The 57,671-nt window shown below is 31.5% G+C and carries 56 protein-coding genes and 1 other annotated feature (1 of these 57 running past the window's edge); of the genes, 10 read left to right on the top strand and 46 right to left on the bottom strand.

Going from position 1 to position 57,671, the window contains the following annotated elements:
• The 11 genes from BUB63_RS03510 to BUB63_RS03460 form a co-directional block, all read right to left on the bottom strand.
• Positions 1-571, bottom strand: partial view of a Ger(x)C family spore germination protein gene (locus BUB63_RS03510; protein ID WP_073247959.1) — the start only. Its footprint begins 584 nt before the window's first position; the window shows 571 of its 1,155 coding nt (coding positions 1-571); the start codon lies at positions 569-571; the stop codon falls past the left edge of the window.
• Positions 568-1,671, bottom strand: a complete 1,104-nt coding sequence (locus BUB63_RS03505; protein ID WP_073247958.1) for a GerAB/ArcD/ProY family transporter — start codon at positions 1,669-1,671, stop codon at positions 568-570. The genes BUB63_RS03510 and BUB63_RS03505 overlap by 4 nt, the downstream gene beginning before the upstream one ends.
• Positions 1,649-3,196, bottom strand: coding sequence for a spore germination protein (locus tag BUB63_RS03500; protein WP_073247957.1), 1,548 nt, complete (start codon positions 3,194-3,196; stop codon positions 1,649-1,651). The genes BUB63_RS03505 and BUB63_RS03500 overlap by 23 nt, the downstream gene beginning before the upstream one ends.
• A gap of 10 nt (positions 3,197-3,206) precedes the next feature.
• The gene (locus BUB63_RS03495; protein WP_027309438.1) at positions 3,207-3,413 is read right to left on the bottom strand and encodes a CLC_0170 family protein; all 207 of its coding nucleotides are present in this window, start codon (positions 3,411-3,413) and stop codon (positions 3,207-3,209) included.
• 88 nt (positions 3,414-3,501) lie between these two features.
• Positions 3,502-4,236, bottom strand: a complete 735-nt coding sequence (locus tag BUB63_RS03490; RefSeq protein ID WP_027309439.1) for a nucleotidyltransferase family protein — start codon at positions 4,234-4,236, stop codon at positions 3,502-3,504.
• 3 nt (positions 4,237-4,239) lie between these two features.
• Positions 4,240-5,088, bottom strand: coding sequence for a 4-(cytidine 5'-diphospho)-2-C-methyl-D-erythritol kinase (gene ispE, locus BUB63_RS03485; protein ID WP_073247956.1), 849 nt, complete (start codon positions 5,086-5,088; stop codon positions 4,240-4,242).
• 107 nt (positions 5,089-5,195) lie between these two features.
• Positions 5,196-6,758 (bottom strand): DUF3794 and LysM peptidoglycan-binding domain-containing protein, encoded by a 1,563-nt coding sequence (locus BUB63_RS03480; RefSeq protein ID WP_073247955.1) that lies wholly within the window; start codon positions 6,756-6,758, stop codon positions 5,196-5,198.
• A gap of 344 nt (positions 6,759-7,102) precedes the next feature.
• Positions 7,103-7,360, bottom strand: coding sequence for a Veg family protein (locus BUB63_RS03475; protein ID WP_027309442.1), 258 nt, complete (start codon positions 7,358-7,360; stop codon positions 7,103-7,105).
• A gap of 254 nt (positions 7,361-7,614) precedes the next feature.
• The gene (locus BUB63_RS03470; protein ID WP_073247954.1) at positions 7,615-8,928 is read right to left on the bottom strand and encodes an N-acetylmuramoyl-L-alanine amidase; all 1,314 of its coding nucleotides are present in this window, start codon (positions 8,926-8,928) and stop codon (positions 7,615-7,617) included.
• An 11-nt stretch (positions 8,929-8,939) separates the two neighbouring features.
• The gene (gene yabG / locus BUB63_RS03465; protein ID WP_027309444.1) at positions 8,940-9,812 is read right to left on the bottom strand and encodes a sporulation peptidase YabG; all 873 of its coding nucleotides are present in this window, start codon (positions 9,810-9,812) and stop codon (positions 8,940-8,942) included.
• A 126-nt stretch (positions 9,813-9,938) separates the two neighbouring features.
• Positions 9,939-10,931: a CotS family spore coat protein gene (locus BUB63_RS03460; protein ID WP_073247953.1), complete on the bottom strand. Its 993-nt coding sequence runs from the start codon at positions 10,929-10,931 to the stop codon at positions 9,939-9,941.
• 397 nt (positions 10,932-11,328) lie between these two features.
• Here BUB63_RS03460 and BUB63_RS03455 point away from each other — a divergent pair, with 397 nt between their 5' ends.
• Positions 11,329-12,648, top strand: a complete 1,320-nt coding sequence (locus BUB63_RS03455; protein WP_027309445.1) for an MFS transporter — start codon at positions 11,329-11,331, stop codon at positions 12,646-12,648.
• Between the two features lie 111 nt (positions 12,649-12,759).
• Complete coding sequence (locus tag BUB63_RS03450) at positions 12,760-13,872, top strand: glycosyltransferase family 4 protein (protein ID WP_073247952.1); 1,113 nt, start codon at positions 12,760-12,762, stop codon at positions 13,870-13,872.
• Between the two features lie 19 nt (positions 13,873-13,891).
• Here BUB63_RS03450 and BUB63_RS03445 read toward each other — a convergent pair whose 3' ends face one another.
• The 4 genes from BUB63_RS03445 to BUB63_RS03430 are packed head-to-tail and all read right to left on the bottom strand — an operon-like array spanning position 13,892 to position 17,083.
• Complete coding sequence (locus tag BUB63_RS03445) at positions 13,892-14,908, bottom strand: CotS family spore coat protein (protein ID WP_073247951.1); 1,017 nt, start codon at positions 14,906-14,908, stop codon at positions 13,892-13,894.
• A gap of 4 nt (positions 14,909-14,912) precedes the next feature.
• Positions 14,913-15,815, bottom strand: coding sequence for a protein kinase family protein (locus tag BUB63_RS03440; RefSeq protein WP_027309448.1), 903 nt, complete (start codon positions 15,813-15,815; stop codon positions 14,913-14,915).
• A gap of 10 nt (positions 15,816-15,825) precedes the next feature.
• Entirely contained in the window at positions 15,826-16,107 is a 282-nt protein-coding gene (locus BUB63_RS03435) for a hypothetical protein (protein ID WP_027309449.1), read from the bottom strand.
• Positions 16,091-17,083 (bottom strand): CotS family spore coat protein, encoded by a 993-nt coding sequence (locus BUB63_RS03430; RefSeq protein ID WP_073247950.1) that lies wholly within the window; start codon positions 17,081-17,083, stop codon positions 16,091-16,093. The genes BUB63_RS03435 and BUB63_RS03430 overlap by 17 nt, the downstream gene beginning before the upstream one ends.
• A gap of 142 nt (positions 17,084-17,225) precedes the next feature.
• Here BUB63_RS03430 and BUB63_RS03425 point away from each other — a divergent pair, with 142 nt between their 5' ends.
• Together BUB63_RS03425 and BUB63_RS03420 are read left to right on the top strand one after the other, a co-directional pair.
• Positions 17,226-18,353, top strand: coding sequence for a glycosyltransferase family 4 protein (locus tag BUB63_RS03425; RefSeq protein ID WP_073247949.1), 1,128 nt, complete (start codon positions 17,226-17,228; stop codon positions 18,351-18,353).
• A 33-nt stretch (positions 18,354-18,386) separates the two neighbouring features.
• On the top strand, positions 18,387-18,722 hold the full coding sequence (locus tag BUB63_RS03420; RefSeq protein ID WP_027309451.1) for a hypothetical protein: 336 nt from the start codon (positions 18,387-18,389) through the stop codon (positions 18,720-18,722).
• A 221-nt stretch (positions 18,723-18,943) separates the two neighbouring features.
• Here the strand turns inward: BUB63_RS03420 and BUB63_RS03415 are convergent, their stop codons facing one another.
• The 6 genes from BUB63_RS03415 to BUB63_RS03390 form a co-directional block, all read right to left on the bottom strand.
• Positions 18,944-20,410 carry a methyl-accepting chemotaxis protein gene (locus BUB63_RS03415; RefSeq protein WP_073247948.1) on the bottom strand — a complete coding sequence of 489 codons (1,467 nt, stop codon included), beginning with the start codon at positions 20,408-20,410 and terminating at the stop codon, positions 18,944-18,946.
• Positions 20,411-20,596: 186 nt separating this feature from the next.
• The gene (locus BUB63_RS03410; protein ID WP_073247947.1) at positions 20,597-22,624 is read right to left on the bottom strand and encodes a methyl-accepting chemotaxis protein; all 2,028 of its coding nucleotides are present in this window, start codon (positions 22,622-22,624) and stop codon (positions 20,597-20,599) included.
• Between the two features lie 366 nt (positions 22,625-22,990).
• Positions 22,991-23,473 (bottom strand): hypothetical protein, encoded by a 483-nt coding sequence (locus BUB63_RS03405; RefSeq protein WP_073247946.1) that lies wholly within the window; start codon positions 23,471-23,473, stop codon positions 22,991-22,993.
• Positions 23,474-23,625: 152 nt separating this feature from the next.
• Entirely contained in the window at positions 23,626-26,610 is a 2,985-nt protein-coding gene (locus BUB63_RS03400) for a type I restriction endonuclease subunit R (protein ID WP_073247945.1), read from the bottom strand.
• A gap of 19 nt (positions 26,611-26,629) precedes the next feature.
• Entirely contained in the window at positions 26,630-27,976 is a 1,347-nt protein-coding gene (locus BUB63_RS03395; protein ID WP_073247944.1) for a restriction endonuclease subunit S, read from the bottom strand.
• A complete protein-coding gene (locus BUB63_RS03390) occupies positions 27,973-29,985 on the bottom strand; it encodes a type I restriction-modification system subunit M (RefSeq protein WP_073247943.1) in 2,013 nt (670 codons plus the stop codon). The genes BUB63_RS03395 and BUB63_RS03390 overlap by 4 nt, the downstream gene beginning before the upstream one ends.
• A 181-nt stretch (positions 29,986-30,166) precedes the next feature.
• On the opposite strand from BUB63_RS03390, the gene BUB63_RS03385 reads away from it, so the two are divergent.
• From BUB63_RS03385 to BUB63_RS03380, 3 genes are read left to right on the top strand one after another with little or no spacing between them, the layout of a single operon-like run.
• The gene (locus BUB63_RS03385) at positions 30,167-30,388 is read left to right on the top strand and encodes a hypothetical protein (protein ID WP_027309456.1); all 222 of its coding nucleotides are present in this window, start codon (positions 30,167-30,169) and stop codon (positions 30,386-30,388) included.
• Between the two features lie 21 nt (positions 30,389-30,409).
• Entirely contained in the window at positions 30,410-30,583 is a 174-nt protein-coding gene (locus tag BUB63_RS13565) for a hypothetical protein (protein ID WP_159431449.1), read from the top strand.
• A complete protein-coding gene (locus BUB63_RS03380; RefSeq protein ID WP_073247942.1) occupies positions 30,580-32,172 on the top strand; it encodes a recombinase family protein in 1,593 nt (530 codons plus the stop codon). Before BUB63_RS13565 ends, BUB63_RS03380 begins: the two co-directional genes overlap by 4 nt.
• Before the next feature lie 16 nt (positions 32,173-32,188).
• Here BUB63_RS03380 and BUB63_RS03375 read toward each other — a convergent pair whose 3' ends face one another.
• From BUB63_RS03375 to BUB63_RS03350, 6 genes are all read right to left on the bottom strand, one after another.
• Positions 32,189-32,872: an RloB family protein gene (locus BUB63_RS03375; protein WP_073247941.1), complete on the bottom strand. Its 684-nt coding sequence runs from the start codon at positions 32,870-32,872 to the stop codon at positions 32,189-32,191.
• Position 32,873: 1 nt separating this feature from the next.
• Positions 32,874-34,109: an AAA family ATPase gene (locus BUB63_RS03370; protein WP_242947338.1), complete on the bottom strand. Its 1,236-nt coding sequence runs from the start codon at positions 34,107-34,109 to the stop codon at positions 32,874-32,876.
• Between the two features lie 99 nt (positions 34,110-34,208).
• On the bottom strand, positions 34,209-34,874 hold the full coding sequence (locus tag BUB63_RS03365; protein WP_073247939.1) for a mannose-1-phosphate guanylyltransferase: 666 nt from the start codon (positions 34,872-34,874) through the stop codon (positions 34,209-34,211).
• 51 nt (positions 34,875-34,925) lie between these two features.
• Complete coding sequence (locus BUB63_RS03360) at positions 34,926-35,879, bottom strand: ROK family protein (RefSeq protein WP_073247938.1); 954 nt, start codon at positions 35,877-35,879, stop codon at positions 34,926-34,928.
• Between the two features lie 159 nt (positions 35,880-36,038).
• Positions 36,039-36,611 (bottom strand): SafA/ExsA family spore coat assembly protein, encoded by a 573-nt coding sequence (safA, locus tag BUB63_RS03355; protein ID WP_423230478.1) that lies wholly within the window; start codon positions 36,609-36,611, stop codon positions 36,039-36,041.
• Between the two features lie 107 nt (positions 36,612-36,718).
• On the bottom strand, positions 36,719-37,462 hold the full coding sequence (locus BUB63_RS03350) for an ATP-binding protein (RefSeq protein ID WP_027309462.1): 744 nt from the start codon (positions 37,460-37,462) through the stop codon (positions 36,719-36,721).
• Between the two features lie 104 nt (positions 37,463-37,566).
• Between BUB63_RS03350 and BUB63_RS03345 the strand changes: the two genes are divergently transcribed.
• A complete protein-coding gene (locus BUB63_RS03345; protein WP_027309463.1) occupies positions 37,567-38,016 on the top strand; it encodes a DUF3231 family protein in 450 nt (149 codons plus the stop codon).
• Between the two features lie 26 nt (positions 38,017-38,042).
• On the opposite strand, the gene BUB63_RS03340 is transcribed toward BUB63_RS03345, so the two are convergent.
• Positions 38,043-38,825 (bottom strand): undecaprenyl-diphosphate phosphatase, encoded by a 783-nt coding sequence (locus BUB63_RS03340; protein WP_084106470.1) that lies wholly within the window; start codon positions 38,823-38,825, stop codon positions 38,043-38,045.
• 173 nt (positions 38,826-38,998) lie between these two features.
• On the opposite strand from BUB63_RS03340, the gene BUB63_RS03335 reads away from it, so the two are divergent.
• Positions 38,999-40,516, top strand: a complete 1,518-nt coding sequence (locus tag BUB63_RS03335; RefSeq protein ID WP_073247936.1) for a sensor histidine kinase — start codon at positions 38,999-39,001, stop codon at positions 40,514-40,516.
• 16 nt (positions 40,517-40,532) lie between these two features.
• Here BUB63_RS03335 and BUB63_RS03330 read toward each other — a convergent pair whose 3' ends face one another.
• Positions 40,533-40,721 (bottom strand): ferredoxin, encoded by a 189-nt coding sequence (locus tag BUB63_RS03330; protein WP_027309466.1) that lies wholly within the window; start codon positions 40,719-40,721, stop codon positions 40,533-40,535.
• Positions 40,722-40,820: 99 nt separating this feature from the next.
• Here BUB63_RS03330 and BUB63_RS03325 point away from each other — a divergent pair, with 99 nt between their 5' ends.
• Complete coding sequence (locus BUB63_RS03325; protein ID WP_073247935.1) at positions 40,821-41,186, top strand: hypothetical protein; 366 nt, start codon at positions 40,821-40,823, stop codon at positions 41,184-41,186.
• 40 nt (positions 41,187-41,226) lie between these two features.
• Here the strand turns inward: BUB63_RS03325 and BUB63_RS03320 are convergent, their stop codons facing one another.
• The 17 genes from BUB63_RS03320 to BUB63_RS03240 form a co-directional block, all read right to left on the bottom strand.
• Positions 41,227-42,435 (bottom strand): ABC transporter permease, encoded by a 1,209-nt coding sequence (locus BUB63_RS03320; RefSeq protein ID WP_073247934.1) that lies wholly within the window; start codon positions 42,433-42,435, stop codon positions 41,227-41,229.
• An 8-nt stretch (positions 42,436-42,443) separates the two neighbouring features.
• Positions 42,444-43,139: an ABC transporter ATP-binding protein gene (locus BUB63_RS03315; RefSeq protein ID WP_027309469.1), complete on the bottom strand. Its 696-nt coding sequence runs from the start codon at positions 43,137-43,139 to the stop codon at positions 42,444-42,446.
• Positions 43,136-44,212 carry an efflux RND transporter periplasmic adaptor subunit gene (locus BUB63_RS03310; RefSeq protein ID WP_027309470.1) on the bottom strand — a complete coding sequence of 359 codons (1,077 nt, stop codon included), beginning with the start codon at positions 44,210-44,212 and terminating at the stop codon, positions 43,136-43,138. The genes BUB63_RS03315 and BUB63_RS03310 overlap by 4 nt, the downstream gene beginning before the upstream one ends.
• Positions 44,209-44,649, bottom strand: a complete 441-nt coding sequence (locus tag BUB63_RS03305; RefSeq protein ID WP_073247933.1) for a MarR family winged helix-turn-helix transcriptional regulator — start codon at positions 44,647-44,649, stop codon at positions 44,209-44,211. The genes BUB63_RS03310 and BUB63_RS03305 overlap by 4 nt, the downstream gene beginning before the upstream one ends.
• A 480-nt stretch (positions 44,650-45,129) precedes the next feature.
• Positions 45,130-45,729 (bottom strand): hypothetical protein, encoded by a 600-nt coding sequence (locus tag BUB63_RS03300; RefSeq protein WP_073247932.1) that lies wholly within the window; start codon positions 45,727-45,729, stop codon positions 45,130-45,132.
• A 53-nt stretch (positions 45,730-45,782) separates the two neighbouring features.
• Entirely contained in the window at positions 45,783-46,559 is a 777-nt protein-coding gene (locus tag BUB63_RS03295; RefSeq protein WP_027309473.1) for a hypothetical protein, read from the bottom strand.
• Between the two features lie 4 nt (positions 46,560-46,563).
• The gene (locus BUB63_RS03290; protein WP_027309474.1) at positions 46,564-47,103 is read right to left on the bottom strand and encodes a GNAT family N-acetyltransferase; all 540 of its coding nucleotides are present in this window, start codon (positions 47,101-47,103) and stop codon (positions 46,564-46,566) included.
• A gap of 12 nt (positions 47,104-47,115) precedes the next feature.
• Complete coding sequence (locus BUB63_RS03285) at positions 47,116-47,868, bottom strand: prolipoprotein diacylglyceryl transferase (RefSeq protein ID WP_027309475.1); 753 nt, start codon at positions 47,866-47,868, stop codon at positions 47,116-47,118.
• Between the two features lie 6 nt (positions 47,869-47,874).
• Entirely contained in the window at positions 47,875-48,297 is a 423-nt protein-coding gene (locus tag BUB63_RS03280) for a hypothetical protein (protein WP_027309476.1), read from the bottom strand.
• Between the two features lie 8 nt (positions 48,298-48,305).
• Positions 48,306-48,869: a hypothetical protein gene (locus tag BUB63_RS03275; protein WP_051350745.1), complete on the bottom strand. Its 564-nt coding sequence runs from the start codon at positions 48,867-48,869 to the stop codon at positions 48,306-48,308.
• A gap of 63 nt (positions 48,870-48,932) precedes the next feature.
• A complete protein-coding gene (locus BUB63_RS03270) occupies positions 48,933-50,012 on the bottom strand; it encodes a DUF7922 domain-containing protein (protein ID WP_073247931.1) in 1,080 nt (359 codons plus the stop codon).
• 62 nt (positions 50,013-50,074) lie between these two features.
• Positions 50,075-50,923, bottom strand: coding sequence for a 16S rRNA (adenine(1518)-N(6)/adenine(1519)-N(6))-dimethyltransferase RsmA (rsmA, locus tag BUB63_RS03265; protein ID WP_073247930.1), 849 nt, complete (start codon positions 50,921-50,923; stop codon positions 50,075-50,077).
• Positions 50,920-51,465: a ribonuclease M5 gene (rnmV, locus tag BUB63_RS03260; protein WP_073247929.1), complete on the bottom strand. Its 546-nt coding sequence runs from the start codon at positions 51,463-51,465 to the stop codon at positions 50,920-50,922. The genes rsmA and rnmV overlap by 4 nt, the downstream gene beginning before the upstream one ends.
• A gap of 71 nt (positions 51,466-51,536) precedes the next feature.
• Entirely contained in the window at positions 51,537-52,574 is a 1,038-nt protein-coding gene (locus BUB63_RS13970; RefSeq protein ID WP_051350746.1) for a ubiquitin-like domain-containing protein, read from the bottom strand.
• Between the two features lie 271 nt (positions 52,575-52,845).
• Positions 52,846-53,595, bottom strand: a complete 750-nt coding sequence (locus tag BUB63_RS03250; RefSeq protein WP_027309481.1) for a TatD family hydrolase — start codon at positions 53,593-53,595, stop codon at positions 52,846-52,848.
• An 11-nt stretch (positions 53,596-53,606) separates the two neighbouring features.
• Complete coding sequence (gene metG, locus BUB63_RS03245; RefSeq protein ID WP_073247928.1) at positions 53,607-55,538, bottom strand: methionine--tRNA ligase; 1,932 nt, start codon at positions 55,536-55,538, stop codon at positions 53,607-53,609.
• A 101-nt stretch (positions 55,539-55,639) separates the two neighbouring features.
• Positions 55,640-55,835: a binding site (T-box leader), on the bottom strand.
• A 38-nt stretch (positions 55,836-55,873) separates the two neighbouring features.
• Positions 55,874-57,328, bottom strand: a complete 1,455-nt coding sequence (locus tag BUB63_RS03240) for an RDD family protein (RefSeq protein WP_073247927.1) — start codon at positions 57,326-57,328, stop codon at positions 55,874-55,876.
• Between the last annotated feature and the right edge of the window lie 343 nt (positions 57,329-57,671).

Below are 57,671 nucleotides of genomic sequence, written 5' to 3'. Positions count from 1 at the left end.
ATAATTTTACAGGTACAATATATGATAAGTTACTTGCATTCCTAAATACACCCTGTATATATGTAACAAGATATATATCAAGCTTTGGTTTTATTTTAGTAAGTTTTTCAATATCACCCTCAAGCATCATAATATTAACTGAAGCATTGATGTCGGGGTCTCTTTCTAAAAAATCTATTATTTCTTTGAATATCCTTTCATTTTTAAGCACTTTATCACTTAAAACAACAACCTTTGTATGTGCAAAAAAAGGAGTTCTATTTAACCTTATTCCTATTTTTCTTATTGCATCTGGTATTGTCTCTGCCTCAGCCTCAACAGTAACATACCCCTTTTCTCCGCCCTTTAAGACCTCGCCAGGATTTGCAAGTGTAAATATTACCTTTAAGGTGCCATCCATATCCTCCTCATAAAAGGGTTTTACCTCTTTTGATTCTTTGCTTCCTTCTTCTCCCACAGCATCAATAAATATCCCACCTACAAAGGCCCTTTCATCTATCTCCACCTTATCCCAACAACCTTGAAATAGTAAGCTTAAGATTAAAACAAACACCAAAGGCAATCTCTTCATTTGCCTCCACCTACCTTTTTAAACCTTGATACAATAAAAATTAATACAGGAAGTATAAAAATTGTATATATTCCTAATGTATTTGTGAGCAAATCCCCGTATTTCATCATATCTATAATGCTGTCACCTACAAGAGAACCAAGATATATAAAGGGTAAAAATATAATCAATATATGTTTTGCTTCAATGTGACCTAATATATCCTTGCCTACAACACTCAATGAATAAAGGAGAGATACTATGGTTGTATATACAAATAAAACCCAAAGAGCCTCTAATATACCTTCAACCCTCTCTATAAAAGCTCCTGGAACATCCGATGCCTTTATCATACTCATTGTTGGATACATAAATCTCTGTGTTAATTTTGAACCAAAGGTTGCATAGCATTCAATTATTGTAATAACGTAGGCTACTATTAGTAAAAGCATCGCAACAAAAGATGCCTTAAAGGCTTTATTAGGCTCCTTTATAAAGGGAAATATTATAAGTAGTGCCTCAAAACCTGCGTAGGCAAACATAGCAGATTTAATCCCCTTTACAAAGCTTAACAAATCGTGGGAAAGTATAGGTTTTAAATTGGAAAAATCTGAACCCACCAATCCTATTAAAAACAAAATAACAAGGACAAATGCAATTACAGGGGTTACGGCTTCAAAAAACCTTACAATTGGTTCTATTCCAAGCCTTGCAAGTATTACTGATAAAATAATCAATGGAATCATTATCATTTCAAGGGGGGTTCTATTTAGCAAAAATATCTTTGCTGTTTCTCCAAAAATTCTTGTTTCGAGTGCTGCAAATAAAAGAAAATACAAAAAGACAGGAATTGCAAGTATTATTCCTAATATATTCCCAAAAAGTAGCTTCAAGGTACCAACTAAACCATTTTGGGGAAATTTCTCTCCAACTTTACACATAATATAGACTATACCTATGCAGATAATACCTGCAATTATAGAGAGTATCCATCCATCATTTTCAACTTCCTTTGCCATTGAAGCTGGAAGTGTTAATATACCAACACCTAATATAGTAAGATAAACAAGAACTCCGACTTGATAAGTCGATATCTTGTCATTGCCCCTCTGCATTTTCATCACCTGCCTGCCTTATTTCATCCTTTGGATTTATATGCCTTGGTCTTTTTATCATATATCTCCAAGGTGCTCTAAATATTACTGAATCCTTTATGTCTGTATACTCAAAGGGTGCAATAGGTGCCAAAAATGGTACACCAAAGCTCTTTAAGTTGCTCAAATGTATTAACACAATAATTGAACCTAAAACTATGCCATAGAGCCCAAAGACTGCTGCAAATACCATTAATAAAAATCTTACTAATCTAAAGGCTGCTGATAATTCATAGTTTGGTATAGAGAAGGAGGATATAGCTGTTATTGCAACAACTATTACCATAATAGGGCTTACAATACCAGCAGAAACAGCTGCCTGACCTATTACAAGACCTCCTACAATACCAATAGTTGAACCTATTGGTCTTGGAAGCCTAACTCCAGCTTCCCTTAAAAGCTCAAGTGTAAGTTCCATTATTATAGCCTCAATAAAGGCAGGAAATGGAACACCCTCCCTTGTTGCTGCAATTGAAAGTGCAAGTTTTGTTGGAATAATACCAGGGCTAAAGGAGGTTATCGCAATGTATAGAGCTGGTGCAAGTATTGCTATACCTCCACAAATAATCCTTAGTATTCTTACAAAACTTACAACTACAGTCCTTGAATAATAATCCTCTGGAGATTGGAAAAAAGCTGTTAAAGTTACAGGCACAATTAGAGCAAAGGGTGAATTATCAACAAGTATTGCAACCCTTCCTTCATATACTGCTGCTGCCACAACATCTGGCCTTTCTGTTGTCTGAACCTGTGGGAAAAGACTAAAGGGCCTATCCTCTAAATACTGCTGTATATAGCCACTATCTAATATTGCATCTATATTTATGCCATTTAATTTATTTATAACCTCATCAACTATCTGCTTATCAACTATGTCATCTATATACATTACTGCAATATCCGTTTTTGAGCGAACTCCAATCTGCTTTTGTTTTATTTTAAATCTTGGATCTCTTATCCTTCTTCTTACAAGAGCTGTGTTCATCCTTATTGTCTCTGTGAATCCATCTCTTGAACCTCTTATAACCGTCTCTGCTGTAGGTTCCTGTACTCCCCTTACAGGGAAAAACTTAGTTGCAATAATTAAAGCCTTGCTTTCTCCATCCATAAAAATTGCTGTATCACCAGACAAAACAGCCAAAACTGCCTCTTCAATGCTGTCATTTTCCTTAAAATCTGTTACAGACATAGCTGCAACCTTTGAGGCTTCATAGAGTTCATCTTTAATGTCATCAAAGGTTGGCTCAACCATTCTTGCCATAAGCATAAGAGGTTTTAATACAAAGTTATTTAATAGCTCTTTATCTGCCATTCCATCTATATAGAATAAAAATACGTCTCTACCCTTATCTCCACCTATTTTAAACTGCCTATATACAACATCATCACAGTCCTTAAGTAGATTTTTCACAGAAAGTATATTGTCATCAATCATTGTACTAATAGGTGTTTTCTTATTAGGAGTATATTGGTATAATATTTCCCTTTTCATATAATCACCCCTAAATTTCAAGCTTTAAATAAAGCACATATCCTATGATTGCAACTATGGTGTATAGATAGATAAAAAACCTACAGAACTTGTACTCCTTCTGCATTCCCTTCTGTTTATATTCCTTTGAATCATTGTATAGAAAAAATACCGATATTAAAAATAAAAGCATCACGTTAAAATCAAAATAATCCTTAAAAAATTTCAAAATAGCCATAGCACCACCTCTTTAATTTAGTTTTACATTCATAGAGGTTATTTATTCAAAAAAAAGTTTCGCCTTGGTTTACCCAAAGCGAAACTTTTTACACTATATTTAGATACTTTTTAACAAAATCTATATCCTCCTGCTTATCAACATCATTTCCAATCTCAGGATACTTGGTGAAGATTGCACGTCCATCTACATTAAACATCTTACCAATTTTTTTCTCAACAGCCTCAATTGTAAGCTTTCCTAATGCTAACCTTATTAAAAATGTAAATCCCAATGTTCTTCCCATCTTAAAAGGCTTTTTTCTATACTCTACAAGCTTTTTTGCCTTTTCTGTACAGTTTTTTATTGCCTCCATCTTTATATATACTATATTTCCTCCAGTATAAACTCCTTCCCTCATCTTTACATAGGTCCTTCTTACATCTGGATATTTTTCATCATTTAATTTTTTGTCTATTACAGGATAACCAACATCTATATTTTTCTTTTCACATTCCTCAACAAATTCCTCTATTGCACTGCTTTTTATAAGTGGTATGTCTGCTGTACATATTATAAGAGGTGTATGTTTGTCCTCTATACATTCGGATGCAAATACAATATTATCTATTATATCACCAGCAGGATTTATACACCCCTTTACTCTATCCTTTAAAACTTTTTTTACACCTTCATCACAAACTATGTAGATGTCCTTAACTTTTTTACACTCCTTTAGAGCATCTATTATGTAGTCTACCATATACCTATCTCCAATTTTTAAAAGGGCCTTTGATACCCCATCCCTTCCCTTATCACCAGCAAGAATTAAAGCATTTACCATTTTTTACACCCCTCTATCAACTGTATTAACAACAAAAACTTCCTTTATATAATCCCTTAATCTATTGTAGCACTTAATAGCATCCGCCTTTTCCTCAAATATACCAAATACCGTTGGCCCACTTCCACTCATAAGGCTTCCTAATGCACCAAACTCCATCATTATATTTTTAATCTCGTATATTATTGGATATTCCTTTATTGTAACATTTTCAAGAACATTTACCATTGATGCTGCAAGCATCTTTATATCGTTATATTTTATATAATCAATTATTCTTTTAGTATCTGGATGTATTGAAATTTCATCTAATTTTAGATTCTGATAAACATATTTAGTAGAAACATTTATTGGTGGTTTAGCAAGTACAATGTAGCAGGATATGTCGTTTAATTTTGTAAGTTTCTCCCCTATCCCCTCTGCAAGGCAGGTTCCTCCCTCAAAGAAGAAGGGTACATCTGCACCAAGTTTTAGAGCAATTTCCTTCATCTCGTCCTTTGAAAGTTTTAGAGAATACATTTCGTTTATAGCCTTTATTACTGCCGCTCCATTGGTACTTCCACCAGCAAGCCCAGCAGCCACAGGTATATTCTTCTCTATCTCAATCTTAAAGTTATCCTGTATTTCATATCTCTGCTTCATTAGTTCAACTGCCCTTACAGCAATATTACTTCTATCTGATGGTACATTAATATTATTGCATATAACCCTTGTTTCACTATCCTTTGTTATTTTCACTTTATCATAAAGTGAAACCGTCTGCATTATCATCTCTAAAAGATGATAGCCATCCTCCCTTTTACCAACTACATCAAGTGAAAGATTAATCTTTGCAGGACATTCGATAATCATAGAAAATCCTCCCTTCGTATATACAATTATACATAAGTTAAAAAATTCCTGCAATTATATTCAATAAAAGGTGTCAGGAAATATATTTTTACCTGACACCTTTTAGACTACTTCATAAATCCCTTCTTAGGAATTAAAAGCTTCATTCCCGGCATTATTAAATCTGGATTATCTAAATCATTTATTTTAATTATATCCTCCATAGAAGTACAGTATTTTTTAGCAATCTTCCAAATAGTATCATTTGGTTGAACTACATATAATACTAAGCTTGGCATATTCTTTATACTGTCTTCTATATCAACTTCCTCTACATTCTTAATTATATCAAACATCATCTTGTTATATAACTTTGCGGAAACCTCAACAATAACCTTTACATCCATTTCTCTTTGGGATGCCTTGTCAAAGGATAGATATTCTAAATTAACAATTGCATCCTCTATCATATCTATCTTTGCACCATCTATTGAAACTGTAGACTTAAATGGTATCTCTTCACTGTAACTTACAAGCTCATCCTCTTCCTTTTCTGCCCTATATACAGCACAAATAGAAACAACACCATCACATATAACCTTATCTTCCACAATCTTTGTCTCTGTTAATATTGGCTTTGCATCAACATATATAATATCTCTTATTCCATCTAAATCATCATCAATTGTAATTCTTTCTTTTATAGTCTGGCTATCTACTCCCTCATTATAATATCCAATTGAGCCTATATTCTCCCTAACAAATTCAAATCTTGATGATGATGTAAAGGCATCTATTGTTCTTTCTATTAGTCTATCATTGTATGTTTTAACATTTACATCAAGGGATATTTGTATTTCAAGGTTTTGTCTCTCACCTGCTTCATTTTCTAATACTTTATAATCTATATCAGTTATCCTAAAGGATACGTCGCACTTCATATTTGGTTTTAAGTTTTCTATCATTATTTCATTAGTAAAGGCTATATCTACATCTTGACATATTAGCTGATCCTTTGTTGTTTCAAAGAGCACCCTTGAGAGTACACAAGCATTTACAACAAGCTTACCATCTTGAATTAATAGGTCCTTTTTATGAACGTGAGCAGAAAGTTTAAGTATGTTTGCAAACTCTCCCTTATCCTGAGGAAGTTCTAAATTACCCTTTACTATAACCTTAGATGTGTCCTCAGAAACAAACTCACATACCTTCATTGTATCCTTCTGTGTTTGAAGGTCTTGTCCTTTAATGTCAACTATTGTTTCAACCTCACACTTTTGATATACAACAGTCTTCAATGTTACAACTGCATTAACCTTTAACTTCTTATCAGAGAGCATTTCATATTCAAGCGTTTCAATTGATGACATTACTTTACAGGTCATATTAGGAACTGCCATTGGAGCCTGAACATATTGTTTAAAATTAGTATCTGCCTTTTGAATTTTAACTACAGAATTTTCACCTTTTGATGCATAGAGTATCTTAAACGACATTCTGCCATCAACTAAAACCTTATCCTCAAGTACAGTAGCCTCCATTAATGTAACTTCTCCATCAACGTTTAGTATCTTATCTATCTCTGGGTTCATCTCGTCAATCACAATATCTCCACTAACCATTGTTTGACTTGAACCTTCAGCAATTATTCTTTCGTAATTTAGCATATCTCTAACTAATTCTACTGACATTATATCCCTCCCACCCAAAATTACCTAATATAGTATATAATGACTACAGCTTTTTTATGACTAAAACATTATTTGATAGAATTTTTTTAATATTACTTCTTTTTTCGATATATATTGACATTTTTTTTATTTTAGATAAAATTAATAATTGTTGATGACCATATAACCTCTCATAAATTCTCAATACCCTAAAGAAACCTTAATCTTTTATCCCCCTATTTTAAAAAATAAGCTGCCAAACCCATAACCCCACACAAAAACCACTTCCCCGGTGGTTTTTGTGTTTTTTGCAAAATCAAAAAGGAGCCAAGCTTTGGCTCCTTTTTGATTTTGTAGTTTATCTTCTACATTGCTACTTCATTGTTTTCAAAGACTATTTGTACATTTTTTGTAAGTATGTCAGAATAGCTATATGAAATAACTCTTGATGTATTGTCACTTGCTTCGACTCTAACTACAAATATATTGGGATATGTTTGTTCTAAAATACCCTCTTTTACAAGAACTTTCTTTCTGCCGTTGTTTGCCTTTAAAAGGACCTTTTCTCCTACGTGCTCATCAATATTTTTTTTGATGGCATCTAAAAGTTCTTTCCCCTTCATAACAAACACCCTCTTTCCACAAATACAATTTTACTCCAACAACTTAATTTTGTCAAATAAAATAATTAATTTTATCAGCATTTTTATCTAAAGTCAATATTAATTTTATGTTTACTAATTTTAAAATTTTTATTAATTTCATAATACTTCACTATATCTCAACAATACTCTATAATTCATATAGTATTTCAATTTGACAAAAAATCATTGTAATAATGCCAAGACATTTCAAAAATACCTTGGCATTATTACAATCAAACAATAACTTCAAAATATTCACATACAGCCCTATATATCGCCTCTGCGATTTTATAAATATTCTCTTCACATATTAACCTACTATCTATATTTCCTGTAATATACATACACTCTACAATAACTCCTGTGCTTTTGCTCTCCCTTAAAATGTAGTAGTCCCCTTCTCTTATACCCCTATTTTTTATCTTCAATTCCTCTGTAACCCTATCTAATATCTTTTTTGATAGGGTTACAGCATCTATATCATCCTTAAAACAGTAAACCTCTATTCCATTAACGCTCTCCTGAGGAAAACTATTCTGATGTATGCTTATAAATATATCAGGTCTTTTCCTGTTTATTATTTTAACTCTATCTGAAAGTGTTATATCCTCATCTATACACCTTGTCAAAATACATTCAGCCCCTTTGTTAGATAGAAGTTCATATAACCTTAGGGCAATTTTTAGGTTTATATCCTTCTCAATAAAATCGCCATTTACATTCCCAAAATCCCTTCCACCGTGTCCTGCATCTATTACAATTTTTCTTCCCTCCAGTGTATTTACAATTTTGTCCTCATCAAGCTTAACAAATTCAATACCTGTATAGTAGTATTCTATTATATCCTTAAAATCTTTATTTTCATTTGCCATAGAACAAGCACCCTCAATACACACACCAAGCCCTATTCCTTCACCCACAACCTTTAAAACTATGCTATCTTCTTTAAAATAAACTCTATTGCTCTTTAAACCTAATATCTCCATTAGCTTATCTCCTGTTATTTCCTTGCCAAGAAGATTAAGTTTTCTTATTCTTCCTGTATCATCCCTCGACACATCACGTATAATTTCCCTTATCTGGTCTTTATATTTAATTCTACATCCTATTGCATTTGCCATCTTTTCGCAGTCAATCTTTATTTCTTCACATCTTTCGCTACATCTTCTGCAAAGTACCTTTCTTAAATAATTAACCTTATATCCTAATATAGACTCTGAATTTGCTGTCCCTCCTCCACAGCACTTTGTAAAATATAGTGAAACAGGTTCAGCATTATTTACAACAATTATACCTTGTGTCTCATCATAGGCTCTATCCAATAGTTCCTTCTTTGTATCTTCAAGTTTTTTTAAATTATCCAAATTAATTTCGCCACTAAATTCTCTTTTGTAATACCCAGAATTTTTTACGTGTACAACTAGTTCACTTCTTTTTAAAACAATTAATGCCTTTAAAACCTCAAATGGCATATCAAAAATATCAATATCTATTTTCAACACATTACTTAAAACAAAATCTTTAAAGGATACACCCATTATCTTCATAAACACCCCACCTATGCATAAGGTGATTTAGGTAGTCCCTCTCTATATTTGCCCCGCGTCTCAAGTCCACCTATACCCTTAATCCCTGTAATTGTACTATCAACTATCTCTTTAGGATTTAAAAACTTTGAAATACTTGAAAATGCTATCTTTTCACAAACAAAAACAGGGTCCATGGCGTGTATAAAAACCCTATTAGGAGAGCTTGCAAAATTTGCCCCTGCCTCAATTAATGCTTCATAGAAGGATTGACAAGCACCGGCAAATATAACCAAATCATCATAGGATGGCTCGTATTCCCTTGCTCTTCTTACCGCCTCGACAAAGTATCTTGAGTTTCTATAGCTATCTAAATTTTTGTAGTCCTGACTACCCTTAAGCATCGCATCGTGACCTGTTAAGACCAATATATCAGGTCTTACTTCATTTAAAAGCTCAAGAACAACATCCGGCTGCCTAACCTCTGGAACAAATCTTCCATAAGCCTCTATACCAAGCTGTTTATATCCTTTTAAGCATATATTTAAATATTCCATATCACCATCTATATGAAGGACCTTGCCAGGACGGCCAAAGGTAACATTTGAGTTTACATTTGGAGTATTTATTCTTTGAAAGGTCCCTTGACTTCTTCTTTGAAGTACTGCCTTTTTAATGAGTGTATTTACTCTCTTTAGGGTTTCATCTTCCTCCTTTGATATTTTAGAAATAGGTGGCTTCTCTAAATCCTCCTCCTGTGCATCTGCAATTAATCTGTAGTTAGTTCCCTTTAAAATATATAGGTTTGTACCATCCTGTTTTTTTACTATCTCCATTATTTTAAAATAGACATCACCGCCATAGGATTTCCTTATAACTATATCCCCCACTTTAAATTCCTCCATAACATCACCTCCTTTGTATATAATATGTTTTATTGAAGTATAAGGTTAAAAAATAATGACATAGGGCAGTTTAGAATATATACCTTCCAAACTGCCCTATGTCACAGTTATCACATTTTTCATACATCACAATATTTCATCTAACTTGCTTAAAAACTCTAAATATCTATCCTTTTCATCAACTATCTCCTTCATTTTCTTTAGGAAAGTAGCCTCTGTCCAAGCTGCCTCTTTATAGTAGTATCTATTAGCAAGCCGCCAAAATCTCTGTGGAAATTTAAGTAGTGTCTTTAATACTTCCTTTTCATCAGAAGTAAGCTCTCTTATTGATGAGTATTCCTTTAAAATAACTACTGCATAATCTATATTCCAGTCAACCCTCTTTAATGTTTTAACAATAAGGGTTGATAAGTCATAGACCTGAACCTCAGATTTCAAATAATCAAAATCAACTAAGTACACCTCATCAGGATTTTTTATTAATATGTTGTGGTATGTGTAATCGTGGTGGCACAAAACCTTTTCAATTAGGGACATATCGCATACCTTTTTATAGCTTTCCATATTGATAGTTTCATAAGAATTCTTTGCAAGCTCATAAAAACTATCTACATTTGATAAATACAGCATATCAAACTCAGTTTTCTTTTTGTTCTTTTGTGCCATCTCCTTCATTTTCTTAAGGGTTCTAAGTCTTTTTTCAAGGACGTATGGCAATTTACCTACATCACATCTAACCTTAAGGTTTTCCTCTAAATCAAACCCCCTTGCTGCTATATGAAATTTTGCTAAAGTTCTTGCAGCTATCTTAACATCTTCTAATATCTTAAAATCTGCCTCTCTTCCATCAATCCAGTCGGTAACTATATATATATCCTCATTTACAAGGGCATATGGATTATTATTAAGGGATAGATTGTATCTATCTACCCTTTCAAAACCATTTGAAACAATATGATTTTTAGCCTTATAAATATAATTTAGTTTTTGAATTCCATAGGATATTTTCTTTAAACATTTATCCCCTTTGTCGGTTTTTAGTAAATATACTCCTTTTTTTGGTATACAGTCGTATATTCTAAAACCAAATTGATTTGATATTTCTGTTTCTCTAACCATAATTCCACCCCCTTTATTCATTTTTATGTCAGTTTCTATTCAACTATTCCAAATGAATAATAAATAATTGACAATATGTTTAGCAAAATAAAGCGTTTTTAGTTCACAAAACTAAAATTTCAGAATGTTTATTTTTTGTAACATAAACAAGCAAAATCATTGCTTAAATTTGTTTTTCTAAATTTTTCGAAATTTTATACTGGTTGTTTTTATTGAATTTTTTAATTCAAGTTTTTATATCATAGACTATTTTGCATTTTATCCGTCATTTTCAATTCAATTTAAAATATTATTTGAATTTACTAAATATTACTACTTTTTTAAAATATATTGTTAAAATTATTTTAACATTTTATAATACTAATTGTCGAAAAAAAATAATATAGGGGGTAGCACAATGGAACAAAAGGAATTAAAACGTTTTAACCTTAACAGCTATGCCTTCATAGTAAGCTACATATTTATGGGATTACTTTCAGGTATAGCCTTTGACGTACTTGTTACATTCCTACAACAAGTATCACTTGGTACTGCACAATCATTTTCAGCCTATATGGGCTACAGTACCTTCCTTGCAGCAGCAATTCTTCTTTTAGCACCAAAGGTAGGATATAAGGCACTTGCACTTGCAGCTCCTTTAATGGTTATATTAGGACTTGTTGCAGTTGCTTATGTAAATGTTGGACTTATATTCCCAGTTGCAACACTTGCAATATTAACTGGTACAACACTTTATGACGTAATACTTCCACCATACCTTACAGCATATACTACACCAGAAAACAGAAATAAAATATTCTCAACTGCTATTTGGACAAACCTTGCTGGTATGGTTGTTGCAACTTACTTTGGAGGTTCATTAATTGTAAATAGATTTGCTGCAAGAATGAATATTTCAAAGGCAGAAGCTCAAGCTATTTCAGAAGCAGTTGACAAGATGAGCCCTGAAATGCTAAATCAATATATCCTTGCACATAAAGACGTACTTCTAATGTTTGCAATAGTTGCACTTATATCATTAATACCATTCCTATTTGTAAAACAAGTTGAATCAGACTATAAAGAAACAAGCAAAGAAAAGAAGGGCTTTGATTGGTCAATACTTACTAATAAATACGTTCTTATATTCTTAGTATATTATGCTCTAATTAGATTTGGTGCATCATTAATATGCCCATACTTCTCAGTATATCTAAATAAGTTTGTTGGAATAGACAGAGCAACTACTTCAAAGCTAATTTCTTATTCATACTTTGCTGGCGTTATATTTACAGCTATATGTCCATATATAGTAAAGAGGATTGGACAAGTTGTTGCACTTGGTGGTCTTGCACTTGCATCAATTCCATTTATGATGTTCATTGCAAATGGACGTGCATTTGGTGACAAGGCTGCTATGGTAGTAGGTTTAGCACTATTCTTTAGATTTGGTCTTATGAATGCTGCAAACCCAATAATGAACTCACTACCAATGGAATTCGTTTCAAAGGAACTAAGACCTGCATACAACTCAGCAATATTCGTTGCAGGTGCACTAACATCAATACTTGCAGGTTTCTTTACAAAGGGATTCCTATTTAAGACTACATCTGGTTATGCAGTAGCTTACTATATAACTGCTGCTGTATATACTACAGCTTCAATACTATTACTTGTGACATACACTAAAAAATACAATAGATCAAGCGAACAAAAAGAAGAAGAAAAAGCTGCTTAATTCCTTAACATCTGGGCTGCAAAATGCAGCCCTTTTTCTTTACGTTCCTTCTTCACACTTTTATTTATATAACATATTATGATATAGTAGAAATATTTATAAGGTGCTAAAATGAAGATTGGAATTGATGCACGTGCCGCAAGATGGTATCGTGGAACTGGAATTGGCACATACACATATCAAATTATCTATAATATATGCAGGCTCGATAAAATAAACAGGTACACCTTCTTTTTGCCTAATGAAAACAACTCCGACCTTGATATTCCAAATAACATTGAGGTTAATATAATTGACGACAGAAGTAAAGATACCTTTTGGGAGGATGTCTATATTCCTAATTTAATCAGCAATACAAATATGGATGTATATTTTGTACCTCAAAATGGAATTGGTCTACCAAAGGATAAACCCTGCAGATTTTTTATTACACTTCACGATGTAATCCCCTATAAAATGCCTGAAACAGTAGGCCCTCAATATCTTGACATATATCTTAGAGAAGTTCCAGAGCTTATTAAAAGAGTAGATGGAATAATAACCGTATCTAATTTCTCAAAAAAAGATATTGCAGAAACCCTAAACTTTCCTGAAGAAAAAATATATGTAACACATCTTGCAGCCGAGGATTTTTATGTTCCTATGGATAAAGAAATTTGTAAAAACTTTGTACTAAGAAACTATGGTATAGAAGATGATTTTATCCTTTATGTCGGTGGATTTAGTCCAAGAAAAAATATAAAGGGACTTATACAGGCCTTTTCACTATTAAAGGAAAAGTACAAAAATCCTATTAAACTTGTTATACTTGGGAAAAAAGGTAGGTCCTATTATGATTACAGGGATCTTGCTCTTAAACTTAATCTAAAGGATGATGTAGTATTTACTGGATATGTTCCTGTTGAAGAACTTCCAATCTTTTATAATGCTGCAAAGATTTTTGTTTATCCCTCCTTTTACGAAGGTTTTGGTCTTCCTCCTCTTGAGGCTATGGCCTGTGGAACACCAACAATTGCATCAAATAAAACATCTATACCTGAAGTTCTTGGGGAGGATACACTATATATTGACCCATATGAAATAGAGGATATAAAAGAAAAAATGCTGATTCTTCTAAAGGATGAAACTCTATATAACAAAATGGTGCTTAAAGCACTAAAGAGAAGCAGTATATATTCTTGGAAGAAAACAACAATTGAAACAATAGAAATATTAAATAGATAGAGGGGAATTTTGCTCCCCTCTATCCTTCTATAAACTCCTTAAAGTCCTTTAAAAACCTCTCCCTATCATCCTTATACTCTGCCTTTCGCTTTAGCTTTTCAAAAAATTCATCCTCATCCCATCCTCTTGTCTTCATATAGTAGCTTATCGTGATATCATAAAAATCCTGTGGGAATAAAAGGTATGCATAAAGCACCTCAAGTTCATCCTTTTTTAGCTCGTTAATGCTTCTGTATCCCTGAAGAACAGTGTCTGCCATATCTATATTCCACATATTGTGTTTTATTGCCTTTGTTATAAGATTACAGAGGTCGTGATAGGGTAAATCCACAACAGCATAGTCAAAATCAACAAAATAATAATTATCCTCATTGTCCACAATTATATTGTGATGTGCTAAATCGTGGTGGCAAAGAACATACCTTTCTCTGCACAACCTCCTATACTCCGACTTTTGGAGTTTGTTTAGGGCTTGTGTTGCTTCATCTATATAATAATCTGCATACTCTAAAAAAAGTTTATCAAAGTCACTCTTATTTAAATGAAGCTTTGCAAAGTCTCTACACATATTAAGTTCCTTTATCTTTTTTATGATATTTGCTTCCATCTTATAGAGATTGTTTCGTATATCCTTAACCTTAATTCCCTCTGATGCACTATGAAGTTTTGCAAGTGACTTTGATGCTCCTATTAAATCAACAGGATTTTCATATATGCACTCGCGTCCCTCAATTAAATCAAGTACAACATATATACCACCTTGATATTCAACATAGGGTTTTCCTTCTATACTCTGCTTAAAATTTATTACATAGGGGTATGTCCTTCTTATGTGATTTAGTGCCTCATAGATGTACTCAAGTTCCTCTAACTTATAATCTATCTTTTTAAGTATCTTAAGCCCCTCATTTGTTTTTAATATAAAAACTGAACGGATGGGCACAGCATCTTCAACTAAAAAATTATATCTATCAAAAAGTTCTGTGTCTAACATATATGTTGAAAGATATACTTTGTCTCTAAACTTATATTCCATAAATTCACCTCACATCATCCTTAATAGAGGCCCTTTGAAGCTTTGCTACTAAATTAGCATCCTTCTGCCTCATATATTCACATATTACCTTAAGTGTATTTTCAGGAAAGTTTAAATATGCCTCAAGTATATTTAAGTTTATCTGCCTTGGTGAATTTTTACTGTAAATATCTATTATTTTGTCTTTATTTTCTCTATTTGTCTTTTTTATGAGCATAGCCAAATCTTCCTCTATAAGTCCATAGGATAAATCAAATACATCGTATATATAATACTTTCCATTTAACTCCGCCAATGTCTGTTTTCCAATGTCATATAGGACTATTTCCTTCTTCTTCATACTTAGTTCAAGAAGATTAAAATATTCTATGCTTCTAAAGGCCTTCATTGCACCTTTACATCTTGTCTTTAGCTCACCCAAAATAGATACAACCTTCTCCTCAAACTCATTACGCCTACTCTTTTCACTTATCTCATCTATAAATTTATCTAACATTGTATAAAGATTTCTATATTTACCTGTTCTCTTTCCCCAGGTTACACTTGGTTTTATTTCATCCCTTGCTGTAAATCCCCCTGTTGTTTTGTGAAAATCTGCCAAAAGCGAAGCTAAACAATAGGCATTTATATCCTTCTTTAAATCGACAAAGCTATATATGTTTGTTAAAATATAAAGTTCATTTTCATACTTTATATATGGTTTCCCATCACTTAGGCTTTCAAATACAACAATATTATTAAATCCATTTTTCACAGAATGTTCTATAACTTCATTTATAAAAAGTATTTCTGACTCCTTTATACCAACCTTCTTTAAATGAAGTCTTCTACTTCCAATATCAACAATAAACCCATCGTCAACCTTTTCAATTTTTTTTATTTTATCTTTTCCCCCTTTAAAATCCATACAATCACTCCTAATGTTTTCTTTTACGCTTTTTCTTTAAATGCTTTTCCTTTGATTTTTCTATCTCCCTTATAATCTCATCCTTCTTCTCAAGAAGTTCCTCCATCTTCTCCTGCTGTTTTCTCAATTTTTTCAACCTCTTTATTTCATCCTTTAAACCTTTTATTTTATCCTCCAAATCTCCAATGTTTATATTTTCTTCATCTGTCCTTTTAAGAAGTTCTAAGGTTATATCGTTAAGTTCGCTCTTCATTTTTTCTATTTTTTCTATATATTTATCTATATTTTCCATATAACCCCTCCAGCTCATCTAAAAATTTAAATCTATTTTCCGAATCAGAAACAACCCTATTTAGCCTCTTTAAAAAGTTGTCCTCTGTCCAGGGCTGCTTCTCAACATAATATTGCAGACCCACCTGCCAAAAATCCTGTGGAAACTCCATAAAGCAGAATATAAGATTAACCTCCTCCAATGAAACAGGAATGTATCTTCCATATTCATTTAAAATGAAGTTAAATAGCTTAATATCCCAATTACCATATCTTAAGTTTCTGATTAATATACTTGATAGGTCGTGAAGATGTGTATCCATTATTGCATAGTCATAATCAATTATAATTAGATTATCGTTTGTTATTAAAAAGTTGTGATTTGCTGTATCGTGATGGCATACCTCGTGAAGTTTTTTATGGGATTCCATTATTTTTAGATATCCGGACTTTTCAAAATCCCTTAGGCACTTCAGTGACTGTTTATAGTGCATATCAAAATATTTTAAGAATATCTCATCAAACTCAGTTTTATCCTCCTTTGCTTCACATATTGCTCTAAAGTATAAAAGTTCACTACTTCTTTTTCTAAACTTTTCAATCCACTTACCATAATAATCTCTTATTCTTATGTCATATTTAAATCCTCTTGATAATATATGAAGCCTTGCAATTGCCTCTATGCACATCTTAAGTTCTGTTAAATCCTTAAAGTCTGCCTCCTTTGCTTCTATAAAGTCTGTAAGATATGCATAAGCATCATTTAATGATATAAAAAGCTCTCCATCCTTTGTTTTATAAATAGGAAGTATGTGTTCATAGCCTTTATTTATAAGATATAGCATTACACTTATAATAAAATTATATTGTTTTAAATCGTACTTTGATGTTTTTAAGCAATATAAACCTTTATCTGTATTAAGTTTATATATATTCTTTATTTTTTCGTAGGAGAGAATTTTAAATCCATAGGCCTTTTCTACTTCATCAAAAAACATACTTCATCTCCCATTTAAGAGTTCTATTTTATAATATGTTTATAAATTCTTTTTGTGCTACTATGATATTTAAAAAAATATGCACATTTGGCTAATAAATGTAATATTTATAATATATACAGCTAATTTTCGGAGTGATAGGATGAATATTGCCATAGATGCAAGAGGTGCTAATCTTTATGCTGGAACCGGAATTGGAACCTATACAATAGAGCTTTTGAAATATATAAATCTACACGACTTTGAAAATAATTATTTATTATACTGGTATGGGAGTAACTATAAACAATTTAACTTTAATAAGAACATATCCATAAGTATTGCTTCTAAAAAACACCACCATTTTTTTGAGGAATACTTTATACCCGAAAACCTAAAGGCTAAAAAAATTGATTTATATCACGTTCCACAGAACGGAATAGGACTTCCTTCTAAAAAAAACTGTATCTATATATCTACAATTCACGATTTGATTCCATATGTAATGCCCGAAACTGTTGGTCGTGGATATTTAAAAAAATTTATATCGCAAATGCCACAGATAATACAAAATTCTGATTTTATAATAACCGTTTCAAACTTCTCCAAAAAGGATATTATGAGGATATTTGACGTGGAGGAGGATAAGATAAAGGTAACACACCTTGCAGCCGATGACTATTTCAGACCAATCGAAAAGGATGTATGCAGAGACTTTTTAAATAAAAGATATAACATAGATTTTGATTACTTTTTATACATTGGTGGATTTAGTCCAAGGAAAAACGTTAAATCCATACTTCTTGCCTATTCAAGGCTCATTAAAGATATAAGGGATAAGTTTAAGGTTGTTATTGTAGGTTCATCTAAAGATGAGCACAGCTTTTTGATAAGCCTTGCAAATAGTCTAAACATAAAGGAAAATGTTATATTTACTGGATATGTACCCTATGAGGATTTGCCCTATTTTTATAGTGGTGCAACTATATTTTTATATCCATCACTGTATGAAGGTTTTGGACTTCCTCCCCTTGAGGCAATGAGTTGTAAGACACCAGTTATAACATCTAATGTTTCATCTATACCTGAAATTGTTGAAGATGCTGCACTTCTTATTAATCCCTTTGATGCAGAAGAGCTAAAAAACTCAATTGAGAGTCTTATTGTGGATGAAAACAAAAGAGAAGGTCTCGCCAAAAAGGGATATGAACATTCATTAAAATTTAGTTGGAATAAAACTGCAAAGGAGACACTAAACATATATAAGGAGGCAGTAGGAAAAATATTGTAATGTCCCCTTAAAAAACTAAGAAGGGGTGGTTTTGTGGGCGAGACAGTAGAAAAATTTGGTTTTGCGGCAAAGTATAAATCGGTTGGTGAGCTTTTTAATACGGAGATATTACCAATTATCGATTCAATATCAAGGCTTGGAGTCGCTGCTGATGGATTTGCTTCTGCTGCAAATTCCATTTCACATATAAATTTTACAGAACAACACGAAATAAAAGAACTTTTGGAGCTGGTATTTGAGATTAGACGTTCAGCAGAGGATTTGCATTGTCTTTTAGATAAAAGACTTGATGCTGCAATTAAAACTGTTGAAAGTGGAGTTTATGACATAAAAAATATAAAGGAAGCAAAAGAGGAACAGGAAAAATAAAAAATGAAACAAAATTATAGTACAACAATAAGTTTTTATGGAGTTTGTTTGCCTTTTCAATTCTTATGCCTATCTATATTTTATAAATAATCAGTTAGGAATTGATAAGGTTTATAATATTACCTAAAAATAGAGCGACATTCATCTTGAAAACTCTAAGATGAATGTCGCTTATTAGATTAAAAATTATAGCAATAATTTAATACATATTATGGGAAATGTCACATTTCACCTGGGTGGCACTTATTTAGGAGTTTGTCTATAGATATACCAACTGATATTACCCCTTCTTTATCCACCCTCTTTACAGCCATAAACTTAAATAGTTCTCCTGTGTCTAATCTTCTTGTTAGTGGGTATATTTGAACTTCTCTTCCACTCTTTACAAAATCCCTATACCTTCTATCAAGTTCAAAAATATTTAAACCCAATGCATCCTTTGTTGTACCATATTCAAATATTCCCTGTGAATTTGCATAATAAACATCATTTATGTCTAATTCCTTGCATAATCTTTTCAATGCTGCCTCTGACTTATCTCCTCTGTATTCCATTATTTTTTTACCTATCTCAACTAATTTATCCTCTACACTTTTATCTATACTTTGGCTTAAAAATTCATCTGATGCTGAAGAAATATCATTTGAGATAACTTTAAACTTTTCTACAACAGTCCATTGATTTTGTATAAGTTCTGCTGCCTTTTCTATCAACGAAGATGTATTTTCGTGGGATGAGTAAACAGCCTGTGCAGTTTCAAGGGCTGAATTTGTTGAAGACTCTATTCCCTTTGCCTGTATAATTACATTATCAATATTTTTATTAAGCTCAACAGAAGAATTTATAAATCTGTATATTGAATTATAAAGCTCCTCCATCTCCATCTTTGTCTGTTCCATCTTAATTGAACTTTGGTTTGAAACCTCATCAAGTCTATTTATATTTTGAGTAATTCCATCTAATACCTTTTTAATATTGTCGCTAAACTCCTTTGATTGAGCTGCAAGCTTTTTAATTTCTGAAGCTACCACTAAAAATCCACGTCCAGATTCACCAGCACGTGCTGCCTCTATGCTCGCATTTAAGGATAAAAGGTGTGTCTTATTTGCAATTTCATTTATATAATCTGCAATCTCATAAATCTTTTGTGAGGATGTAACGAGCTCATCCTTGCTCTTTGAAAAATTCCTATATACATTTATTAGCTCATCAAAATTTTGTCTTGAAGTCTTTATTGAATTTTCATTTTCTTTAATGTCTTTTATACAATAATTTGAAAAGTTCTTAGCATCTTGGGCTGATCTCATTATATCTGAAACCTTTGACATAATGTTCTCTATTTCTTTTATTATTGATTTTATATTTGAATTATCCTTATCGCTTAGTACAGTTATTTCATCTGATAAGCTGTATATCTCCTTTGACAAATCATATAGTTTATTGCTTGATATATATATATCCCTGCTACTATTTGCAAGCTTTTTTGATATATCCGTAAAATTTAACTCATTTTTTTCAACCTTTTCCTTTACATACACCACCCTTTTAGAAGTAAAATAGGTCACTAACGGCAACAATAAAGTTAATATTGTAAATGATATTATAGGATTTAAATTTAAAAAAATAAAGGCTGCAGATACAAGTCCCCCAAAAACAAAAATCAAAAATAACTTTAGTAAATCTTTCATCATATACCCCCTTTGTAGAATGTGTACTTTAATTATAACAAAAAAAATTTCATCCTTCCATAGATTAAAGGAAGGATGAAGTGCATTTAACACAATTTTAAATATGTTATGATTTTTCAATTAATATACTCAAACCTATACACTTATTACCCCTAAATGGTTGATTTTACTTTTAACCTTGTTGTCTTATATTTTGAATCTCTCTACCGCTTTTACAAGCTCATCTGCAATTTGTGCAAGTCCTTGTACTGATTCTGCAATGTCCTGCACTGAAGCAGACATCTCTTCACTTGATGCTGAAATTTCTTCAGTTGAAGCAGATGCTTCTTCAATTATACTTGATACATTTTCAGTCTTTGCAAGTACAAGATCCTTAACCTCAACTGTTGAATCAACTGATTTATATACATCTTCTATTGTAGGAACAATAGCCTCAACTGAAATTAATATATCCTCGAAGGATTTTACAGTTTTATCCACTGTTTCAATTTGGGATTTAACGTGATTATCAACCTCACTAACAGTTGTTATAACTTCCTTAGTATCTTCATTTATTGAAGTAATTAGATTTTTTATTTCATCTGCAGAACGCTTAGATTCCTCTGCAAGTTTCCTAACTTCATCAGCAACAACTGCAAAGCCACGTCCTGCTTCTCCTGCACGTGCTGCCTCTATTGCCGCATTTAATGCAAGAAGGTTTATTTGATCTGCAATATTTGTTATTGCATCCGTAAAACTACTAACTCTTACTACAGAATTTGAAAGGTTCTGAACCTTATTATTAACCATCGTAAAGGATTGTTTTATATCCTCAATTGATTTTAAAAGAAGATTTAATTCATTCTTACCTATATTTACTTTATTTTTTGTATCATCTGTTGATTCTTTAACATTTTTTAATTTTTGATATATGTTATCCATATTTTTAGCTAAATCCTGCATTAAACTAACAACGGCAGAGATCTCTTCAGATTGTGTATGTGTTCCTCTTGCCACTTCATTTATGGTAGCTGCAACCTCTTCTGAACCTGCTGCCATCTCCTGTGATGTTGAAGCTAATTCTTCTGATGATTTACTAATATATTCCGATTTTTGTTTAATATCGCCAATTATCATCTTAAAGGATTCTTTTACCCCTAAGATAGCCTTTGCCATCTCTCCAAATTCATCTTTATTTTTTATAAGATTTCCGTCTACATCCTTTGTTAAATCTCCATCAGACATATATGAAAGTAGAGCTTTAAATTTATTAATTGCATTTACTGCATTGTTAGAGAATATAAATAGTATTGATCCTACCAGTAAAAATGAAAGAATTCCTATAATACTCATTGTAATAATAGTTTTATTTATTGCATCATATACAGGTTTCATTGAAATACCTATATTAATCGCACCGATGTGCTTTCCATTAATATATACTGGTGCTAAAACATCGTATACCTTCACCTTTTTAACATCATAATAATATTCTGAAGCGGATTCTAAACCATCTATAGCTGCCTTTTTACTTCCCTCCTCCTTAAGTTCAATTCCTATTCTTTCTTTTATGCTGTTGGCTGCTGCCTTTAGATTTCTATCTATAAATAGAGCATAAACTATATTAGGGTTTTTACCAATTTCATCTACTATTGCCTGATAGCTTGTTTGGTCATACATAGCCTGTATCTTATTGGCAAGTATCCCGACCTGAATCATTCCACCCTTTGGATTTTTAATATAGCCATATTTATAGTAATTATTGTTTTCTCTGCTTTTTCTTATATTTTCCATAAGCTCACTCTGTTTGCCTGATAACACAGGATAAGAAATATGTTTTTCATCAAAACTTGCTCCAATGCTTGATTGAAGGTTAGAATAAATTATTACACCCTTTGAATCAGTATAGTTTATTTCATCTACACCTAATGTCTCTGCAAGTTTAACTAACACTTCATTATTTATTGATGGTTGTTCTAAAATAATCCTACCTGATACTCTTATTTTATCTTCTACCTGTTCATTTAGCGTGTTATACGCCAATCCACTTTGTTCTATTCTTTTTGCCATTTGTCTTGTAAGTTCTAAACCATCATTTTTCATCGTTGATAACACAGACTTTTTTGTATAATTTACTGCTAAAACAGTAAATAAGGTATAAGAAATAAATAATACCAATAATGGAATTATTGTTAGTTTAAATCTTATAGAATTAAATTTGTGTTTTTTTACCATAGATTCACCTCCGAAGTTGAAATATAATTATAATAATTTTAAAGTTTTTGTTAACTATATTTTAATTTAGACAAAATATTTTATCAATATGTAATTTTCGACAAGTTTTAACGAAAGGAATTAATATTTAAATTAATCCTCGGCAAAAGTTACATTTTTTCTGTAAGGAGGTGAAAAATTCCGCTTGAATAATAAAAATAATTATTTAACACTATCCAAATAGCAGTATTATAAAAACTGTCCTTTTAACATTTCGAAACTTATAACAAGAGTTACGTTAACCACAAAGGCAAAACTTCATAAAGTTTGTTCGTTTCACACTAAAAAAATCCTTCCTCTTTTTTAGGAAGGATTTTTTTTGTTAAATTATATAAACTTCTCAAATTCTTCACTGCTTGAAATCTTCTTAACTAAATCCTTTATACTCTGTGCCCTATCCTTTGGACATACTAAAATTACATCATCAGTATCTATAATTAGCATATCCCTTATTCCTATTGCAGCAACTAACCTTTTATCTCCCATTATTGTTGTATTTTTTACATCCATAACAGCAGCTTCACAGTTTTGAATTATGTTTCCATTTTCATCTTTGCTTAAAAATCTCTCAAGGGATGTAAAGCTTCCTATATCATCCCATACAAAATTAGTTGGTATAACAACTGCCCTGTGGGTTCTCTGCATTACACCAAAATCAATAGATATCCCATCAATCTTTTCGTACTCTTCTTTTATTACTCTTTCCTCCTCATCTGTTCCAATGTATTCATATATTCTCATAAGATTTTTATATAAGTCTGGGAGGTATTTTTTTATCTCCCGCAGGAGTCTATCTGCACGACTTTCCAAAGTGCGATAGTTTATATTTAAAAGTATCTATAAATATATGATTAATAAATTTTAAATATAAATATAACTATAAACTTAATTTTTTATAAATAAATTTTTGTCGGCAATTGAGTGGTTGTGGTATACCACAACCGCCCGATTGCCGACAAATTTTATATAGCAGTATTTCTTAATTGGTCATATACTTTCTTAGCTAAATAGTCAAATACCACACTCTTAAACTCATCCTCAGTCATTATTTTAAGGAATAGTTTTTCATTCTCTTCTCTTCTATTAATTAAAATATCCATAAACGCCTTTGTGTAATCTAACTTGAAGTTATCAAAATCATTACTATTTGCACTAATCCTAATATCTTCATTGTTAATACTATCTTGTTCTAATTGGTCTAATGTAAGTCTATCTGTTTCTGTAAACTCCGTTCCAAATCTCTTATTTATTTTTTCTATAATAGTAGACAGCTTTGTTTTCTCCTCTTCATTTATTGATTTTCCAAAGGAAGTAGGCTTCAAGGTTGCTCTATCTTCTCTAATTAACGAAATGCTTCCATCAAAGGTTTTCTGATTTTTATAATATTCTAAAGCTACTTCATCTGCTAAATTTAGCTTAACTGAACCTGATTTCGGTAGTTTCTTAAGAAGAAAATTCAAATAAATATATAGTTTATGCAATTCTGTATCCGCAAAAGGTCCTATCTGAAGAATGAAAGAGTATGTTCTAACATACTTATTAGCAACACTTTTAAACTGTTCTTGTTCTTCTTTTGGAAGTTTTTTAAATCTTTCTACTGCCTTATCAAGAATAGAGTTGAGTTTCTCTTGTCCTTTTGGTGATTTTAATTTATTTTCAAACTCAAGTTTTACCACATCTAATATTTCATCTTCTGTATATACCTGCACTGCATTTAATTCATTCTGTAAATCATACAAAACATTAGGGTCAGTTGCACATTCTAATTCAGTAACCTCATAAAAGGTTTGGAACGCCTTCTTGATTTCTTCAGGGTCATTAACAAAATCCAATATGAATGTGTCATTTTTACCTTTGCAGGTTCTATTTAGCCTTGACAATGTTTGTACTGCTTTAATACCTTCAAGCTTTTTATCAACATACATAGTATGAAGTAGTGGTTCATCAAAGCCTGTCTGATATTTTTCAGCAACAAGTAATACCTTATATTCATCAGATTTAAATTTCTCTGGTAATTCCCTTTCACTTATTCTATTTATACCTTCTTCTGTATACTCTACACCATCATCAATTACTGTTCCCGAAAATGCCACTAAAGCTTTTAAATCGTTGTATCCTTTTTCATTTATATATTTATCAAATGCTTGTTTATATCTTACTGCATGTAATCTTGAACTTGTAACAACCATTGCTTTGGCTCTTCCACCAATTTTATGTCTTGTTACTTGCCTAAAATGTTCAATCATTATTTCTGTTTTCTGTGCTATATTGTGGGGATGTAATGATACATATTTTGCTATAGCCTTTGCCGCTTTTCTTGATGGAACTTCAGGGTCTTCTTCTATTTTTTTAGATATTTTATAGAAGGTTTTGTAGGTAACATAGTTCTTTAATACATCTAAAATAAATCCCTCTTCAATGGCTTGCCTCATCGAATACACATGATACGGATAATATTTACCATCATCTCCCCTTATACCAAAATACTCAAGAGTTTTAGCCTTTGGTGTAGCTGTAAATGCATAATACGATATATTTCTATGAGGACCTAATTTTTTTATTTCTTCATTTATTTTATCTTCTAAATAATCTTCTTCATTTTGTTTATCTAACTCTTCTGCTTCATTTAAATCATTCGCAGACAAAACTAACCTTAAAGCAGCCGCAGACTTCCCTGTTTGTGATGAATGGGCTTCATCTATAATAATTGCGTAGTTTCTTGTTTCAAGACCATTTATTTTTTCAATAATATAAGGGAACTTTTGCAACGTTGTTATTATTATTCTTGTTCCATTAATCAATGCTTCTGCTAATTGATTTGAATCTTTTTCTATCTTTGCAACCATTCCTGCTTTATGTTCAATTTGGTAAATAGCATCTTGTAATTGCTTATCCAATACTCTTCTATCAGTTATAACTATAACGCTATTGAATATAGGGTTATTATCTTTATCATGAAGCTTTGCAAGTCTATGTGCAAGCCATGAAATACTATTGGTTTTTCCACTTCCTGCTGAATGTTGAATTAAATAATTTCTTCCCGTTCTATAATTTTTAGTATCATATTCTAACTTTCTTACTACATCTAATTGATGATATCTTGGGAAAATTAATGTTTCTTTTTCTTCTACTATTTCACCTGTACTATCTTTTATCTGCTCTTTCTTTATAAAAACAAAATTAAATAAAATATCTAATAAACTGTCCTTTTGCAATATCTCTTCCCATAGATAGTATGTTTTATATTTCCCTTCTACTTCTGGGTTTCCGCTTCCTCCATTATTTCCTTTGTTAAATGGTAAAAACACTGTGTTCTTTCCCTCTAACTTTGTAGTCATATAAACTTCTTCAGTATCAACTGCAAAGAATACTATTGCTCTTTTTTTAAATTTAAATAAAATTTCATTAGGGTCTCTATCAGTCATATACTGCAATTTTGCATCTTCAACAGTTTGACCAGTAAGAGGATTTTTAAGCTCCAAAATCATTATTGGTAATCCATTAAGCATTATCATCATATCTACACTATTATTGTTTTTTTCACTATAATGTACTTGTCTTGAAACTGTAAATATGTTTTTAGTGTATAAGTTTAATAACGTATAATTTAAATTATTTGCAGGTCTATTATATGCAAGTTTTAAATGAACACCATAATCTTTAATACCATGTCTTAGGCAATCTATTAATCCCCTCTTATTAAGTTCTCTATTAATTCTTTCAATGATTTTTTCTTTATATGATGATTTATATACATTCTTTAACTTTTCTATTTCTTTTGCTTGTGTTGATTCTAAAAATTCAAATAAAATATCTACATCTATTGCAATTTTTTTGAAAGTTTCTAATGCATCTTCTTTTAAATTACGCTTTCTATAACCGTTTATATTAATCAAATAATCTTCAATATTGGTTTCAAAACCTTTTTCAGTATGGTCAATGGACATACAAATTCCCCTCCCCAATTTATTGTAGTGTAATATCTCTTAAATCAATTTTGCCTGTAACAGCTTCAAATATTAATGATTGACGATATTCTTTTAGTTTTTGAATTTGTTGCTTAATATCATTAATAAGTGAATCTATTTCGGAAGTTTTTTTGTCAAGGAAATTAGCTATTTCTTCTTGTTCACATATTGGTGGAATTAGTAATCCTACCATTGATAAATTGTCATTCGATAATTCCATAAAAGTAGTTCCTTGACCTAAAGCATTCAAATAAAAATTAATACTGAATATCCAATAATAAAAATATTTAGGGTTAGCTTTCTTAATAGCAACAAGGCTTTTGCAACCTTGATTAGTACATAAATCTACACCAGCAATAGCAACATATCCTATAGGTGCTCTTGTAGAAATAATAATGCTTCCTCTTGATACTATCCTTGCTGAACAGTTGTACAATCCATCTTCAGTAATTTTTCGTTCCGAATTTTTTATATAAACCTCCGTCAATTTACTCAAATCATTAGGTGTTACCCAAACAATTTCTCCATTCCAGTAACTTTCTCTTGAACTATTTGGTGTTCCTCCATTAACAATTTTAAATATTCTTTTTAATGGTTTTACCTCCCAATGCTCTGGTATCTCCCCTATCCACTCTATTCCGCTATCCTTCATTTTTACATTTGGATTTAGTCCTTTCGTCACTGCTTCTGTTATTATTGCTTGTCTTTTTTCTTCAAGTAGTGATATTAATTTTTCTTTGTCTTGGATAAGGGAATCTATTTCGGAAGTTTTTTGGTCAAGATAATTTGCTATTTTAATTTGTTCATTAATTGGTGGATATACAACATATTCTTGAAAATAATAATTTGTATCTAAATTTTGTATTCCCGTTGTCTGTTTAATGGACCTCACATTTATTCTTTTTGAATATATCACCGAATGTAAATACTTAAAATAATTAGAATCCGCATATTTTTTATCTAATATCATCTTAGCCATAAAATTTGCATATATAGCCTTTTTATCAAGATTATATCTAACAACAAAACCTACTGGTTGTTTTTCACCTCCACCTGATTTTTCTATCAATAAATCCCCCTTGTTTAATAAATATTCCCTTTGTTTCTCTTTAGGAAAATTCCTAATTGTAAACTCTTTATCTTCAATTTCAAAATTATCTCGATTAAAGTCTGCTACTCTTATACAATATATGTCATTTTCATCGTTTTGTGGTTCATCACCCCATATGCCATTTTTTAAACTCACAATAGATTTTTTTAGTTTATCAATTTCCCATCCTTCTGGCACTTCCCCTATCCACTCTATTCCACTATCCTTATATTTCTCATACCTTTTATATCTCATATCTCCATCACCTTCTTTAGCTTCTCCTGTATAATCTTTTCAAGTTCTATTATTTCATTTCTTATTTCCTCTGAGCTTCTTAATGGTTCATACTTATAAAAATGTCTTGTAAAAGGTATTTCGTAGCCTATTTTTGTTTTATCTTCATCTATCCAAGCGTCAGAAACGTGAGGTTTAACTTCCCTTTCAAAATATTCATATATATCCTCTTTTAGTGGTACATTTTCTGTATCTCTCAAATCTGGGTCTGCCTCTGGATTTCCCTTAGAATCTACACATATATCTGCTGTTTCATCCTTTTCAGATAGAGCAGACAAAATTGCCTTTAAAATGTTTGCACTTAACTTTAATTGTTTTTCTTTAAACAATGTTTTTAATACATCAATAAATTCTTCTCTATTTTTATAAATTTTATCTGATTTTATAGAGTTTAAAGCATTTATTATATCGTTTTGCAACTTTTTACCTTCCTCTATTTCCTTGAGTCCAGCTTCTCCTTTTTTCTTTGATGTTGCTAAATTTTTAAATGCTGTTTCTTCATAAAGATTTTTAATTCTTTCTTCATCTACTTTAAAATTAAGTCTTAATGGTCTTTCTATAACTATCTTCTTATAACCAAAATCTTCATTATCAAATATTTTACAATACTTGTTTTCTTTAAAATCACCATATATTCTTACAATTTCTTCTATTTGCTCTTCTGTTATATAATTTCTCTTATTACCTAAACTCTTTTTCATCTTCTCATAAAAATCAACTGCATTTACTAATTGGATTTTTCCTTTGCGTTCAGGAAGTTTATTATTTGTTAATATCCAAATATATGTTGCAATTCCTGTGTTGTAAAATAAGTCTGTTGGGAGTGCTACAATTCCTTCTACTAAATCATTTTCAATTAGCCATCTTCTAATTTCACTTTCTCCCTGTCCTGCATCGCCTGTAAAAAGTGGTGAACCATTCATAATTATTGCAATTCTTGAGCCTTTAGGATTTTCATTTGTAACACGTTTCATTTTTGATACAAGGTGTTGCACGAATAAAAGTTGTCCATCTGATATTCTTGGTAGTCCTGCCCCAAATCTTCCATCAAAGCCTTTTTCTTCGTATTCCCTTCTTACTGCTTCTTCTGCTGGTTTCCACTCAACTCCATAAGGAGGGTTAGTAATCATATAATCAAATTTCATATCTTTAAATGCATCCTGTGATAAAGTGTTTCCAAGTGCAATATTATTTGGATTTTGCCCCTTTATAACCATATCTGCTTTACAAATAGCATAGGATTGTGGGTTAACTTCTTGTGCAAAAAATTCAAGTTTAGCAGTTGGATTAAGTTCTTTTAAATAGTCTTGAGCCACCAACCCCATTCCACCTGTTCCCGCACATGGGTCATATATTGTTTGAGTTATTCCTGGTTTAGTTAAAATCTCATCATCGTATATAAACAATAAATTAACCATTAATTTAATGACTTCTCTTGGAGTATAGTGGTCACCAGCCTCAGCATCTTCAAGAAATCTTCTAATTAACTCTTCAAATATTAGTCCCATTTCTGTATTAGAAACTACATCAGTGTGCAAATCAATTTCACTAAACTTCTTTACAACTAAGTATAAAAGATTATTTTTATCCATTTTTTCTATTTCTCTATAAAAATCAAAATGTTCTATTATATCTCTTGCATTTTTAGAAAATCCATTAATATAGTCCTTTAAATTGTCTGCAATATTATCAGGGTCTGAAAGAAGTTTATTAAAATCAAATTTGCTTGTATTACTAAAATTACAACCAGATTTTCTGTTTAGTATTTCATCTATAGCCTCTTGTGGAAGATTTTTTATCCTTTGATACTCTTCTAAAACCAATTCTTTTGTGTTGTCTAAAACACAGTCAAATCTTCTTAAAATACACATTGGCAATATTACATTTCTATATTCTTCTTTTCTATATGGGCCCCTTAGTATTTCAGCTATACTCCATATAAATTCGACCTTATCTTGGAAATTATACATTTCTATCACTCCTGTTTATAAATAATTTAGCCATTAGTAGTTTAATTTTTTTAATAAATATATTTTAACATACATAACCGTTGTTAAACAGTTATTGAACCGTTCAAATTTAATCAAAATTAACATTTTTTTGAAAACATAACTATAAAATAATACTAATCAAGTTTTGTGAGGGGGTAAAATGGTCAAAAGAAAGACTACCTTATCTGATTTTGATGATATTATAAAAATATCTGAAGTAAAAAGTAAACTTGAACAAGCATCAAGTGAAGAGAAACAATTAAATATTCTGGAGGAATATATTAAGTATGATAATAATTTGTCTAAAAATAAAAAGATTTTAAATAAGGTATATATAAATCACAATAAAGAAATAGAAATAGTTTATAAAAGGTTCTTTTAGCAATCCAATTGGTGGGGGGTTATGTCTAATCAAATAACTGTAATTCAAAATGAGTCAAATCTCAAAAGATTAAATGATTTATATACAGATGCTGTTCTTGATATTATCAAGTCAAGATTACCCTCAAATCCCAATGAAATAGAATACTTAATACAACTACTTAAAGCCTGTAGTAACTTGGAGGAACAACTGTGAAAACAGCAGCAATATATTCGAGAAAATCTAAGTACACAGGAAAAGGCGAATCAATCGAAAATCAAATCAACATTTGTAAAGACTATCTATCAAAACTTGGAATATACGATTATATAGTCTATGAGGATGAAGGTTATTCTGGTAAAAATGTCGATAGACCAGAATTTAAAAAACTTTTAGCTGATGCAAAGAAAAGAAAATTCCAATTTCTTATATGTTATAGATTAGATAGAGTTAGTAGAAATATAGCCGATTTTTCAAACCTTATAAATACACTTGAAAAGTATGAAATAAGCTTTATATCAGTATCCGAACAATTTGACACGTCAACCCCAATGGGTAGGGCAATGATGTACATCGCCAGCGTATTTGCACAGCTTGAAAGGGAAACTATTGCAGAGAGAATTAGAGATAATATGCTGGAGCTTGCTAAAAGTGGCAGATGGCTTGGGGGGCAAACCCCTACGGGATTTAAAAGTACCCCTATAGTTTATCTTGATAGCGAACTTAAAGAAAGAAAAATGTTTAAGCTTGAACCCATTGAAGAGGAATTACAGCTAATTAAACTTTTATACAGTAAATACCTTGAACTTAAATCACTTAGCCAAGTTGAAAAATATTGTTTACAAAATAATATAAAAACAAAAATGAATAAGGATTTTATAAAAAGTAAGATAAAGACTATTCTAACTAACCCTGTATACGTAAAAGCCACTAAGGAGGTGTTTGAATATCTTGAAAGTAAAGGAATTACTGTTGTAGGTGAACCTGATGGAATACATGGATTATATCTATATAACAAACGAAAGGGAAAGACTGATTATAAGGACATATCTAATTGGATTTGTTCAGTTGCAAAACACGAAGGAATAATTGAAGCAAAGGACTGGTTAGCAGTACAAAGAACACTTGAGAAAAACAAATCAATGGCTCCAAGGCTTGGAAAATCAAAGGTTGGTTTATTATCAGGGCTTGTTAAATGTAAAAAGTGTGGTACTACAATGAGAGTTACATACGGTGTATATAGCAAATCTCTTGGTAAGGCTCCACATTATTACACTTGTAGGCTTAAGGTCTCCTCTGGTAAGGTCAGATGTGATAATAAAAATGCAAAGGGAGATGATATTGAAAAGGCAGTTGTTGATGCAATAAGAAATCTATATTTGGATAAGGATAGGCTTATTGATGAACTCTCAAAGTATGTAAATGACATATCATCTCAAAATACAGAAAAGGAAATTCAAAAAATAAATGCAACCATAAGGCAAAATGAAGATGCAATAGGAAATCTTACAAACACCCTATCCTTTACACAGGATTCTAATACAGCAAAAATAATAATTCAAAAGATAGAAAACCTATCCTCTGAAAATGAAGTGCTTAAAAAGAAGCTAACAGAGTTAAAGGAGGCTGTTTTAATTGAAGAAGCAAGACAGGAAAAAATAAAGTTTCTTGCCAAATCTATAGAAATGTTTGATACCCTGTTTGAAACAAGCTCCTTTGAGGATAAAAGAAGGCTCCTTACAAATATCATTGATAAGGTGTATTGGGATGGAGATACCAACAGTATTGAAATAATATATAAATAGGCAGGTTAACCCTGCCTTAATCTTTGATATACTGAAGCAACTCCTCCACCAATTGATATACTGTTGTGGCTGGTTTCATTTTAGACGCTGGAACGTCTCCATGCATCTTTAGTAGTTTCTTTGCCCTATCTATTGCTTTATCTATAGAGCCGCATTCAGTTAATATATCAAATATATTCTTTATGTTCTTTTCATATTTGCCATATCCCAAATCTCTAAACTTTTGAGAAAGCTTCTTAATATACTCATCCCTATTTATGGCAGATTGTAAAAATTCAAAATGAAGTATAAACCAAAGTTCTATGGCTTCATTTGACCAAGCCACCTTGTACCCCTTACTTTTAGCCTGCTCAATGGCACTATTAAATTGGTTGTCTGTAAAATCATCCTTATCAAATACTACCCATACATTCCCATAATAAACAGGAGACCTGTTTACTATCTCTTCTACATATCTTACTAAATCATTGGTATTTCTTCCTGTGCCTTGTATATCTATTTCTATCTGCTGTTCTACTCTAATACTCTGTTTATATTTTGAGTTTATTTTATCCCTAAGTCCCATAAAATAATTTGGTTCAGTCTTTTCTCCTTCACATACAATAAGATATCTATATGGTGCTAATTTCCTGTTATTTTCCTTTCTCTCTTTTCTTTTTCCTTTTCTCTTTTTAAATATTTCTTCTCTATCACTTCCCATTTTAATCCTCCAATATGTTAAACTCTCTTAAAATAGGAATAGCACCATACCTTCCTGATAGATAATCTTTGTTATAGGTTGCATCGTTTCTTACTTTGCTATTATCATCAAGCCTATACTCAACTAAGGAGAACAGAGTTGAAACTCCTTCCTCATCCTTTTCTGTAAACCAAATCTCATCTCTTCTAAATACGTCCTTTGTTAAGGTTGATACATCGTGGGTTGTAAATATTAGCTGTGCATTTTTCTTATTAATCTCTGGGTCGTGGAACATATTAACAATATATCTTACAAGTAGAGGATGAAGTTTTGCATTTAATTCATCTATAAACAAAGGAGTCCCATTTTCCAATGATTTTAAGAAGAAATTAAACAAACAAAACATCTTTATTGTTCCGCTTGATTCCTCCTCAAATGGTATTTCAACCATTTCTCCAGTTTTAGTTGCGTGTTTAGCAAATATTCTATATTTATTCTTCTTGTCATCCTTTATTTCTTCCACTCTAATTCCTTTAATACCTGTATCTATTGCAATCAAAAACTCCTCAACTTTTTTCTTATAAACTTCATCTGTTATTATTTCATTAGATAGGTAGTTTGATATATAAGCCTCAAATATGCTATCTCCAAAATCAATTACAAAGCTATCTAAAAACCATTTAAATACAATCTTTGATACCTTAACATTTGTCTTTGCTGTTAAAGTTAAGAACAGTGTTTTATCATCTACGGATTCTATGAACTTTTCTGCATCCTTCATTTTAGCACCACAAACTATATCATTGCCTTCTCTTTGAAATAATGTTGTTGTATTCTTTCTTCTTATGTTCCTTGAATATAGCCATTCCTCGTGAATTCTTTTATTATCTACAGTAAATCCATATTGGTATTCCACATTATCTACTATGAAAAAAACCTCAAATAAAGAAGTCTCATTTTTATTATCATCAAATGCAAAGCTCTTTACAGGAATAATTTCATCTTTTTTAGTGATATCTTCATTTATCGCAAGGGAGTTTAATACAAAATATCTCATAAAATTAAATGCTTCAATTACATTTGATTTACCACTGGCATTTGCACCATATATGGTAGCAACTTTAAGAAATCTATCCTTTGATGTGTATTCAATAACATTGTATGGATGTTCCTTAATGCTTGTTGCAGTCATATCCAATGTGTTTTCATCTCTAAAGGATTTGAAGTTTTCAAAGTTAAATTGAACTAACATCTCCATCACCTACCTTTGCTTTAGGTTAATTATACAATATTTTATAACTAAATGCTATATTTTTGAGAAATTTTCTCATAAAATACCCTTTTATAAGTATAATCATTAAATATATAAAATATACCTTAAAATAAAATATATTTTTACATATCGCAATTTAGTATGGAGGTAATCTGCACGCCATACAAACATTCCACTATTCCAGAGAAAATTGCCCTTTTCTAAAAATGAAGTTGCTACATCTATGTTGGGTTTTTCTATAAATCTTTTGACTTTATATACACCATCCTGTGCCTGTTCCCCTACTTCTATATATCCATATCCTGATTCTGCCCTTGTTGGTGTTATTCCCATAGTTACTAAATAATCTCCATCCTGTGCCACTTCTATTGCCCTTTTTATTGTTTCTTCAAATTCCTCCTGTCCTATTATAAGATGGTCAGATGGTAAAACCACCATCGTTGCCTCAAAGTCCTTCTTTAAAAGCTTTACAGCCGCAAGTCCTATGCAGGAGGCTGTTTCCTTGTTTATTGGTTCTTTAAATATATTCTTTTCATCAAACTTTAAAATCTTTTTTATTATGCCAACATAATTTTGATTTGTAACAATAAATGTATTTTCCCTTGGAATAATAGTAGATATTCTATCTATAGTATTTTCAATCATTGTTTTTTGACCTATTATCCTTAAAAACTGTTTAGGCAGTCCCTTTCTAGATTTAGGCCAAAATCTAGAGCCAAGACCTCCAGACATAATAACTGCATAAATCATAAAACCACCCCACATATTTTTATAATATGCAGGGTGGTTACTATTTGTTACTTATTTTACTCCATGTTTTCCAAGCATTGCAGCACCTAATATTCCAGCGTCATTTTTGAACTTAGCAAGCTCAATTCTAGCTGCTGGAAGTGTTTTGAAAAATTTATTTTTTTCATATTCTTGGCGTACTAAATTTAACAAATATTCTCCAGCATTAGATACTCCTCCACCTAATGCTATAACCTCTGGGTCCATAAAGTTTACTATGTTAAATATTCCTATTACTAAGTACTTAACAAGTCTATCTACAGCCATTTTAGCAACCTTGTCGCCTTCCTTTGCACAGTCAAATATAATCTTTGCATTTATCTTTTCTAAATCTCCTTCAGCAAGTTCCAATATCTTTGTATCTGTATTTCCTTCCTTTATAAGCTTTTGAGCATATTTTATAATTGCTGTTGATGATGCAAATGTTTCAAAACATCCATTCTTTCCACAGTTGCAATCATAGAAGTTTTCACCTACAATCATGTGACCAACTTCTGAACCTACTCCATGTGCACCACTGTAGACTTCACCATTTAAAACTATTCCTCCACCTACACCTGTTCCAAGTGTAAGAAGTACTCCACTTTCACAACCCTTCATTGCACCAAATTCATATTCTGCAAGTCCTGCAACTGTTGCGTCATTGTCTATAAATACAGGAATATTTAGTTCTTCCTCCATCATCTTTCTTAAAGGTATATTTTCCCATCCTAAATTTACACAAAATATAACATTACCATCTTTATCTGCAAGTCCTGGAATACCTATACCTATTGCTTTTATTTCATTTTTTTCAACCTTTGATTCCTCAATGATTTCCTTAACTAATCTATTCATATCACTAATTACGTCCTTATATCCTCTTGAAGCAAGCGTTGGAGTTGATTTTGTATAAAGTATTTTTCCGCTTTCATCAACTAATCCAGCGGCTATGTTTGTCCCTCCTAAGTCTATACCTATATACATATTTATCCCCTTTCTTAATTTATTTAATATACATAGTAATTATATTATTTTTGAAAAATTTTTTAAAGAGATAAAATATAAAAAAAGTATGATAGTTGTTACTTTTTATTAATAATAAAGTAAAAAAGTCGCCCAATTAAAAATAGGCGACTTTTTTGTTTACCTTATAGGTTTTATAAACATCTGAGTCCAATAGCATTTTCCTGTTTTATCCTTTGCAAGTCCAACACCTATTTCAGTATAGGATGGACTTAAAATGTTACTTCTATGCCCTGGTGAGTTCATCCAAGCATTCATTACCTCCTGTGGGGTTCTCTGTCCCATAGCTATGTTTTCACCTGCTGCTGAAAACTTTATACCAAAGGATTCAATCATATCAAAGGGTGAACCATAGGTTGGTGAATAATGAGAAAAATAATTTTTGTTTATCATATCTTGGGACTTATACCTTGCAACCCTCGATAACTGCCAATTTTCCTTAAGTGCAGGGAGTCCTGCCTTTGCCCTTTCAATATTTACAAGCCTCACAACCTCACTCTCAATTGCCTTTGTTTCAATTACAGGGATTTTTATCTTCTGCCCTGGGTATATTAGAGCAGGATTTTTGATTTCAGGGTTTGCTGCAACTATTTCAGATATACCAACCTGATATTTTTGAGCAATCTTCCACATACTATCTCCAGGCTGTACAGTATAGTATGTGTCCTGTGCAAATGCTACTGAAAATATCATTAGAAAAATTAGTAGAGTTAGTAATGTTGTTTTCTTTTTCAAAGCAATCACCTCTACTAATTATTTTTTAGTAGAGGTGATTTTTTATTCCTTGTAATTTTTTACTTTTAAACATATTCTCTTTTTATTATATCCCCTTCTATACCAATTGTTATAACCTTTATTGGTATGTCAGAACCTGCTCTATCCCTTGCTGTTTTTGCTGCATACATCATTCCACTACAGCAGGGAACCTCCATCTTTAACACAGTAATGCTCTCAAGATTGTTTAATCTTATTATATCAGTTAACTTTTCTGTATAGTATTCTATATCATCAAGTTTTGGACAACCTACAACAACAGCCCTATCCTTTAAAAAGTCATTATGGTAGTTTCCATAGGCAAACGGAACACAGTCTGCTGTAATTAAAAGATCTGCTCCATTTAAATATGGAGCTGTTGGAGGAACAAGGCTTAATTGGACAGGCCATTGTCTTAATCTTGACGCTACCTTTACATCCTGTGATACATTATCCTCTCTTTTAATCTGTCTCATCATACTTCCAGGGCAGCCCCCTCCAATATGGTGAGAGTGATGATGAGGACTAATTGTTTGTTCAAGTTTAGTTTGGGATTTTAGATGTTCTTCTACTGCCTTTTCGTCAAATTCATCTGCTTCTCTTTCAATTATTGAAATCGCACCCTGTGGGCAATGTCCAAGACAAGCACCTAATCCATCACAGTAAATATCCTTTACAAGCTTTGCTTTACCGTCAACAATTTGCAGTGCTCCCTCTGCACAATTTGGAATACATAATCCACATCCGTTGCACTTTTCTTCATCTATATGCACAATCTTTCTTATTGCCATAATATCACCTCCGTTTAATTTCAATCTTATTATATCTTAAAAACTTTTAAATTAATGTGATATAAATCATATAATTGCAAAAAATATTGTTGGAGGTGTATGATATGCTAACTCAAAAGGAAGTAACTTATCTAAAGGAAAATCTTGATGCTGAATATCTTTGCATAAGAAAATACGAACAATATGCCGCTTTATCCACTGACGCTGATGTAAAGAATATGTTTACAACCCTTGCAGGATATGAACAGCAGCACGCCACAACCCTTAAAAATATACTAAATCAAAATGGTGTAAATTATACCAGCATCTATGAGAGCTATAACAAGCCATCCTCTGCACAAAACCAACAAAACCTCTCCTTCTCAGATGCACAGCTTATGAACGATTCACTATCTACAGAAAAACACGTTTCTTCAAACTACAACACAGCAATACTTGAAACTGTTGATACAAATATAAGAAAACAGCTTCAGCATATTCAGCAGGAGGAACAGGGACACGCAGAGACTATATTTAATATGATGAGGACTAAAGGATACTATAAAGTAGAATAAGCTGGCAATGCCAGCTTATTCTACTTTTATAATAAAAGTAACACTATTATACCAAGTATAATTCTGTAATACGCAAATGGTGCCAACTTCTTCTTCTTTATGTAGCTCATAAATGCTGCAATTACAATTAAGGCTACAATGAATGAAACAAAAGTTCCAACAAATAGAACCAACCATTCATAGGGTGTAAACATAAATCCTGCCTTAAATATCTTCAAAACTGAAGCACCTATTATAGTTGGAAGTGCTAAAAAGAAGGAAAACTCTGCTGCTGCCTCCCTTGATAGGCCTAAAAATAGTCCTCCTATTATTGTGGATGCAGACCTTGACATACCAGGCCAAAGAGCAAGACATTGAAATACCCCCACCATAAACGCATCCTTATAGGACATCCTATCTACACTATCTACCTTAACCCTCTTTAATCTTGCCTCTGCAAATAAAAGAAGTATTGCTCCAACTATCAGTGCAAGGGCTACTGTTTTTGGGTTAAAGAAATGCTCTTCTATATAATCATCAAATAAAAATCCTAATATAAGTGCAGGAATAAATCCTACTACAACCTTATACCATAAGTTAAATACCTTCTTCGATTGTATTTTATCATTAAGCTTTGGAAAAATTTTATCCTTATAATAAAATATAACGGCAAGTATAGCACCCACCTGTATTACAACATTAAATGCATTTGCAAAGTCTCCCGTAAAGCTTATAAATTTATTTGCAATTATGAGATGTCCTGTTGAGGATACAGGTAAAAATTCAGTAAGTCCCTCAATAATACCAAGAATTATAGCCTTTAAAATCAATTTAACGCCCCCTTTCCTTATTATAGCATACAACAATATAGATAATAATTCAATAAATTTGTTTTAAATCAATTTGATTTGTCTAATATTGTAACTTTATGTAATCGTTCGACAAATTGTAGAAATTTATATATACATATGATAAAATCTTGATTTGCTGGGGGGATAAAATAATGAGAAATAAAGTAGTTATTGGTATAAATTTGTTTATAACTTTTTTGATTTTAATAACCTTCTACTACCTTTCAAAATTAGATCCTATATTAATAGAACGTAGTACCTATGATTTCATTCATATTGGAATTGAATCTATCATTTCGATGATTTGCTTTACAATATTTTATATAGGATGGTATTCATTCCCTTATGAAAAAAGGCAAAAATATGTTATACCCTCTTCTATTTTTTTCTCTATAGCACTAATTAACATACTTCATATTTATTTTGCTATAGAAAGAAATAGCTGGGGCGTTAGCTTTATTTTTGCATATTTTACATATATTCTATTAGGAATAGCTGTTATTTTTCTCAATATTATACCCGATAGTCATATTGCAAAAAACAGAAAACATTTTGTATTTATTCCTTTAGTTCTTACAACATTTTCTATAATTTTTTATTTCTTGCTCAAAAATACTTCCTATAGCATACTTCTAAACTACACTAAAGAAAATTTTATGTTTTATAGGCTACTTGATTTTACTGTTTTTATTTTTTACTTTTTTGCATTAATGATTTCTTCTAAAAATTATATTATAAACCCAGATATACACAATATTAACTCACTAAATTCTATAATATTTGCATTAATTTCTAAATACACAATAACTTTTAATATATACCCAAATGATATTTTTTCTACATCTGCTCACTTTTTTAAATTTATATCCTTTTTGTTTTTAGTAAAAACCTTTATTATGAGTAATATAAAGAAGCCCTATGAAGAATTAAACGAAGCAAATAACATAAAAACAGACTTTTTGATAAATCTTTCCCACGAGCTTAGAACACCTGTAAATATAATTTTAAACGCCTCTAAATTAATATGCAAAAATCCTCAAGAATATGCTAAATATATATCATCAATTGAAAACAATGCATATAGGCTTAATAAAATATACGAAAACCTTATTATATACAATGAAATTGAAAATGGAAATATAGAAACAGAATATACAGAAGAAGATATAGTTTTTATTATAGATGAAATTATTGAAATGGCAGAAGATGTACTTGATAAAAAATCCCTTGATGTATCCTTTGAGTTTTCAAATAAAAGAAATTTTGTAACAGATAAGAGACTCTTTACTCAAATAGTTTTAAATTTAATATCAAACTCTATTAAATATGCAGATTACGGTGGAAATATTTGTATTAAACTTGATATAGCAGACTCATTAAAATTAACAATATTAAATGATGGCCATCCAATTAGTGAAGAAGAAAAGGATAAGATATTCGAAAAATTCTATAAGTCAAAAAATACAAAACTTCCTACAACAGAAGGATTAGGAATAGGGCTATATATCGCAAAGGAATTTTCTAAAATGTTAAATGGAGATATACATATTGTAAATAAAGATAATATGACCGGGTACACATTAATAATTAGAAATGCTAAAAATGTTAAAATACTGGATCAGTATAGAAAAGTTGAGTATTCAGAAAAATATTTTTCAGACATAATATAAGGTGGCTTATGCCACCTTATTGTACAGTTATAGCATTTACTGGGCAGCTATCTTCTGATTCCTTTGCGGCATCCTCTGAACCTGCTGGAACAGTTGATGTTATTACGTGAGCCTTACCATCATCTCCCATTTCAAATACATCTGGTGCAATGGATGGACACAATCCACAGCCTATACAAGCGTCCTTATCAACAACTGCCTTCATTTTAACATCCCTCCTCCCTTTTATTATTACCACATAATTTACTTTTTACCCTTTCTATCCTAAAATATACATAGGGATTTTATTTGTAAGGAGGATTTTATGAGCAGGCTTTCAACACCAGAAAAATTTTTTATAGGAAGAATACTATATGGTATTGAACAGACAGGAAACAAAATTGAACAGGAGGATATTGAATTATTACTTAGCCAAAGACTTGAAATAGGGGATGAATTTAAAGAAAAAATTAAAAATGCCCTTATTTTTTCCTACTGTGATGATATAGACAAATTTAAAAGAAAAATAGTAACCTTAGACCCAAGATCAATGTGGGATGAATCTTTAAAAAAGCTATATAAAGGACGCGAAACAGTTTTAAGGGATTTAGTTTTAGATTGGTATTCATCTTATTTTGATAAAAAAGAAAAGAGCCTTTTAGATAAACTAAAGAGCCTTTTTAGAAGATAAAAAATGTGGCACTTAATTAAAGTATAAGTGCCGCATTTTTTTATTCGTATCTTAATGCTTCAATCGGATCAAGCTTTGCTGCCTTGTTGGCTGGATATATACCAAAGAATATGCCAACAGCAGATGAAAATAGAAAGGCTATTAAAACAGTTGAAATAGATACTGTAGGTTCAATCTTCAAAAATACACCTATTGCATAGGCAAATAAAGTTCCAAGCATCATTCCTATTATTCCACCTATTAAAGATAAAATTAACGACTCAATCAAGAACTGAATGAGTATATCACGTCGTGTAGCACCAATTGCCTTTCTTATTCCTATCTCCCTTGTTCTTTCTGTTACTGAAACAAGCATTATATTCATAACGCCTATTCCACCAACAACTAAGGAGATTCCTGCAATTGCCCCTATTATCATTGTAAATATGTTTATTATATTATTAACCTGATCAATCTGCTTAACCATATTTTCAGCCTTGTATTTTCCTTTGTTAAAGTGTCTTGATTCAACTAATTTTATAATGTTGTTTGCTACAGTCTCTGAGTTTTTAGAATCCGATACCAAAACCTGCATTTGTGTTATGTTAAATTCATTAGGGATCAATTTTTGCATAAAACTTATTGGGACATATGCAATTACAGGCATATTACCACCAAAGGCTGCTGCAAAGGCCCCTCCTTCATTTTTATAAACCCCAACTATTACAGCATTTATTAAATTATCTCTACTTCCAAGCCTAACAGTTTTTCCAACGCAATCCTCATATCCAAATATATTTTTAGCACTTACATTATCAATTACAACAACATTTCTTCCAAGTAGAGTATCCCTTTCATTTATAAACCTACCATAGAGTATATCTACTGTAAATATAGATGAATAGTCGTTTGTCGTTCCCATAAGTATAGCCCTCTTTGTTGCCTTTTCAAACTTTGCAGTTACAGGCCTTTGAACAAGAGGGGCAACATTTTTAACTTCATCTATTTTATTCTTTATCTCCATTACGTCATCTAAAGTAAAGTAGTCTTTAGTAGAAAGCTGAGTGTTATTATCAACCTTAACCTCAAGAACATTTACCCCTATATCTTCAAATTCTGATGTTATCTTCTTCTGTCCACCCTTACCTATTGCAACAATTGTAATTACCGATGAAATGCCTATTATTATACCAAGCATTGTAAGAAACGACCTCATTTTATTTGCAAGTACACTTTCTATTGCAACCTTTAGGCTCTCTAAAATGTTCATATTTTCACCTACCTATAGTACGTTCTATTTTCAACCTGTTTATCATTTAAAATCAAGCCATCTTTAATCCTTACTATCCTTTTTGTATGGTTTGCAATATCATTTTCGTGGGTAACCATTACGATAGTAGAGCCTTCTTCGTTTAAGTTTTGAAATATCTTCATTATTTCTTCACTTGACTTAGAATCTAAATTCCCTGTTGGTTCATCTGCCATAAGTACAGAAGGGTTTGTAACTATTGCCCTTGCAATTGCGACCCTCTGCCTTTGCCCACCTGATAGTTCATTTGGTTTGTGATGCATTCTGTCCGATAAACCTACCCTATCTAATGCTTCCATAGCCCTCCTTCTTCTTTCTGAAAGCTTAACTCCTGCATATATTAAAGGCAGTTCAACATTTTCAAGGGCAGATAACCTTGGCAAAAGATTAAAGGCTTGAAAAACAAATCCTATTTCTCTGTTTCTTATCTTTGCAAGTTCATTGTCATTTAATTTTGAAACGTCGCTACCATTTAGTACATATTTACCAGCACTTGGTCTATCTAAGCACCCTAATATATTCATTAAAGTTGATTTTCCTGAACCTGATGGCCCCATTATTGCAACATACTCTCCCTTGTCTATTCTCAAATTTACCCCCTTTAATACTTCTATGTCTTCAGATAAAAGTTTGTAGGATTTTCTAAGTTCAACAATCTCTATCATCTTTTCACATCCTTATCCATAACCTTTACTCCATCCTTTAATGTTGCTGGAGGATTTAAAATTACCCTGTCTCCTTCCTTTAATCCACTTATAACCTCAGCCTCAAAATCATTTTGAAGTCCTATCTTGATATCCACATTTTTAGCAATTCCATTCTCTACTACAAAGACTCTTACCCTATTTTCCTTATCTTGAATTAGTGCTTCATTTGGTATCTTTAACACACCCTTTTTTTCAGAAATTTTTATCTCAACATCAACATCAAAGTTTGGTTTTATTGCATCTGTAGTATCTATTAAGTCAACGTAGGCCTTTACAATAGTATCGCTTCCTGAGGCAGACATTGTCTTTGTTGCTGATTTACTAATTGATGCAACCCTTCCCTTAAGTGTATTTTCAAGGAATTTTACATAGGCCTCTTGACCTTCTTTAATCTTGTTTACATCATATTGATTTATGTTTACTAATACTCTTAAATTGCTTAAATCTTCAACTATTAGTGCTGGAAGTTGCATAGGTGCAGGTGCTCCTTCTTTTACATTTATTTGAGTTACAATACCGTCATAATCCGCCCTTATGTATTTTTGCTGTTTTGATATTGTCTGCTTTATATTTTCAACATTTATTTTAGCCATCTCAACTTGATTTTCCTGTAGCTTAATTTGATCGTCTATTGATAAGGATTGAGATTGTGGCAATGTAACTGTTGCATTTGCCTTTTGTTTTTTTAAATTTTCAAGCTGAATTTTTGCATTTTCATATTGAAGCTGTGCAGTTTTCAACTGATTAGACATATCCTGAACTTCAAACTCGACAAGTATATCTCCCTTTTTAACCTTGTCAGATTCCTTTACATATACCTTAAGTACTTTACCAGTATTTAGTGCATAATATTCCTTCTTGTTTTTAGATTCAACCACTCCACTACTTGAAAAACTTGCAACAATATCCCCTACTTCTGCCTTTGCTGTCTTAACCTCAATTGGTTTTTGTGCTCCCTTTTTTAGAGCAAAAATAGAGAGTACAAAAACTGCAATAACAATTAGTGTTATAAATAACCCCTTCTTCTTCATAGCTCACTTCTCTCCTTTACAATATCATTTAATTTTGTTAACCCGTTTAAAATACAGTTTAAATCCTCATCAGATATATCCTTTAAAATGTCCTGTAGAATTTTTAAATTTTTATCTTCAAACTCCTTTTTATATGAAAATGCCTTTTCTGTTGCATATATAAAAACCCTTCTTTTATCAACAGTATCCCTCTCTCTTTTAACCAATCCCTCCTTCTCAAGCCTATCTACAGCCTCAGACACCGTACTATTGGCAAGACCAATCCCTATACTGAGCTCCTTTAATGTTTTCTTCTCACCATTTATAAGTTGTATCATTATATAAATGTCTGTAGGATTAAACCTTAAACACCCAAGCCTGCAATCAATTCTTTTGTTTATAGCCCTGTTTATATTTCTAAATAGTTCAAATATCATTATTATCTTTTTGTTTGTCATCTAATCATCCCTTCAAGTTAAAATATTTCGCTTACGAAATATTTTAACATTATTATACTATATTTACAATATTAATTATTACTTAAAAGGCCCAATGAAGAATACCTTTAAATCCTTCATTGGGCAAACCTACAATAAGTTCTTTAAACTTCCAGATTGTTGACAAACCTACTTGTTAGCTAAAGTATGAAAAAGCCCCATGAATGGATTTCAATGGGCTCTTTCGTGAGCTTTAGCAATTCTTAGCTTTTCGACTTTGGAAAAGTCCGTAATTCGGCACAGGACGTGCCGAGCCGAGCGGCCATCAGGACGATGGCATCGCGAGGGTAGGACTTTTTCAAACAAAGAAAGGCTTAGAATTGCTTAGCGAAATGAATCGATGCCCAAGAAATCCTTTATGGGGCTAATCAATATATAACTTTTTCAACAGCCTGTAACTTCTTCAAACTTCCTAATTTTTTTAAATAAAAAAATATCTGTTTATATTTCTCCATCAGTTATTGTTTTATATATTGCATACATTACCTTATCAATTAATTTCTTTGCATCATTTATTGTGTTTTTACTGCTAATTTCTACCCTAAGTGCCTTATCACCAAATTCCTGAACATAACATTTGCTCTCACCTAAAATATTTACCCTATCCTTATTTAAAATGTCTCTTATTTTATTTGCATAATTTATATTACTATCATAGTTTTCATTTTTTTCTACTCTTAAAAGTATAGTATCCTTATTTACCATTTTGTCATTCACACATATTTCTAAAATAATATGCCTTCCATTCCCTTTTGTTATGCTATCTATCTTTCTTTCTAATGTCTTCTTATCACCTACATAACCTAAATTAATAAATTTTACCCCCAATCCATTCTGTGAAGTTTCTATGTAGTCTAAAAGTTCCTTTATACTTCCGTCACTAAACCTATTATCACTTGTTGTATAGAGTACAATATTAAAACTGTCCCCTCCTGCAAATGTGTACTCCTGTACTCTTTTTGCTATCTTGTTAAGATAGAGAATAGATAAAACTGTAACTGCAATAATAGTCGTAATTACAAATACTTTAAAATACTTCATAACACCACCTACAAAAATAATAGCTTCATATCTATAAATATGAAGCTATTATTTTACTTATTCTTAATAAAATATGTTATTTTATCTCCTACTCTATTTCCTTCATATAAAAGCCTTTGAACCACATTATTTTTATTCTTTATTACAACATTTGCTACAACCTTAGTATCATTATATGTGTTTGTAACTATTGTAACAACGTAATCAGCATTATCTATGCTATCGACTATTTCAACAGAATTATTTTTTATGGAATCAAAAATATTAAACATATCAACACTTGTAAGGTATTTTGTAACCATATAATCCTTGTCTATATCAATAAAAACTTTATTATTTCCAATTCCTTTTTTAGGTATCCTCTCTATTACATCATCTAAGAGTGAAACATAATATTCCTTTGCCCCTTTAAACATCTCTTTTTTCATTATTCTTTTTATAAATTCATCCTCTATACTATCATCTACATAATATCTATTTCCATCCTCATCAATCAAATTAGGCTGTGTCTCGTCCGTTATTCCTGCAATATATTTGAAGGTTGCTACTTTTTTGTTTGAGTCATAAAATTCAATATAAAAATCTGGTTCAAAATTTGTTTCTGCTGATAAATCCTTTGCTTCGTATATTTTATTTAAAAATCTTTTTATTGAAGAAGCATCAAACATTGTATATCTTCCTGCAAGCCTTGTACTTGTTATAATAATCCTTTCGTACTTAGTCTCTTTTTTAATTTTACCCTCTATCTTGGGATTTATATGTTTAAAAGTACTGCAGGAAGTAGTCAGCCCTATACATAGGGCTAAAATAAATGTTAAAATTTTTTTCACACTATCACCATCCTATAGTTCTTCCCATATAGTACAAATCATAATATTTTCCATTAACCATTACACCCCTTGATATTTTACCCTCAAATTTAAAGCCCCATTTAAGGTATAGACTGATTGCAGGCATATTGTCATCTCTCACCTGTAATTCTACCTTTTTAATTTTCTCTGTGCTTTGAGCCCATTTAAAGAAATAATCCATAAGGCTGTTTCCAACCCCTATATTCCAATAATCCTTAAGAACAGCAATTCCTAATTCTCCTCTATGCATAAGCCTTTTCCTTTGTGATGCAACAAAGCTTAAATTTCCTATAATCTTACCATCTAAAATTGCAACGATATATAGGCAGTTTTCTCTGCTATTTAAACTGTATATTAAACTTTTCTCTTGATCATAATTTAGATAATAATCATCCATACCAAAGGTTAAATTGTCTGACTCTGTGCCTAACCTATTGTACATTGCCACTAATTCCTTTGCATCCCTCTCTTCAGCACGTCTTATACCAAGCTTTTTTCCATTTTTAAGCTCATATATCATCATCACTGTATCACCCTAACTTCTTTTTAACTTGTGAATATTATATACAAAAACTCCGATTATAAACACAAATATACAAATAAATTGTGATGTTGATAAAAACAATACATTTCCTCTTGGGTCGTCTCTTAAAAACTCAACAATAAATCTTCCTACACTATATAGAATCATATAAAGACCAGCTACTTGACCGTTATGTTTTGCCTTTTTAGAAAAATAAAATAGCACTGCTGCAATTAAAAAGTTTCCTAAGCTTGAAATTAACTGTGTAGGTATAAGTCTTACCCCATTTGGTGCAAAGGGCGAGTTTTTAAATACTACTCCAAATGGACTTGTTGTTTCTTTACCATAACAGCAGCCTGCTGAAAAACATCCTATTCTTCCAAGACCTTGTGCTACTGCAATTGCTGGTGCTGCAACATCAAACATTTTTAAAAAATCAACCTTCTTTTTTCTGCAGTATATATATGCTGCTAAAACTCCACCTATTAAACCTCCATAAACTACAAATCCACCCTTAATCATATCCTTAAGCACAACAGGATTTTTTATTACATAAGGTGCTTCTGCTATTATAAATAGAAGCTTAGCACCAATTACCCCTCCTAAAACCCCAAAGATTGCAATATCAAGTACCACATCATCACTTATTCCAACCCTTCTTGCCCTATACATACTAATAATAACTGCCGAAAGAATACCAACAGCTATCATAAAACCATAGCTATATATTGTTATATTTCCTATTCTAAATAATATTGGATGCATAACACCTTACCCCCTTAGCATATAAACCTTTTCTAATAAAAACGCTATTAATAAAATTATACCAGAATATAAAAAAATTGATATACCTGTATAAAAGCCATCCTCCCTAAATTCCTCAAAGGCCTCCTCCATTGCCTCCTCAGTATATGGATTTTCCTTCATATCATAAAAACCATAAAGTGGGCTTTGTCTTCTAATCCTTCTAAGTTTTGCATCTTCGTTTCTTTTATAGAGTTGAGGTATAGCTAAAATCATACTAAAGCCACCAAAGTAATATAGCGTAGTATAAATATTTTTAAATATATCCTTATTTCTTATCAGTGCATATATGATAGAAATAGCAGATAGTACAACAATTGATATAAAAGAAGCAATAAGTACAAATTTAACTCTTTTTTTTATCAAAAATATCTTTTGTTTTTTATCCATAATCCACCTCATTTAATTAAAGTTTTATTCACTATCTCCTCAAATAGATTATAAAACTTATCATTAAAAATTTCATCCCTTATAAAAAAGCTCATCCTAAATACATATCCCTTATTAGTCTTAACAAAATATTCGTAAACCCTATAGTATTTATTGTCATTTCCCCTTCTTACATATTCAAGTAAATATCCATCTTTATTTGCTACCTTCTTATTGTAAATATTAAAAAACTTAAAATCAACTACTCCAGTAGCACTTTTTTTGGAATTTTCCAAATATGTTTCTAAATCTTTTATATTTAAAACTTCAACTATTCCTCTTATACTTCCATCGCTTGATTTAAAATCCGCGTGATATAAAACTTCATTATCTTCAAAATTAATTTCAATATGCTCAAAATTCACAGGTAGATAATATATTATACCATACCTTTCTACTTTAATCTCTTTATAATTCTCTATATTTAAGTTTAAACTTACCTTGTACAGTTTAAAAATTGACAACCAATTTAAAGATAAAATAAAAACTATTATAGATACAACCGTTACTAAAAAAATTTTGTTTTTACCCATAAAACCCCTCCCATTTAAAATTTAAAAAGCCCCATCTGAGTTTTCCTCTATGGGGCTCAAAATCTACTTATCCTTTGGTTTAGGAATCATAATACAGCCATTGTAGGGATTATAGGTCATAACCCACATACCCTTATCCTTTACTTTTATCCACTTAATAAAACCTGTCATACCACTATAGGGCTGAGATTTGACATCATTTTCTCCTTCTATACCGTATAGTAGATATTTAACTTCTCCATCCTTATCATACTTTATTCCAAAGTAGTAGTATCCTGTATTCTTGCAATATTTTAAATAGTTAATATAAGGATATGCCATCTTTATATGGTATATTGCACAATAGTAAGGATAATATTTATTGTCTTTTAACTTAATATCATAGTCTAACTTAACCTTCCACCATCTACAATTTGAGTACTCTTCAGTTATTCCATCTACCTCTTCAAAATCCCTAAGTATCTCCTCGAAATAATTTGCGTGTTTTTGCTGTTTCTTTGTTTTTAGCTCTTCGTTTCTTAAAAATTCTACTTGGGCTGCCTCATCATATATAGTGTCTTCTTCATCTCTTTTATCTTCTTTAACTTCCTCTAATTTCATAACTTCTTTCTTTATTTCATTTTCATATTCAATAAACTTCTCTGCTTCCTTTTCTACAACTTCATCTTTAACTTTAACTTCAACTTTAACCTCTTCTTTAGGTTCCTCTACTGTTCTCTTTTTTACAACAAACCTGTCCTTAAAACTTGCCCTTTCTTTTCCCACATATCCTACAAGTGGGAAATTAGTCTGTTCTGCCTCTACAACTATAGTTGAAACATTAAACTTATCAACATTAAGACCTGTATCTGCTACATTATCCTCCTTATATTCCCACCAAATTTCTCCTCTTCCTGTATCATCAACAGGCACCTCTCCAAGCCTTGCTGTATAGAGTGGATTCTTTGTTGTATCAATTAGATAACATACATATGGGCCCTTTTCTTTAACAAGATTCTGTACATAAACAGTAATCTTACACTTACCGTTCTTGTTTTCAATCTTTGTATATCCCGTTGGCTGCTTATCTATAGCTATTCCAAACCCCTTATCTTCTTCCTGTAATATTATGAAATATCTACTATAACTTTTTTTAGCAGACACTCTTATACCTCCCAGTTAATGTTCATCATTATAGTATATGAACATTAACCGAAAAATTGTCCTTATTTTTTAAGTTTTGTATAAATTATATTAGAAAGTTTAGCAAACTCCTCAATACTTAATGTCTCTCCTCTTCGTGCCTCATCAATATCAGCCTCAATAAACACATTGTGAAGCTCATCCTCCTTAAGCCCTATTGGCTTTAGAGCATTAAAGAGGGTTTTTCTTCTCATATTAAAGGCGTGTCTTACTACATTAAAAAATAAATCTTCATCCACTACGTGATATTTTGGAGGTCTTAAATCCATCTTTATTACACTTGATTCCACCTTTGGAGGTGGTACAAAGCAGTTTCTTGATACTTTACATACCTTATGTACGTCACAATAGTATTGAACTAATATAGAAAGAGAACCGTATTCCTTTGTACCCGGTTTTGCAACTATCCTATCTGCAACTTCCTTTTGAATCATAACTATAATCGATTTTAAAGGTAATTTATCCATTAAAACCTTGGTTAATATTGGTGTTGTTACATAATATGGTAAATTTGCAACAAGCTTAATATTTTCTAACTCCTCTTCCTCTATAAGCTTTTTAAAATCAACCTTTAACGCATCATTATGTATTATTTTTATATTTTCAAAGTTTGCTAAGGTTTCATTTAATATAGGAATCAACGTGTCATCTATTTCAACTGCAATAACCTTTTTACATCTTCTTGCCATCTCCTGAGTTAAAACACCAATACCAGGCCCTATCTCAATAGCAGTACTATTTTCATCAAGCTCTGCAGAATCAACAATTTTATTAAGAATATTTTGGTCTATTAAAAAGTTTTGTCCTAAACTCTTACTGAATTTAAATTCAAAATGCTTTACTATATCTTTAGTTTTTGAAGCAAGACTCATTCTTTTCCCTCCTTTGCTCTATATACAACTCTTTCAAAATCTTCTCTTTTTATACCGTATCTATTTAATCTATTTAGAAACTGTTTTGCATTTCCATATCCTATTCCTAAAATTTTCCCAACTTCATCCCTAAGTTCAGATGCGTTTTCTGTATCAGCAAGTCCGTACTTTATGATATCCTCCATTGTAAACTCTATCTTAGGATTTTCAATCTCTGTTTGAACTTTATTTAAAGCGTCCCTTATGCTCTCTATGCTTGCATTTTCAACTCCTATGTCTCCATTTTTAATAGCTCTATCCCTTGGCATATATGCGTGTTTACATCCCTTTACCTTTTCTGATATTGTTCTTCTTATCTTCTCTCCTGCATAATCAGGGTCAGTAAATATTATAACACCTCTTGTTTTTTGTGCTTCCCTTATCCTCTCTATTGTTTTTTCTGTAATTCCAAAACCACTCGTAACTATTACATCTGCATCAACTGCCTGTTTTACCTTAATTAAATCATCTCTTCCTTCTACAACTATAACTTCTTTAATCAAATTAAACACCTCTTTTATTATACTTCTACACAACCTATTAATTATACAAAAAAATAAGGTGGAAATCCACCTTATTTTAAAACATAAACATCAACATATCTAACTCCCCAGGTTCTGTATTCACGGCTTCCTGGATTAAAATAAAGGTCAATCTTTTTACCCTTAATTGCACCACCTGTGTCCTCTGCTATTGCAAATCCATAGCCAGGAATATATAGCTTTGTTCCAAGTGGTATAACATCAGGGTCTACTGCAACTGTACTATAGCCATCTTCATCTCTTCTTGCTATTGTACCCGTTGCGGTTCTTCCAAATCCAGGGCTTCCAGGCATCTTACCTGTATCTTCGTAGCTTGAAGTATAACAGGTTGCTCTCATTCTAAACTTTTGAACATAGAATATCTTGCTCTCACCTCTTGATATCCAAGCAAGTGTTCCGTATGCTATAACTTTATTTACTGGAGCCTTTTTTACGTTTTGTGCTACAACTTGTCTTGAGATTTCTTTCCCATCTTCATATACTACCTTTGTTATGATTTCCTTCTCTCCATCTTGACCATCCTGTAGAACTTCGGTTGTCCCCTTTGCAAGGTTATTATTTGCCTTTCTTACTATAGTATAAGGTATTCTTTCGGTTTTTGTTATGATTTTTTCTTCTACCCTTGTTATTTTAATATTGGTTCCTTGTTCTACCTTAGATGTTAAGGATGGAGATACTTTGTCCTTTTCATTTAGGACAATACCTTCTTCTTGTAGTACGTCTTCTACCTTGTCTTGAGCAGTTTTTATTGTTATTACTTTACCATCAACCTGGATGGTAACTGGAACTGCTCTTTTTATATTTATAATAGTGTCATCTTCTACTTTACTGTCAAGCCCAGGTGTAACCTTATCCTTGTCTCCTACATTAACATTACAAGACACTAAGACATCCTTAACCCTTGCCTTAAAGGTAGCCACCTTAACTACTTCTTTACCATCTACTATTGTTACTGTTTTCTCTGACTGAACATAAAGAATTAAAAAGGCAACTACACAGGCGGTTACAATGCCTAGAAACCTGGGATTACCTATTATTCTGGTCTTTACCTTAGAGGTCATATTGCTCATATTAACACCTCCTTATTGGGACCAGGGACAACTATCACATTATACACATTTCGACATAATTTGTCAAATGCCCCAGCTTCCCAAGCTGGAAAATTCTTAAATGCCTATACTTGGCATATTTTATATAAAAAATTATAAACAAAAATGATTGCATTTATACACTCTATTTCCAGCACGGAGGCAACTTGTTAATATTATATACAAAAATTGCAAAAAATAAAACCCAATTATTCACTTTTCATTATTTTTTACAAAAAATTAATTTAAGGGCTTATAGATTAAAAGCCCTTAAACCATTCTTATATGTAGTCTCCTCCACCTTTTTATAATCAAGTTCCTTTATCTTTGAAATCTTATCTATTACATAAATTAAATATGAAGAATCATTTCTTTTTCCCCTATTAGGCTCTGGTGCCATATAAGGGCAGTCAGTTTCAACTAAAATATATTCAAGGGGTATATTTTGTACAACCTCCACAGTTTTTTTAGCATTTTTAAAGGTAACTACTCCTGTGAAGCCTAAAAAATACCCAAGTTTAACAACTTCCTTCGCAAACTCATAGCTTCCGGAATAACAGTGAAGAACCCCTGTAACCCCCTTAAACTCTTTAATAATCTTTAAAGTATCCTCGTGGGCATCTCTATCGTGAATTACAACTGGCTTATTTAACTGCCTTGCTAAATCCATCTGCTCCATAAATAGTCTTTTTTGTTTTTCTCTATCGTGGGGATAGTAATAATCAAGTCCAATTTCTCCAACTGCAACAATCTTATTCTTTGAAAGTAAATCCCCAATAACGTTTAAATCATTCTTCTTTTCTGCCTCGTGGGGATGAAGACCAACTGCACCATAGAAAAAGTCATATTTTTGTGCAAGTTCTACTGTATTAAAACACCCTTCAATACTTGCACCACAATTTAGTACAAGTCCAACACCTGCTTTCTTTATTTTGTCTATAACCTCTTCTCTATCTTCATTAAAGGCTTCATCGTCATAGTGTGCGTGTGTATCGAATATCAAGCTATCACTCCTTACTTAACCTGTGCACCAGTTTCTATATCGCCATCAACTGTAGCAAGAACAAGCTTTTCTTTATCTGAAGTTGAAGCTGCTAAAATCATTCCATAGGAGTCTACTCCTCTTAATTTTACAGGCTTTAAGTTAGCAACTAATATAACATTTTTTCCAATAAGTTCTTCTGGTTTAAAGTGTTTTGCAATTCCTGAAACAACCTGTCTTTGCTCTCCACCTAAATTAACCTTTAACTTTAGAAGTTTATCTGCTCCCTCTATTCTTTCACACTCTAAAACCTTAGCAACCCTTAAATCTATTTTTGAAAAATCATCTATTGTAATTTCACTCTTTATAGGTTCCATCTTCTTCTCCTCCTTCTTCTCTTCCTTTTTATTCAACTTTTCAAGTTCCTCAAGCTTCTTTTCAACATCTATTCTTGGGAATAGAAGTTCTCCTCTTTTTACTCTTGTTCCATTTTTAATGTTTCCAAATGTCTTAATTGAATCCCAAGTTAAATCATCAAAGTTAAACTGATTTTTTATTTTTTCTGCTGTATCTGGCATAAATGGTTGTAATAATGTAGTCACAAATCTTATTGTCTCTGATAGGTTGTATAAAACTTCCTTAAGTCTATCCTTGCTGTTTTCGTCCTTTGCAAGAACCCAAGGCATAGTTTCATCTATATACTTGTTTGCTCTTGAAATTAGTTTCCATATTTCATCCATTGCATCACTTATTCTGTATTTATTCATAAGCTCTTCAACTTTTGTTGGAATCTCTACTGCAAGAATCTTTAATTCATCATCATATTGACCCTCTTGTCCTCTTGAAACTTCTCCATCGAAATACTTTTCAACCATTGTTAATGTTCTTGATACAAGGTTTCCAAGGTCATTTGCAAGATCTGAGTTTATTCTCTTTATAAACATTTCATTTGTAAACTGTCCATCTTGACCAAATGGTATCTCTCTTAAAAGATAGTATCTTACTGCATCAACACCAAAATGCTCTGTAAGAACAACAGGATCTACAACATTTCCCTTTGACTTTGACATCTTTCCACCATCAACAAGCAGCCATCCGTGTCCAAAAACCTGCTTTGGTAGTGGTAAATCAAGTGCCATAAGCATTATTGGCCAAATAATTGTATGGAATCTTATTATATCCTTTCCTACAAGATGTACATCTGCAGGCCAATATTTTTTGTATAATGTATCATCTTCACTTCCATATCCTAACGCAGTTATGTAGTTTGCAAGGGCATCTATCCAAACATATACAACGTGCTTTGGATCAAACTCTACAGGTACTCCCCAAGTAAAGGATGTTCTTGACACGCATAAATCCTCAAGTCCTGGTTTTAGGAAGTTATTTATCATTTCATTCTTTCTACTTTCAGGTTGAATGAATTCTGGATGTTCCTCAATATACTTTAGTAATCTATCTTGATATTTAGATAGCTTAAAGAAATACGCTTCTTCCTTCGTCCATTCTACATCTCTTCCACAGTCTGGACACTTACCATCCTTTAGCTGTGTTTCTGTAAAGAAGGATTCACAAGGAGTGCAGTACCAGCCTTCATAATATCCCTTGTATATATCTCCCTTGTCATATAGCTTTTTAAATATGTATTGAACTGCCTTTTCGTGATAATCATCTGTAGTTCTTATAAATTTGTCATAGGATATGTTCATTGTCTTCCAAAGTTCCTTAATTGAAGCAACAATCCTATCAACGTATTCTTTAGGAGTAACACCATTTTTTTCTGCTATTCTTTGTATCTTTTGTCCGTGTTCATCTGTTCCTGTTAAAAACATTACATCATATCCTGTTAATCTCTTGAATCTTGCCAATGCATCTGCTGCAACAGTTGTATAGGTATTACCGATATGTAGCTTATCACTTGGATAATAAATTGGGGTTGTGATATAAAATCTCTTATTTTCCATATCTCTCTCTCCTTTCTATTGTTTATAGACTTATCTGTTTTTGAAATATTATTTATTATACTTTATAATTTTTATACTATAAAAAAGTAAACCTCGCCCCATATAGGGGCGAGGTATCGCGGTACCACCCTACTTCACCTTTCGGCCTTAATTTGGATAACGGCAATGCCGCAACAGCCTACATATCGACTGCTGTGCTCCAGAGCCATCTTCACATAACCCTATGCCGCTGGCTTTCACCTACCCCAGCTCTCTTTTGACACGGTATTATGTTACTCTCTCCTTCAAAGCATTTAACATTATTAAGATTAATGTACAAAATTTGATAGTTTTTGTCAAGACCACAGGGTTAATATCCTATTTATCATCAGTAAAAATTTATTTTGTTTATATACTTCAATTCTATAGGAATGCCCCATAACATCACCTTTTCCAATAGATTTTACAACCAATTCATCTAAACCGTCTCCATCTATATCACAAACTTCCTCCACTATCCTTACCATATAGGAATATCTTCTTGCAGGTCTTTTTCCAAAATTATATTTTATTTTAAAATTAGTATCTAATACCTCAAAGATTTGTATATTTCCTACCTTAAACATCATATTATTTCTTCCAATATTATTTATTAAATATCCACCATCAAATTTAAAAATATTTGTTATATCCTTTCTTTTGATTTGCCTTTTAAATTTATATATAAATTGCCCTTCCTTAAAATCATATTTATATATATTTGTCTTATTTTCACCCTTTGATAAAACAATTATTCCATCCTCAATCATAAAGGCAGATGGTAAAATATCCTCTCCAATTTTACCAAAAAACATTGTGCTTAATTCGCCTTTATTTAATTTATATATTTCAATATCTGCATTTCTATTCAATATTACTATTTCATCTAAACCATCTTTATCTAAATCCCCAGTTTTTATATTCACAACATCTTTATTTTTTATATATTTTTTTGCATATATATCTCCCCAGTTTGAAAATATAATAAGTTCTCCCTTTGGAGTTACTGCACAAAAACTGTCTTCACCTTTATAGTTTATGCTTTCTATGAATTGTATGGGAAAATCAACCTTAAATTTATATTCCCCTATAAATTCATTTCCACTTTTATTTAACCTATATACCTCTGTGTATTTTAGCTTATTTGATATTCTATAGATTACCTTTTTTCCTGCTTCATCTATTATTGCAGTATATCTACGCCCTACAGTTTTAAGATAAAGTTCCTCTTGGGATAAGCTTAAAAGGTTATCTCCCTCAAAGCTTTGAAAGTATTCATCCGATATGGCATATTTTTCAAGTCCAAATTGTCCAATTTCATCTAATAAAAATCTTGAGGTACCCTTTAACATTGAAACTATTAGTAAAAAGTATGAAATATATAGTATTAATTTATTTGTATTTGTTTCCTCCCTTTTTTTATCCACATAGTCCACATAAACGCCTGAGGATATATCGTGAAGGGTTCTAAGTTTTTTGTCAAAAAGGGCATATAGGTAACCTATGTAAAAAAAGCTTGAGGCTATTCTAAATATCTCTCTTTTAAGAGCAATTTTATAGGAATAATCAGAAAGTCTAACCTTTAAAAGCATCATACCTAATGTCTGCCCAAATTTAGCCTGCATAAATACTCTATATATAAATAAAGCAAATAGAGATAGAATATATGCATATGCACCCAGTTCTGATAATATTAAATAAACTATGATAAATACAATCCAATCTATCAAAAAAGCAGCAGAGCGGGAAACAATAAGTAAAATCTTTTCCATAATAACACCTCATACTCAGAGATTTCGCATCTAATTTCCAGTAAAGCTTTTTTCTTTATAGGAAATTAGATTTTTTCTATTTTATTGAAATTTTGGAAGGGAAAAAGGCCGTAGGCCATGTATATAGATACACCTTCCCCCTCCCCATCATAATGAAAAGCTGTATTTCCAATTTTATTATCGACTATGCGGTGTTAAAAATTGGATTAATCCAATTCATAATTATCAACATTTCATCTTTCAAATCTTCTATTATATTTATCTGCAAAAGCCTTTTTTCTCTGAATCCTCGAATGTTTCTAAAAAAGTATAATTGGGTTAAGTTAAAGGCTATTATCATGAA

It is taken from the genome of Caloramator proteoclasticus DSM 10124, from assembly GCF_900129265.1.
Lineage (GTDB): Bacteria > Bacillota > Clostridia > Clostridiales > Caloramatoraceae > Thermobrachium > Thermobrachium proteoclasticum.
The sequence above is the reverse complement of the archived record's forward strand: the minus strand, read 5'-3'. Positions and strand labels throughout refer to the sequence as shown.

Excerpts from the sequence above, each read along its gene's own strand:
- BUB63_RS03445 (WP_073247951.1), bottom strand. The coding sequence starts at position 14,908 with ATGGAATATAAGTTTAGAGACAAAGTATATCTTTCAACATATATGTTA.
- BUB63_RS03460 (WP_073247953.1), bottom strand. The coding sequence starts at position 10,931 with ATGGTTAGAGAAACAGAAATATCAAATCAATTTGGTTTTAGAATATAC.
- BUB63_RS03350 (WP_027309462.1), bottom strand. The coding sequence starts at position 37,462 with ATGGCAATAAGAAAGATTGTGCATATAGATGAAGAAAAGTGCAACGGA.
- BUB63_RS03365 (WP_073247939.1), bottom strand. The coding sequence starts at position 34,874 with ATGATTTATGCAGTTATTATGTCTGGAGGTCTTGGCTCTAGATTTTGG.
- BUB63_RS03290 (WP_027309474.1), bottom strand. The coding sequence starts at position 47,103 with ATGATGATATATGAGCTTAAAAATGGAAAAAAGCTTGGTATAAGACGT.
- metG (WP_073247928.1), bottom strand. The coding sequence starts at position 55,538 with ATGGAAAATAAGAGATTTTATATCACAACCCCAATTTATTATCCAAGT.
- BUB63_RS03315 (WP_027309469.1), bottom strand. The coding sequence starts at position 43,139 with ATGATAGAGATTGTTGAACTTAGAAAATCCTACAAACTTTTATCTGAA.
- BUB63_RS03320 (WP_073247934.1), bottom strand. The coding sequence starts at position 42,435 with ATGAACATTTTAGAGAGCCTAAAGGTTGCAATAGAAAGTGTACTTGCA.
- BUB63_RS03495 (WP_027309438.1), bottom strand. The coding sequence starts at position 3,413 with ATGGCTATTTTGAAATTTTTTAAGGATTATTTTGATTTTAACGTGATG.
- BUB63_RS03455 (WP_027309445.1), top strand. The coding sequence starts at position 11,329 with ATGGAACAAAAGGAATTAAAACGTTTTAACCTTAACAGCTATGCCTTC.
- BUB63_RS03500 (WP_073247957.1), bottom strand. The coding sequence starts at position 3,196 with ATGAAAAGGGAAATATTATACCAATATACTCCTAATAAGAAAACACCT.
- BUB63_RS03375 (WP_073247941.1), bottom strand. The coding sequence starts at position 32,872 with ATGGGAAGTGATAGAGAAGAAATATTTAAAAAGAGAAAAGGAAAAAGA.
- yabG (WP_027309444.1), bottom strand. The coding sequence starts at position 9,812 with ATGGAGGAATTTAAAGTGGGGGATATAGTTATAAGGAAATCCTATGGC.
- BUB63_RS03305 (WP_073247933.1), bottom strand. The coding sequence starts at position 44,649 with ATGACAAACAAAAAGATAATAATGATATTTGAACTATTTAGAAATATA.
- BUB63_RS03430 (WP_073247950.1), bottom strand. The coding sequence starts at position 17,083 with ATGTTTTTTGATGAAGTAGAAAAGGCCTATGGATTTAAAATTCTCTCC.
- BUB63_RS03345 (WP_027309463.1), top strand. The coding sequence starts at position 37,567 with ATGCTAACTCAAAAGGAAGTAACTTATCTAAAGGAAAATCTTGATGCT.
- BUB63_RS03475 (WP_027309442.1), bottom strand. The coding sequence starts at position 7,360 with ATGAAGGGGAAAGAACTTTTAGATGCCATCAAAAAAAATATTGATGAG.
- BUB63_RS03425 (WP_073247949.1), top strand. The coding sequence starts at position 17,226 with ATGAATATTGCCATAGATGCAAGAGGTGCTAATCTTTATGCTGGAACC.
- BUB63_RS03335 (WP_073247936.1), top strand. The coding sequence starts at position 38,999 with ATGAGAAATAAAGTAGTTATTGGTATAAATTTGTTTATAACTTTTTTG.
- BUB63_RS03480 (WP_073247955.1), bottom strand. The coding sequence starts at position 6,758 with ATGTCAGTAGAATTAGTTAGAGATATGCTAAATTACGAAAGAATAATT.
- BUB63_RS13565 (WP_159431449.1), top strand. The coding sequence starts at position 30,410 with ATGTCTAATCAAATAACTGTAATTCAAAATGAGTCAAATCTCAAAAGA.
- BUB63_RS13970 (WP_051350746.1), bottom strand. The coding sequence starts at position 52,574 with ATGAGCAATATGACCTCTAAGGTAAAGACCAGAATAATAGGTAATCCC.
- BUB63_RS03390 (WP_073247943.1), bottom strand. The coding sequence starts at position 29,985 with ATGTATAATTTCCAAGATAAGGTCGAATTTATATGGAGTATAGCTGAA.
- BUB63_RS03330 (WP_027309466.1), bottom strand. The coding sequence starts at position 40,721 with ATGAAGGCAGTTGTTGATAAGGACGCTTGTATAGGCTGTGGATTGTGT.
- BUB63_RS03450 (WP_073247952.1), top strand. The coding sequence starts at position 12,760 with ATGAAGATTGGAATTGATGCACGTGCCGCAAGATGGTATCGTGGAACT.
- BUB63_RS03275 (WP_051350745.1), bottom strand. The coding sequence starts at position 48,869 with ATGGGTAAAAACAAAATTTTTTTAGTAACGGTTGTATCTATAATAGTT.
- BUB63_RS03440 (WP_027309448.1), bottom strand. The coding sequence starts at position 15,815 with ATGGATTTTAAAGGGGGAAAAGATAAAATAAAAAAAATTGAAAAGGTT.
- BUB63_RS03360 (WP_073247938.1), bottom strand. The coding sequence starts at position 35,879 with ATGTATATAGGTATAGACTTAGGAGGGACAAACATAGCCGCTGGATTA.
- BUB63_RS03470 (WP_073247954.1), bottom strand. The coding sequence starts at position 8,928 with ATGAAGATAATGGGTGTATCCTTTAAAGATTTTGTTTTAAGTAATGTG.
- BUB63_RS03300 (WP_073247932.1), bottom strand. The coding sequence starts at position 45,729 with ATGAAGTATTTTAAAGTATTTGTAATTACGACTATTATTGCAGTTACA.
- BUB63_RS03505 (WP_073247958.1), bottom strand. The coding sequence starts at position 1,671 with ATGAAAATGCAGAGGGGCAATGACAAGATATCGACTTATCAAGTCGGA.
- BUB63_RS03370 (WP_242947338.1), bottom strand. The coding sequence starts at position 34,109 with ATGGAGATGTTAGTTCAATTTAACTTTGAAAACTTCAAATCCTTTAGA.
- BUB63_RS03395 (WP_073247944.1), bottom strand. The coding sequence starts at position 27,976 with ATGAGATATAAAAGGTATGAGAAATATAAGGATAGTGGAATAGAGTGG.
- BUB63_RS03240 (WP_073247927.1), bottom strand. The coding sequence starts at position 57,328 with ATGGAAAAGATTTTACTTATTGTTTCCCGCTCTGCTGCTTTTTTGATA.
- BUB63_RS03400 (WP_073247945.1), bottom strand. The coding sequence starts at position 26,610 with ATGTCCATTGACCATACTGAAAAAGGTTTTGAAACCAATATTGAAGAT.
- BUB63_RS03285 (WP_027309475.1), bottom strand. The coding sequence starts at position 47,868 with ATGCATCCAATATTATTTAGAATAGGAAATATAACAATATATAGCTAT.
- safA (WP_423230478.1), bottom strand. The coding sequence starts at position 36,611 with ATGATATTTTCAGTAGCATTTGCACAGGACACATACTATACTGTACAG.
- BUB63_RS03280 (WP_027309476.1), bottom strand. The coding sequence starts at position 48,297 with ATGGATAAAAAACAAAAGATATTTTTGATAAAAAAAAGAGTTAAATTT.
- BUB63_RS03435 (WP_027309449.1), bottom strand. The coding sequence starts at position 16,107 with ATGGAAAATATAGATAAATATATAGAAAAAATAGAAAAAATGAAGAGC.
- ispE (WP_073247956.1), bottom strand. The coding sequence starts at position 5,088 with ATGATTATCGAATGTCCTGCAAAGATTAATCTTTCACTTGATGTAGTT.
- BUB63_RS03410 (WP_073247947.1), bottom strand. The coding sequence starts at position 22,624 with ATGGTAAAAAAACACAAATTTAATTCTATAAGATTTAAACTAACAATA.
- BUB63_RS03415 (WP_073247948.1), bottom strand. The coding sequence starts at position 20,410 with ATGAAAGATTTACTAAAGTTATTTTTGATTTTTGTTTTTGGGGGACTT.
- rsmA (WP_073247930.1), bottom strand. The coding sequence starts at position 50,923 with ATGAGTCTTGCTTCAAAAACTAAAGATATAGTAAAGCATTTTGAATTT.
- BUB63_RS03310 (WP_027309470.1), bottom strand. The coding sequence starts at position 44,212 with ATGAAGAAGAAGGGGTTATTTATAACACTAATTGTTATTGCAGTTTTT.
- BUB63_RS03325 (WP_073247935.1), top strand. The coding sequence starts at position 40,821 with ATGAGCAGGCTTTCAACACCAGAAAAATTTTTTATAGGAAGAATACTA.
- BUB63_RS03490 (WP_027309439.1), bottom strand. The coding sequence starts at position 4,236 with ATGGTAAATGCTTTAATTCTTGCTGGTGATAAGGGAAGGGATGGGGTA.
- BUB63_RS03385 (WP_027309456.1), top strand. The coding sequence starts at position 30,167 with ATGGTCAAAAGAAAGACTACCTTATCTGATTTTGATGATATTATAAAA.